Genomic DNA, 55,360 nt, shown 5'->3' with positions numbered 1-55,360 from the left:
TCGCCAGCGACGAGGCACAGCTTCACGAGGAACCATGGATCGCTGCGCGCGATGCGGCCGTTTTCACACTCCTCTATGGCTGCGGTCTGCGCATTGCCGAGGCACTTGACCTGACTGTGGACAGCTTGCATGCAGGCGCCACGACACTGCGCATCACCGGCAAGGGCAACAAGACGCGCCTTGTTCCGCTGCTGCCGGTTGTTCTTGAAGCGGTTGAGAAATACCGCTCTCTCTGCCCGTACCATCTGGAAAAAGGAGAACCGCTCTTCCGCGGCGCTCGCGGCGGCAAGCTCCAGGCTGCAATCATCCAGCGCACAATGCAGCGGATGCGCAGCGCCTTCGGATTGCCTGAAACGGCAACACCGCATGCGCTGCGGCATTCTTTTGCAACCCATCTGCTGGCAGGCGGCGGCGATCTGAGGACGATCCAGGAACTGCTCGGTCACGCAAGCCTGTCGACGACCCAGGTCTATACCGGTGTCGATTCATCGCGTTTGCTGGAAGTTTACGACCGTGCCCATCCGAGGGCGTAATCTTTTGTTAACGTATTCTCTTAAGGCAATATGCGCATGCAAGGCGTAGAGCATGAGCTCTCATACATTGTGACCGGAACATCATCATGACGATCACCATCGGCCAGCGTAGTCTGCGCGTTGCGACACCTGGCAATATGTTGCTCTGGCTGATTGCAGCCTTCCACATGCTGCTTGCCGCCGCCCTTCTCGCCGTGCTCCTTGCGGTGTCTTCGGCGCAGGCTGCCGACGATACTTGCACCGGCAAGAACCTGATGACCGAGCTGCAGCAGAACGATCCTGCCCGCTATGCAGAAGTCGTCAAGGAAGCGGATGCGACGCCGAACGGCAAAGGCATTTTCTGGAAGATCGAAAAGCCCGGCCTGAGGACCTCGTGGCTGCTTGGCAGCATGCATGTTACTGATCCGCGCGTGCTGAACCTGCCGCTCTACGCCCAGGCCGCTCGTGATGGCGCCGATACGATCGTCATCGAATCCGATGAGATCCTGAGTGAGAAGAAGGCGGCCGCCGCTCTCCTCGCCCGGCCGGATCTCACCATGTTCACCGATGGGACGACGATCGAAAAACTCCTGTCGCGCGAGGATTACGCCCGTCTCGGTGCTGGCCTCAAGCGACGCGGCATTCCGCTCTCCGCCGTTTCACGCATGCGACCCTGGATGATTGCGAGCGCCGTCGCGCTCCCTGCCTGCGAGATTTCCCGCAAGGCGAAGGGTGTTCCCTTTCTCGATCAGAAGATCGCAGCCGACGCAGCCGCCGAAGGCAAGCAGGTGCGCGGGCTCGAAACGCTTGCCGAACAACTGCAGGCAATGGCCGAACTTCCGGTAGAATTTCATCTGAAGTCACTGATCGAAACCCTGGAGCTCGGCTCCAAGATGAACGACGTCGTGGAAACGATGACCGACCTCTATGTCTCCGGCGACATCGGCATGACCATACCGATGCTGAAAACAGTTTCGCCGGACGGCAAGGACGAGGAAAGCGATTACGCCAGCTTCGAGCAGCGCATCATCCTCGACCGCAATAAAATAATGGCCGAGCGCGCAGCTCCGATTCTCGCCAGCGGCAACGTCTTCATGGCCGTCGGGGCCCTGCATCTGCCAGGCGACGGCGGAGTCATCGAACTTCTGCGCAAACAGGGCTTCACCGTCACGCAAGTGAATTAAAGTACGCGTAAAACGCGGGAATATTCTTCATTTCCAGCTCTATCCTGCTGCCCGTGCTTGCGGGACCGAAGCAATCACTTAATCGCGGTTCAGACCAGGAAGGCGGAGGCTTCTGTCGAAGGCCCATTAAAAAAGCCGCGGTCCTTGCGAACCGCGGCGAAGAGCTTCTGTCTTCGGGGTTTACATATGGATCGGCTTGAAGAAGGTAGCGAGTGCTGCTTCCTTCACTGCCTCCGACATTGTCGGATGAGCATGGCAGGTGCGGCCGAGATCCTCGGCAGAACCGCCGAATTCCATGAGAACGGCAATCTCGTGGATCATCTCGCCGGCACCGAAGCCGACGATATGACCACCGAGAACGCGGTCCGTTGCCTTGTCCGACAGGACCTTTACAAAGCCGTCTGTCGCGAGCATCGCGCGAGCGCGGCCATTTGCCGTGAACGGGAACTTGCCAGCCTTATAGGCGATGCCTGCAGCCTTCAGCTCTTCCTCTGTCTTGCCGACGGAGGCGACTTCCGGCTGTGTGTAGACGACGCTCGGGATGACGTCGTAATTCACATGACCGGCCTGGCCGGCAAGTATTTCGGCAAGCGCCACGCCTTCGTCTTCCGCTTTGTGCGCCAGCATCGGACCCTTCACGACATCGCCGATTGCATAAATGCCGGCGACATTGGTCTTGAAGTGGCCGTCGATCTCGACGCGGCCGCGATTGTCGAGTTTGACACCCACCTCTTCAAGGCCGAGGCCAGCCGTAAAGGGCAAGCGGCCAGTGGCGATGAGAACGACTTCCGCCTCAAGCGTCACCTTGTCGCCGCCCTTGACCGGTTCGAAGGTCACCTTGGCACCCGTGCCGCCCTTCTCGACGCCGACGACCTTGGCGCCGAGGTTGAATTCGATGCCCTGCTTGGCGAGCATGCGCTGGAACTGCTTGGCTACATCGCCATCCATGCCGCCGAGGATCGTGTCGAGATATTCGACAACGGTCACCTTCGCACCGAGGCGCGACCAGACAGAGCCCAGTTCCAGACCGATGACGCCACCACCGACGACGATCATCGTTTCGGGCACTTTCTCCAGCGCAATACCGCCGGTCGAGGAGATGATCACCTTTTCATCGAACTCGACTTGAACGCCCGGGATGCCGGCAACATCGGAGCCTGTGGCTATCACGATGTTCTTACCTTCGATCTCCTGGACCTTGCCGTCGTCGGCGGTCACGGAAACTTTCCCGGCGGAAACGATCTTGCCGGTACCTTGGAAGGCATCGATCTTGTTCTTCTTGAAGAGGAAGGCGACGCCGTCGACATTCGACTTCACCGTCGCATCCTTGTGCGCCAGCATCTTTTCGAGATTGAGCTTCGGAGCCGTTATTTCGATGCCGAGCGCATCCATGCCGTGACCGGCATGATGGAACATTTCGGAAGCATGCAGCAACGCCTTGGAGGGAATGCATCCGACATTAAGGCAGGTGCCGCCGAAGGTCGCGCGCTTTTCGACGACCGCAACCTTGAGGCCGAGCTGGGCCGCCTTGATCGCGGCGACATAGCCGCCGGGGCCGGTTCCGATAATGATCACATCATAGGACATTGTTTCTTTTCCTTTGCTTTAATCGTTTAGTCGGCCGCGCGGGTGAGTGCGAGGCGGAAGCCGAAGCCGACCAATGCGGCGCCGGTGATGCGGTTGAACCATTTGCCGCTGGCAATGAAGCGGTCGCGGATGGGCTTGACGGTGAAGAAGATTGAGACGCCGGCAAACCAGGCAACGAGTGCAGATGCCATGCCGATGCCGTAGCTGAACTGGATCAGCGCCGGCGTGTCGTGATGCACCAGCGTCGAGAACAGCGACAGGAAGAAGAGCACTGGCTTTGGGTTAAGCGCATTGGTGATGAAGCCCATGCCGAGGCACTTGACCGCCGAAACAGCCTTGCGATCGGCTTCCGTGACTTCGATTTCCCTGACATTGAATCCGGGCTCGCGGAAGGATTTGATACCGAGATAGACCAGATAGGCGACACCTGCCCATTTGATCATCGCAAACAGCGTCAGCGACTTCGACACGACCAGACCGAGGCCGAAGATCGTGTAGCTGATGTGGAAGAGCAGCGAGAGGCCCATACCGAGGCCGGTCATCATCGCGGCGCGGCGGCCATGCACGATGCTCTGGCGAAGGATCACTGCAAAATCGGCGCCCGGAACGACGATGAAGATCGAAAAGACGGCCATCAGGCCCAGGAATTCGAGAAGATATTGCATCGTTTCCCCTTTGCGACCTACCGCCCACCGCTGACGTTGAGGATTGCACCCGTGACATAGGAGGCCGCAGGAGAAAGAAGATAGAGGACGGCATCGGCCACCTCCTCCGCCGTTCCCGGCCGCTGCATCGGAATACTCGGCGCCATGTCGCGCGCACGGTCTGGCAGTCCGCCGGAGGCGTGAATATCGGTGTCGATAATTCCCGGGCGGATCGCATTCACCCGGATGCCATCCGCGGCGACTTCGCGGGCGAGCCCGATCGTGAAGGTATCGATCGCCGCCTTCGAAGCGGCGTAATCCACATATTGCGACGGTGATCCGATGATCGCCGCCATCGACGAGATGTTGACGATCGCTCCGCCCTTGCCACCATGCTTGCTCGACATGCGGCGAATGGCCTCCGCCGCGCAGAGAATGGAGCCGGTGACGTTGACGCGCATTATCCGCTCGATGCGCTCGACGCTCATTTCGTCGACACGCTGAGCCGCATCGATGATACCGGCATTATTCACCAGCCCGTCAAGCCGCCCGAAATGGTGATCAACGGTTTCGAACATCGAGGTGATATCAGCGGCGTTGCCGACATCGCCTTTGACCGCAATAGCCTCGCCGCCGTGCGCCGTGATCGCTTCAATGACGGCATCCGCGGCTGCCCTGTTGGAGACATAATTCACAGCAACCCGCCAGCCTTGTTTGGCAGCAAGTCTCGAGACGGCAGCACCGATGCCGCGGCTTGCGCCGGTCACGAGCAGAACAGGCGCATCACTCATTTCGCGCATTCCTTGAAGGTCAGGACATCCCAGGGCGCGACCGTCGCCTTGCCTTGGCCCCAAATCGAGGACTCGCGGATCGCCGGACCGAGACCAGGCAGCACGATCCTGTCGGCAGCGCCCGCCGCCTCCGCCTGAAGATTATCCACTTCGCCCGCGGCACCGACGCTGTAGACCGGCCCTTGCCATATCGTGCAGGCATCGAGATCCGCACCCGTCACATCGCCATCCGGGCAGTTGAACATGACGATGCCGATTGCGCGATCAGGCTCCTCCGACGGCATCACATAGCCGTCCAGAACGATCGAGGTCTTCAAGACATTGATCTTGAACTGATTGCTTGCCGCAGCGGCTTCGGAACCGAGTGGCGAAAAACGGAGTTCATAAGCGCCGTCGCGATCGGCATAGACGGCATCCGACTGCTTGCACTCGGCCGAAAGCGCAGCTCCCGTCATCGCACACAGGAAAAGTGGCGCCGCCAAGGCAGCCGCCGCCCACTTCAGCCTAACGATGAGAAGCGAACTGCCGTCCGCTGCCGGAACTCCACGCGCCATAAGGCACTCCTTGCCGCGAAAAACAGGGCCGCTCGCGCGGCCCCGTCATTCTCTTAGAGATCAAGAACCAGACGCTCCGGATCTTCCAGGCTTTCCTTGACGCGGACGAGGAAGGTCACGGCTTCCTTACCGTCGACGATGCGGTGATCGTAGGAGAGTGCCAGATACATCATCGGACGGATGACGATCTGGCCGCCGACAACGACGGGACGTTCCTGGATCTTGTGCATGCCGAGAATGCCCGACTGCGGCGCATTGAGGATCGGCGAGGACATCAGCGAGCCATAGACGCCGCCATTGGTGATCGTGAAGGTGCCGCCCTGCATGTCGGCCATCGAGAGCGTGCCGTCGCGCGCTGCCTTGGCAAGACGGCCAAGGTCTTTCTCGATCTCGGCAATCGACATCTGGTCGGCATCGCGGATGATCGGAACGACCAGGCCCTTGTCTGTGCCGACCGCCATGCCGATGTGGCAGTAGTTCTTGTAGATGATGTCGGTGCCATCGATCTCGGCGTTGACGGCCGGCAGTTCCTTCAGGGCGTGCGTCACAGCCTTGGTGAAGAAGCCCATGAAGCCGAGCTTCACGCCATGCTTCTTTTCGAAGACATCTTTGTACTTGGCGCGCAGGTCCATGACTGCCTTCATGTCCACCTCGTTGTACGTGGTGAGCATGGCTGCGGTGTTCTGCGCATCCTTGAGGCGCTTGGCAATCGTCTGGCGCAGGCGCGTCATCTTCACGCGCTCCTCGCGGCCGGCGTCCTCGACCGTTGATGGTCCACGGACAGCAGCGGGAGCGGCAGGCGCAGCAGCCGGGGCGGAAAGGCCCTTGGCGACGGCAGCGATCACATCACCCTTCAGCACCTGGCCGCGCTTGCCACTGCCTTCGACCTGATCGGCCGAGAGATTGTTCTCAACGAGCATCTTGGCGGCAGCCGGCGCCGCCGGCATGGCGGAAGCCGGGGCCGGGGCGGAAGCAACCGGTGCCGCAGCGGCAGCCGCCGGAGCAGCAGTTGCCTGGGCGGGAGCAGCGATGGCCGGCTCGGCAGCCTTTGCGGGAGCGGCAGCCGGGGCTGCAGCGCCTGCGGCGATCTGGCCGAGCAGAGCGCCGAGGCCCACGGTTTCGCCGGCCTGGGCAACGATTTCAGACAGCGTGCCGGAGGTCGGTGCCGGTACTTCGATGGTCACCTTGTCGGTTTCAAGCTCGAGAATCGGCTCATCGGCCTTGATGGCGTCGCCAACCTTCTTGAACCAGGTGCCGACGGTTGCCTCGCTGACGGATTCACCGAGAGTTGGAACGCGGATTTCTGTGGCCATTGTTCAAATCCTGATTTGCTTGTTTTCGTTTATTCGTTTCCGGCAGCAGACGGCCGGAGAATGATCGAGGGCATTGGCAAAATTTCGAAGTGGAAACCGAAACTGGAGCGGACGATCGGATCTGCATCGGCAAGCGCCTTTGCGGCCTCCCGATCCTCGACTGAGACGACCGCCATACCCCAGGCGCCTTCGCCCTCGAAGACGGGGCCGACAGCAATTGCCGATCCCTCTTGTGCGTTGTGGCGCCAGTATTCGGCATGCCGTTCCATCGCAGCCATTTCCTCCCCGGTCGCGTCGTTCGGAAAGCGGGAACGAGGCGGCACAAGTCTCAAGAAGAAATATGCCATCGCCCTAACTCCTCAGCCGCCCAGCGCATCCTCAAGGAATGCAGCGAGTTGCGACAGATGCTTGGACATCAGGCCCGTTGCCGGCGAAGCGGCAGCCGGACGTCCGGTGTAGCGGACGCGCTGATACTTCGCATCGATATGGGCAAGAACCCATTCGAGATACGGATCGATGAACGACCATGCGCCCATGTTTTTCGGCTCTTCCTGGCACCAGACCATTTCCGCATTGCGGAAGCGGGAGAGCTCGTTGATGAGCGCCTTGGCCGGGAACGGGTAGAGCTGCTCGACGCGCAGCAGATAGACATCGTCGATACCGCGCTTTTCGCGCTCCTCCAGAAGATCATAATAAACCTTGCCGGAGCACATGACGACGCGGCGGATCTTGTTGTCTTTCTGCAGCTTGATCGGTCCGTCCTTGATGACCTCTGCATCATCCCAGAGAAGGCGGTGGAAAGAGGATTCGCCGGCCATCTCTGCGAGGCTCGAAACCGCCCGCTTGTGGCGCAGCAACGACTTCGGGGTCATCAGGATCAGCGGCTTGCGGAAGTCGCGCTTCAACTGACGGCGCAGGATATGGAAGTAGTTCGCCGGGGTCGTGACGTTGGCGACCTGCATGTTGTCTTCCGCGCAAAGCTGCAGGAAGCGTTCCAGGCGGGCCGAAGAGTGTTCAGGACCCTGACCTTCGTAACCATGCGGCAGCAGGCAGACGAGACCCGACATGCGCAGCCACTTGCGTTCGCCCGACGAAACGAACTGGTCGAAGACGACCTGCGCACCGTTTGCGAAGTCTCCGAACTGCGCTTCCCAGAGCGTGAGCGCGTTCGGGCGCGCCAGCGAATAGCCGTATTCGAAGCCGAGAACGGCCTCTTCGGAGAGCATCGAGTTGATGACCTCGTAGCGGGCCTGCGTCGGCGACAGGTTGGCGAGCGGGATATAACGCGCTTCGGTCTCCTGATCGTAAAGGACCGAATGGCGCTGCGAGAAAGTGCCGCGTTCGCAATCCTGACCCGAAAGGCGGATCTTATGGCCTTCGAGGCAGAGTGCGCCAAAAGCGAGCGCCTCGCCCATTGCCCAGTCGATGCCTTCGCCCGTCTGGATCATGTTGGCCCGGTTTTCCATGAAGCGCTGGATCGTGCGGTGCGCGTTGAAGCCCGCCGGAACCACCGAGAGCTTGCGGCCGATCTCCTTCAATTGTTTCATCGGCACGGCCGTCTTGCCACGGCGCTGCTCGTCGGCGTTGTCGGCCGTGCGCAGACCAGACCATTCGCCGTCCAGCCAGTCGGCCTTGTTCGGCTTGTAGGACTGCCCGGCCTCGAACTCCTGTTCGAGATGAGCGCGCCAGTCGGCCTTCATCTTCTCGACTTCGCCTTCGGTCAGCAGGCCCTGCGCAACAAGACGCTCGGCGTAAAGCTGGAACACCGTCTTGTGGCCACGGATAACCTTGTACATCTTCGGCTGGGTGAAGGACGGTTCGTCGCCTTCGTTGTGGCCGTAGCGCCGGTAGCAGAACATGTCGATCACGACCGGCTTGTGGAACTTCATGCGGAACTCGGTCGCGATTTTCGCAGCGTAGACCACAGCTTCCGGATCGTCGCCATTGACGTGGAAGATCGGCGCCTCGATCATCTTCGCAACGTCGGAGGGATAGGGCGACGAACGGGAGAAGGCCGGGTTCGTCGTAAAACCGATCTGGTTGTTGATGATGACATGCATCGTGCCCGCGACACGGTGGCCGCGAAGACCCGAAAGGCCCAGAATTTCCGCGATGACGCCTTGGCCCGCGAAAGCCGCATCGCCGTGGATCAGCAGCGGCAAAATCTTGGCGCGCTCGGAGAGCGGAATGACATCGCCTTCCCAGACGGTAGCACTCATGTCCTGCTTGGCGCGCGCCTTGCCCATGACGACGGGATCGACAATTTCAAGGTGCGAAGGGTTTGCCGTCAGCGAAACGTGAACCTTGTTGCCGTCGAATTCGCGGTCGGAAGATGCACCGAGATGGTACTTCACGTCGCCTGAACCTTCGACCTCGTCGGGCGCATAGGAACCACCCTTGAATTCATGGAAGATGGCGCGATGCGGCTTTCCCATGACTTGGCTAAGCACGTTCAAGCGGCCGCGATGCGCCATGCCGAACACGGCTTCCTTCAGGCCGAGATGGCCGCCTCGCTTGAGGATCTGCTCAAGAGCGGGGATCAGTGATTCACCGCCATCGAGGCCGAAGCGCTTGGTGCCTTTGAACTTGACGTCGAGGAACTGCTCATAACCTTCCGCTTCGACGAGCTTGGCAAGGATCGCCTTCTTGCCTTCCGGAGTGAACGCAACGCCCTTGTCCGGCCCCTCGATGCGTTCCTGAACCCAGGCCTTCTCTTCCGGATTGGACATGTGCATGAACTCGACGCCGAGGGTCGAGCAATAGGTTCGTTCGAGGATCTCGATCATCTGCGGGATGGTCGCGTATTCGAGACCGAGCACGTTGTCGATGAAGATCTTGCGATCGTAGTCGGCCGGGCTGAAGCCGTAGGCTTCCGGCGACAGTTCCTTGTAGTCTTCGACTGGTGCTGCGATGCCAAGCGGATCGAGCTTGGCATGCAGATGGCCGCGCATGCGATAGGCGCGGATCATCATGATGGCACGCACGGAATCGCGCGTCGCCTGGAGGATGTCAGCGCCGTCGGTCGGCTTGCCGGCAGCTTCGGCCTTTGCCTTCACCTTGGTTTCGATGACCTTCTCGACCGTGCCCCAATCACCGTCGAGCGCAGATACGAGATCGCCGCCGGCCTGAATCGGCCAATTTTTCTTGCGCCAAGAAGCGCCCTTGGCCGCCTTCTTCACATCGTTCGGATCGTCTTCCAGCGCCTTGAAGAAAGTCCGCCACTGATCGTCGACCGATGACGGATCTTCTTCGTAGCGCGCATAGAGCTGCTCGATATAGGCAGCATTGGCGCCATCCAGAAACGAGGTGATCTGAAACTGCTCGTTGGCTTCTTGCCGTGCCATGGTTTTACGCGGACGCTTTCCGTCCGCCTCCTGACTTTTGATGAATTTGCCGGCTCTACCCGGCTGCCGCATTCGAATTTGCCGCCTGTCCGCGGCACACCTGCTGTCGAAAACCTGGGGCCGGGCGGAAGCGCAGGTGCTTTCTTCCGCCCGGTTATATAAGTTGGCTTAGCCCTTGAGGACTTCAACCAGCGTCTTGCCGAGACGAGCCGGAGACGGCGACACCGTAATACCGGCCGCTTCCATAGCCGCGATCTTGTCTTCTGCACCGCCCTTGCCGCCAGAAATCACGGCGCCGGCATGACCCATGGTGCGGCCGGGAGGTGCCGTACGCCCGGCGATGAAGCCGACCATCGGCTTCTTGCGTCCACGCTTGGCTTCGTCCTTGAGGAACTGAGCCGCGTCTTCTTCAGCCGATCCGCCGATTTCGCCGATCATGATGATCGACTTGGTTTCGTCGTCGGCAAGGAACATCTCGAGTACGTCGATGAACTCGGTGCCCTTGACGGGGTCGCCGCCGATGCCGACTGCCGTCGTTTGGCCGAGACCTTCATTCGAGGTCTGGAAGACGGCTTCATAGGTCAGCGTGCCGGAGCGCGAGAGAACGCCGACCGAACCCTTTTTGAAGATGGAGCCCGGCATGATGCCGATCTTGCATTCCTCAGGCGTCAGGACACCCGGGCAGTTCGGACCGATCAGGCGCGACTTCGACTTGTCGAGCTTGGACTTGACCTTGATCATGTCCTCGACCGGAATCCCTTCCGTGATGCAGATGATGAGCGAAATTTCCGCCTCGATTGCCTCGATGATTGCCTCGGCGGCGCCGGCCGGCGGCACATAGATCACCGATGCGTCGGCACCGGTTCTTTCCTTGCCCTCGGCGACGGAGGCGAAGATCGGCAGATGTGCTTCGCTTTCGAGCGACCCCCAGGTTTCGCCACCCTTCTTCGGATGGATGCCGCCGACCATCTTGGTGCCGTAATAGGCAAGCGCCTGCTCGGTGTGGAAAGTGCCGGTCTTGCCGGTCAGCCCCTGGACCAGGACCTTGGTGTCTTTGTTGACGAGAATGGACATGCCTTAGTTCCCTTTCACAGCAGCGACGATCTTCTTCGCCGCGTCGTCAAGATCGTCGGCAGGGATCACGTTCAGCCCGCTCTCTCGTATGATTTTCTTGCCGAGTTCCACATTGGTGCCTTCGAGACGGACGACGAGCGGCACCTGGAGGCCCACTTCCTTCACCGCCGCGATCACGCCTTCGGCGATGACGTCGCAGCGCATGATGCCGCCGAAGATATTGACCAGGATGCCCTTCACGGCCGGATCGGCGGTGATGATCTTGAACGCCGCGGTGACCTTTTCCTTCGAAGCACCGCCGCCGACATCGAGGAAGTTCGCAGGCTCGGCGCCGTAGAGCTTGATGATGTCCATGGTCGCCATGGCAAGGCCCGCACCATTGACCATGCAGCCGATATTGCCGTCGAGGGCAACGTAGGCAAGGTCGTATTTGGAGGCTTCGATTTCCTTCTCGTCTTCTTCCGTTTTGTCGCGCAGAGCGACGATGTCTTCGTGACGGAAGAGCGCATTGCCGTCGAAGGATACCTTGGCGTCGAGGACGCGCAGGCGACCGTTCTTCATGACGATCAGCGGATTGACTTCGAGCAGGCTCATGTCCTTTTCGACGAAAGCCTTGTAGAGGATCGGGAACAGCGTGTCGCCATCCTTGCGAGCTTCGCCTTCGAGATTCAGCGCATCTGCAAGCTTCTTGCTGTCTGCGGCCGTCACGCCCTTTGCGGGGTCGATAGCGACGGTGATGATCTTTTCGGGCGTGTCGTGGGCGACGGTCTCAATGTCCATGCCGCCTTCCGTCGAAACGACGAAGGCAACCTGACCGACGGAGCGATCGACGAGAATTGAGAGATAGAGTTCGCGGTCGATATCGGCGCCGTCTTCGATGTAGAGGCGGTTGACCTGCTTGCCGGCCGGGCCGGTCTGCTTGGTGACCAGCGTATTGCCGAGCATTTCCTTGGCATTGGCGACGACTTCGTCGATCGACTTCGCAAGGCGAACGCCACCTTTGGCTTCCGGCGAGAGTTCCTTGAATTTACCCTTGCCGCGGCCGCCAGCGTGGATCTGGCTTTTCACGACGTAGAGCGGACCCGGCAATTCTCTTGCCGCAGCCTCGGCTTCGTCGGCCTTGAAGATAGCCACACCTTCAGCGACCGGTGCGCCATAGCTCTTCAGCAGAGCCTTGGCCTGATATTCATGAATGTTCATGGGTTTATTCCTGTTTTGATTACTTCAGCGCAGGCGCGATGTTGATGCAGGCTTCGCACAGGCCGGCGACAGCGCCGACGGACTTGTCGAAGGCTTCCTTCTCGGCCTTGTTGAGGTCGATCTCGATGACGCGCTCGACGCCGCCGGCACCGATAACTGTCGGAACGCCGACATACATGTCCTTAACGCCGTACTGGCCGGAGAGATGCGCCGCGCAGGGCAGAACGCGCTTCTTGTCCTTGAGGTAGGCCTCGGCCATCTCGATTGCCGAGGCTGCCGGAGCGTAGTAGGCCGAACCAGTCTTCAGGAGGCCGACGATTTCGGCGCCGCCGTCGCGGGTGCGCTGGATAATTTCCTCGAGCCGTTCCTTGGTGACCCAACCCATGGTGATGAGGTCGGTGAGCGGAATGCCGGCAACGGTGGAGTAACGAGCAAGCGGCACCATCGTGTCGCCGTGGCCGCCGAGAACGAAAGCAGTGACGTCCTGAACGGAAACGTTGAATTCCTTGGCGAGGAAGAGACGAAAGCGCGAGCTATCGAGAACGCCCGCCATGCCGACGACCTTGTTGGCCGGAAGGCCGGAAAACTTCTGCAACGCCCAAACCATGGCGTCGAGCGGATTGGTGATGCAGATGACGAAAGCATTCGGGGCATATTTCTTGATGCCGGCGCCGACCTGCTCCATGACCTTGAGGTTGATGCCGAGAAGATCGTCGCGGCTCATGCCCGGCTTGCGCGGAACGCCGGCGGTGACGATGCACACGTCTGCGCCTTCGATCGCGGAATAGTCGCTGGCACCCGTCAGATTGGCATCGAAGCCTTCGACCGGGGACGACTGGGCGATATCGAGGCCCTTGCCCTGTGGAATGCCGTCGGCAATGTCGAAGAGGACGATATCGCCGAGCTCTTTCAGGCCGGCGAGATGCGCCAGCGTGCCACCAATCATGCCAGAACCGATAAGTGCGATCTTGTTACGCGCCATTTCGCTGTTTCCTTTGCGATCAAAATCAGTCGGGCGGCGCGTCCAGGGCGTCGTCCAATGACGCAATCGCATAGCCCTAAAGCCAAAAAATGGCAACGTGTTATTTTTGAATCAGCAATTTCAATCGTTTAGATACAAAATATCTTACGTAAACGTAAGATATTTTGTTGCCAAACTGTTACTCGGCGGCATGCTTTTTATGATGCGTTGCGAGATATTCTGCGCTGCGCATCTCAAAAAGGCGAGATGCAGTGCGATCGAATTCAAAGCCTTCCGTCCCGCGCCGTTCGATCAGCAAATCTTCCGGCATTGCCGCAGCCGACGCATGAAGCCGAACCCCGTGATCGTAGAGCGTGTCGACAAGAATGATGAAACGCTTCGCCTGGTTCCGCTTGTCCGGGCCGAGCAACGGGACGCGATCGACGAAGATCGTATCGAAACGCTTGGCGATTGCGAGAAAATCCGCAGCACCGAGCGGCTTCTCGCAAAGATCGGCAAATGAAAAGCGCGCCATGCGATCGACGGCGAGCGGCACATGGATCGAGCGACCTTTCATCGGAATATCGAAAGGCTGCGCCTTGCGTCCATCCAGCGCCTGGGCCCAGGACGCATCCATGGCCATATCCGTCCGCTCGTCGATCGGCGTCAGATAGACCGGCTGGCTGTTCAGCTTCTCCATCCGGTAATCCGTCGCGGAGTCGAGCGTCACGACCTCGACATTCTTCTTGAGGAGACCGATGAAAGGCAGGAAGAGACCGCGATTGAGGCCGTCCTTGTAGAGATTGTCGGGCTCGACATTCGAGGTCGCGATGAGCACGCAGCCACGCGCAAAAAGTTCGGAGAACAGCCGCGAGAGGATCATCGCATCAGCGATGTCCGTCACCGTAAACTCATCGAAGCAGAGGAGTTCGGCTTCCTGGTAAAGTGCGGCCGCCACGGGCGGCACGGGATCGGCATGCTTTGTTTCGCCGTTCTTCAGCTTGAGCCGGTGCGCGGCGATGCGGTTGTGGACATCGGCCATGAATTCATGGAAGTGCGCACGGCGCTTTTTCGAAGAGGGCGCCATGCGGTAGAAAATATCCATCAGCATTGTCTTGCCGCGCCCGACACTGCCGTGAATATAGAGTCCCTTGATGCCTTCTCTCGCCTTTTTCTTCGAAGCGAAGAGCCAGCCGAGCGAGCTGGATTTAGCCGCCGGGCGGCGGCGCTTCAGTTCAAAAAGCACCCGATCGAGGCTTTTTGCCACATCCATCTGTGCAGAATCGATCTGGAGAGAGCCGGAGGCCGTCAGCGATTTCAAGTGCTCGCTGACGCTGGAAGTGTAGTCGGGGATTGGCTGCATGGGGAGGAGTCCGCCTACGCGTCGTCGGCGGGGTGGCCGCCGGCTGTCTTACCGGCTGAGGGTGATCGGTTGGCCGGTGCTCGTCTGGCCACTGAAGCTGTTGTCGGCTGTCTTGTAGACGCTGCCGATCTGGTTGCCGCTGCGATCCTTGAGAAGAACCTGCTTGCCAGAGACTTCCCAGGAGCCCATCGCCGTCAGCTCGCCGACGCAGCCGCGCGTGCCGCCGCGTGAGCCGCTGCCGAGGTTGGTCAGCGTCAGGAACATGTCGCACCTGCCGTTGACGCGCCAGCTGCCGACCATGGATTCCTTGGAGACGTCAAGCGCATTGGCCGCCATGGCACCCGGCTGGCCCGGAACCGCAGGCGCTGCCGCTGGAGCGGCGGGAAACTGCGAGGCGCCCGCCGGTGGCGGAAGCTGTCCGCCCTGGACGGAAGGAACAGGCTGGGCGGTTAGCGGTGCCGGCGAGCTGTAACTCGCATTGTCATATGCCGTGCGCTGGCAGCCCGCCAATGACAGAACAACCGCCACACCAGTCATCGCATATCGCAACTGCATCATCATGCTCCCGATTGTCCGCTCTTGCAGCACAGAATTGGTCATCAGACTGATTTTCGAATTAGCGTATTTCACTTTAGTTAATCAAGTCGGCACAGCCATAAATTGCTCGCGACAATGCTTATGCCAGAAATGGAGCAATTTAACTTGCCTGTCGGAGAACTTCCTGCAGATAGAATTTGTCAGCAAGGTGATGATCTGCACAATCCTTTGCCGGATTCAGACCGATGCCTGCAAAAAATCCGGAAGTACCCGGCGCAGTATGGTCAGCGCCGGGCATTTGGCGAGCATCAGCTGTCAGACCCGGCGCTCAACCATCATCTTCTTGATCTCGGCAATGGCCTTTGCCGGATTGAGACCCTTAGGGCAGGTCTGCGCGCAGTTCATGATCGTGTGGCAGCGGTAAAGCCGGAACGGATCTTCGAGATCGTCAAGGCGCTCGCCGGTCGCCTCGTCTCTGGAGTCGATCAGCCAGCGATAGGCCTGCAGCAGGACGGCCGGGCCGAGATAGCGGTCGCCGTTCCACCAGTAGCTCGGACAGGAGGTCGAGCAGCAGGCGCAGAGAATGCACTCGTAAAGGCCGTCGAGCTTCTGGCGATCCTCGTGGCTCTGCTTCCATTCCTTGGCAGGTGCTGGAGATACGGTCTTCAGCCAGGGTTCGATCGAGCGGTGCTGCGCATAGAAATTCGTCAGGTCCGGAACGAGATCCTTCACCACCGGCAAATGCGGCAGTGGGTAGATTTTAACCGTGCCCTTGATGTCATCCATGCCCTTGGTGCAGGCCAGCGTGTTCGTGCCGTCGATATTCATCGCGCAGGAACCGCAGATGCCTTCGCGACAGGAACGGCGCAGCGTCAACGTCGGATCGATCTTGTTCTTGATGTAGAGCAGGCCGTCGAGAACCATCGGGCCACAGTCGTCGACATCGATATAGAAGGTGTCGATCGACGGGTTCTGGTCATCATCCGGGCTCCAGCGGTAGACGCGAAATTCACGGGTGTTCTTCGCACCCGCCGGCTTCGGCCAGACCTTGCCTTCGCGCATCTGAGAGTTCTTGGGGAGAGCGAGTTCAACCATGATAAGATCCTAGTTTGCCGACAGGAGTTCCGTTTTCACGCAACCCCTACAACCACCGAAAGCAGCGTGGCCGGCTGCGAGCGATGAACGAGCACGCTGCGAGCCATTGCCTGTCTTCCACACACCGACCTCGTTGCCGACCGTGGCAGCCAAGCCGCCGGAGCGCGCAATTTTTTGCGCTCCGCCGCCATGACGGGAAAAACGGCCCGCACTGCAGCAATAATCGAAGCTAATCCGAGGTACTTTCCCATCGTCAATACACACGAGCCTTCGGCGCGATCTTCTTGGGATCGATGCCTTCTGAGATGAGCTCGGTGTGAACCGGACGGTAGTCGAGCTTGACCTCGCCGGCATTGCCGACCCAGGCAAGCGTGTGCTTGCGCCAGTTGACGTCGTCGCGGCCAGCGTATGCGCCTTCGGTGTAATCCTCGCGGGCATGCGAACCACGGCTTTCCTTGCGCGCCTCGGCGCCGTAGATCGTGGTGATCGCATTCGCCATCAGGTTTTGCAGCTCGAGCGTCTCAACGAGATCGGAATTCCAGATCATCGAACGGTCGGTGACCTTGATGTCCGACATTTCCTGCCAGATCGCCGAAATGCGCTTGCAGCCGGATTCCAGCGACTCCTGGGTGCGGAAGACGGCGGCATCTTCCTGCATGGCGCGTTGCATCTTCTCGCGCAGATGCGCCGTCGGCGTTGCGCCATTGGCGTGGCGAAGACCATCGAAGCGATCGATGATCTTGTCACAGGCAGCGATGTTCAGATGCGGGGTGGGCGCAGCGCGGTCAATGACCTCGCCGGCACGGATTGCCGCAGCACGGCCGAAAACGACGAGGTCGATCAGTGAGTTCGAGCCGAGGCGGTTCGCGCCATGCACCGAAGCACAGCCCGCCTCGCCGACGGCCATCAACCCGGGGATAACGCGTTCCGGATTGGCGCTGTCGGCGTTGAGCACCTCACCCCAATAGTTCGTCGGAATGCCGCCCATGTTGTAATGGACGGTCGGCAGCACCGGGATCGGCTCGCGCGTCACATCGACGCCAGCAAAAATCTTCGCGCTCTCGGAAATGCCCGGCAGGCGCTCGTGCAAAACAGCCGGGTCGAGATGGTCCAGATGCAGGAAGATATGATCCTTGTTCTTGCCGACGCCGCGGCCTTCGCGGATTTCCAACGTCATGCAGCGCGAAACGACGTCGCGCGAGGCAAGATCCTTGGCCGACGGCGCGTAGCGTTCCATGAACCGCTCACCCTCGGAATTGACGAGATAGCCGCCCTCCCCGCGCGCGCCTTCGGTAATCAGACAGCCGGAGCCGTAGATACCGGTGGGATGGAACTGCACAAATTCCATGTCCTGCAGCGGAAGCCCTGCGCGCGCCACCATGCCGCCGCCGTCGCCGGTGCAGGTATGGGCGGAGGTTGCGGAGAAATAGGCACGGCCGTAGCCGCCGGTCGCCAGCACCACCATTTTGGCCGCGAAGCGATGGATGGAGCCGTCATCGAGGCACCAGGCAACAACGCCGGTACAACGGCTGCCGTCTTCCGACATGATGAGGTCGAGCGCGAAATATTCGACGAAGAACTCGGCATTGTAGCGCAGCGACTGGCCGTAAAGCGTGTGCAGGATGGCGTGGCCGGTGCGGTCGGCAACCGCGCAGGTGCGCTGCACCGGGGGGCCTTCGCCGTAGTTCTGCATATGGCCGCCGAATGGGCGCTGATAGATCTTGCCTTCCTCATTACGCGAGAAGGGCACGCCGTAGTGCTCGAGCTCATAGACGGCCTTCGGCGCTTCCATGGCGAGATACTGCATGGCATCGACGTCGCCCAGCCAGTCGGACCCCTTGACCGTGTCGTAGAGGTGCCATTGCCAGCTGTCCGGCGTCATGTTCTGCAGCGAGGCGGCGATGCCGCCCTGGGCCGCGACCGTGTGCGAGCGGGTCGGGAATACTTTGGTGATGCAGGCCGTGCGGAAACCCTGCTCGGCCATGCCGAGCGTTGCGCGAAGACCGGCGCCGCCGGCGCCGACGACGATCACATCATAGGAGTGATCGACATATTTGTAGGCTTTCCCATTCTGAGCGGGTGAAGTCGGTGCCATGATACGGTTATCCTACGAAAGCGATTTTCAGAATGGCAAAGAGACAGAGCCCTGCGACCGCGATCGCGAAAAACGTGTTCAGCATCAGCAAGACGAGCTTGCCGATTTCGCTGTGCACGTAGTCCTCGATGATGGCCTGCATGCCAAGACGCATGTGAATGATGCCGGAAATCACCATCAGTCCCATGATGACTGCCACGAAGGGGTTCGACAGCGCATGCACGACATCGGCATAAGGGGCGCCGGCATAGACGATCATAAAGATGACGAAGAAGACGATGAGCGGGATGTTGGCGACAGCCGTCAAGCGCTGACGCCAGAAGTGTTCGGTGCCTTCCTTGGCCGAGCCAAGGCCGCGAACTTTACCCAGAGGGGTACGCATATCCATGTGAGCGACCTCAGAAGCGAATGATAAAGCCGATCACCCAAACCAGCACGGTAAGACAGAGCGATCCGATGATGTTGGCGATGGCGAGCTTGGTGGAGAATTCCTTCTCGAAACCATGGCCGAGGTCCCACAGCAGGTGGCGCAGGCCGCCGAGCATGTGATGAAGCAGTGCCCAGGTGTAACCAAGCAGGACGACCTTGCCGATGATGCTGCCGAGCACCCAATTCACCCAGTCGTAATAAGCCTGACCGGTCGCAGCCGCGATCAGCCACCAGGCGATCAGCAGCGTGCCGAAATAAAGGGCAGCCCCTGTGATACGATGGACGATCGACATGACCATGGTCGGAATTAATTTATAAACTTGCAAATGCGGCGACAGAGGCCGGTTATTTGTCACATTCGCCATCAGAACCTCGCGGCGTCTTGCGCTCCCGGATTTCGGAGCATTTCGAGGCAACCACAGGAATGACAAATTTGTCTGTGTGCATTGCATCAACGGCGACGTTTAATCACCGAAGCCCCCGACGACAAGCACAATTGCTGTCTGTTTTTAATTTAATCGATTCGCGTTACCGGGAAGTTGCCGGAAATCGAAACTGGGTTTTGCGGATCAAATTTTATGCTGATTTTTCATCGCTCAAGTGGACACATAGGCAGTTTTGACGCAAGCTGGCGTTAACGATTTGTTAACGATTGGATTTCCGGAGGTTGCGTCTGATGTTCCAGCCTATGTCGAAAGTCTTTCCGCTGGTGTTGTGCGCCCTGATTGCGCTTCCTGCCACGGCGGGCGAGCGTATTGGGCATCATCGTGGCGTGACCCATTGGGCAAACAACGCCAAGTGGGCTAACAACGCCAAGTGGGCAAACAACATCAAACCCTGGTTCGGTGGTCATCATCGCCATCATCGCCCTCATGGCCACGGCCATAGCCGTTATGTTCGCCTCAAGCATTTCTCGCCGTCATCGAACGGCTACCGCATCCGCAGCGCTATCGCCGGATCGCCACGGCCTCTCCACTATGATTACGATGGCGCTTACGCTGGCTCCTATGCTTACCAAACGGACGGCGGCACCTATTTCGGGGCGAACGGTTATGCACTTTACGGTGCGCCGCAGGTCGAATCGCTCGAACCCAGGTCCAAAGTGATCGACGTTGCCGTGCAGGCCGATCCTTGCAGCTACGAGGCCGGCGTCTGCGTCATCAGGCCTTGAACCGCCAGACCGTTGTCTTTTTGTTCTCGCTATCTTCGAGCGCCCGCGTTACCGGCACTTCGTAGATGGCGCAAAACTCCAGCCGCTCCTTTGGCAAATAGGCCCGTCCCGGATCGCCGACCAGAACCTCCCTGCCTTCACTGGCCAGCTGGTCGAACCACGGAACGAGGGCGTCCGCAAAGACGCGGTCATAGAACACGTCGCCCGCCAGGACGATATCGGCATGGACGGGCTTGCCGACGAAATCGGCGCCGCTGAAATCGACCGAGACCCCGTTGGCAGCAGCATTGAGCCGCACGGCCGTTTCAGCCCATGGATCGATATCCGCCGCCTTTACCGCCACCGCACCCGCCATCTTCGCCGCGATCGCGACGATACCCGAACCTGTTGCGAAGTCGAAAACGCGCTTAGTCCGCACCTTCTCCGGATGGTCGAGAATATATCGCGCAAGTCCCTGCCCGCCCGCCCAGGCAAAGGCCCAGAACGGCGGCGGCAGGCCGATCTCGGCCAGTTCCTCCTCCGTCTTAAGCCAAAGCTCATGGGCTTCGTTCGCCAGGTGCAACCGGATTTCCGGCACATGCGGCGGCGCGATCAGTTTCGTATTGGCACGGATGAAGATTTCCGGGTCGGTCTTCAATGCAGTCAGCGCGGCGGATTGTCGAGGCCACCCATGCGGCAGACTTCGAGCCACTCGTCATCTGTCACCGGCTGGACCGAAAGGCGCATCGAGGTCACCAGCGCCATTTTCGAGAGTTTCTCATTCGCCTTGACATCCTTCAGCGTCACGGGCTTGGGCATATCGCACACAGCGCGAATGTCGACGCAATCCCAGCGATCGTCACCCTTCGCCGTCGAATCCGGATGCGCCAACGTGCAGACCTCGACGATGCCGACGATCTCCAGGCCGTCATTCGAGTGGTAGAAGAAGCCTCTGTCGCCGATCTGCATGGCGCGCATGTTGTTGCGGGCGAGATAATTGCGGACGCCCGTCCACTCCGTCCCTTTTTCGCCTGCCGCCTTCTGCTGCTCCCAGGACCAGGAGGAAGGTTCGGATTTATAGAGCCAATGGGCCATCCTTATGCCTCCGGATTGTTGAAGACCCAGTTGAAGGGCTTGATCTCGACACTCTCGAAAAGTCCGGCCTTCGCGTAGGGATCGGCATCAGCTAATGCCTTGGCCGCTTCCTCCGTATCGGCCTTTACCATGACCAAGCTGCCGCAGGGCTTGCCTTCACCGTTGAGGAACGGTCCGGCCATGCTGAGCGCGCCTTCGGCATTCAGCTTGTTCAGATATTCCAAATGCGCCGCGCGCGTTTCCATGCGTGTGTTGAGGTGCCCCGGCTTGTCCTTGCAGAGAAGGGCAAATAGCATGTCTGTCTCCTATTCGGTCGTAATCGGACGTGTCATCAATTGGTCGATGGCCTCGGTGATGGTGAGTTTACCTTCGATGATCGCCGAGACGGCGTCCGTGATCGGCATCGCGATGCCGAGCTCTTCCGCCAGCCGCGAGGCGACGGCCGCCGCAAAGGCACCTTCCACCAATTCGCCTTGCAAAGGATCGGCCTTTTCACCGCGGCCAAGCGCAATGCCGAAGCGCAGGTTGCGCGACTGATGGCTCGTCGCCGTCAGGACAAGATCGCCCAGCCCGGAAAGCCCGCGCACCGTATCTGCCTGCCCGCCCTTGGCAACGACGAGGCGCGACATTTCCGCCAGCCCGCGCGCGATCAGCGCTGCGCGCGCAGAATCGCCGATGCCGCAGCCTTCGACGATACCACAGGCGATCGCCAATACATTCTTCAGCGCACCACCAAGCTGCACGCCGATACGGTCAGACGACGGATAGAGCCGGAAGGTCCTGCCCGAAATCGCCTGCGCCAGCCGCTCGGCAACAGCCACGTCCGATGCCGCAATTACCATGGCGGTCGGCAATCCTTTGGCGATGTCGGATGCAAAACCCGGCCCCGAAAGTACCGCGACGCGATGCTGCGGCAATTCGCGCTCCAACATGTCTGTCAACAAATTGCCGGTCGCCCGCTCGATTCCCTTGGCACAGGTTACGACGATCGCGTCCCTGGCGAGGTAAGGGCCATACTGCCGGGCCGCATCCGCCTGCGCCTGCGAAGGCATGGCGAAAAGCACGATATCGGCATCGTCGATCGAATCGGCTTCTGCCGAGAATTCCAGTGCTTCCGGCAGTTCAATTCCGGGAAGAACGGCATCATGCAGCCGTTCGGCTTTCAGATCGGCCATCAGCACCGGGTCGCGGCCAACGAGAGTGACTTGGCTGCGGCCGGTGAGCGCAATGACTGCGGCAAGCGCCGTTCCGAACGCGCCTGCGCCAACGATGGCAATCCGTTCGCTCATGACTTTGCTCCCCGCTTTCCGTAGCTGATCAGCGCTTCCGCATTCGAATCCAACGGCCAGCGCGAGCGCGGCTGCACATCGAGATCATCCGGCGCAACGCCTGTCGCCATGCGCTCGAGGCCAGCCCAGGCGATCATAACCGCATTGTCGGTGCACAATCTCAGCGGCGGCGCGATGAAGCGGAAGGCGTATTTGTCACAGAGCGCCTGGAGCGTGGCGCGTACTTCGAGGTTGGCGGCGACACCGCCCGCGACCACCAGGGCCGGCTGCTCGTTTAGATGCGGAAACTCCGCCGTGAACCGCTGTAATCCACGGCCGATGCGATCCTTCAGAGTCCTCGAAATCGCCCTCTGAAATGAAGCGCAGATATCGGCGACGTCCTGCTCCGTCAGCGGTGCGATATCCGTCGCGGTCTGGCGGACCGCCGTCTTCAATCCCGAAAAGGAGAAATCGAGCCGCGCTTCACCGACGAGCGGCCGCGGGAAATCGAAGCGGTCCGGGTTACCCGTCTTCGCTGCCTCCTCCACCTGGGGTCCGCCGGGATAAGGCAGCCCGAGCAGCTTCGCCGTCTTGTCGAAGGCCTCGCCGAGCGCATCGTCGATCGTCGTTCCCCAGCGTTCGTATTGGCCAATGTCACGCACGAGGATGAGCTGCGTATGACCACCCGACACAAGCAGCATCAGGTAGGGAAAGGAAAGCCCGTCCGTCAGCCGCGCCGTCAGCGCATGGCCTTCGAGGTGGTTTACGGCATAAAGCGGCTTGCCGGCGGCCTTGGCGATCGCCTTGCCGGTCATCAGGCCGACGAGCAGCCCTCCGATCAGTCCCGGCCCGGAGGTCGCAGCAATCGCATCGACTTCGCAGAGCGACACATTGGCGCGCTTTAACGCCTCGTCGATCAGCGTATCGAGTGCCTCGACATGGGCACGCGCGGCTATCTCTGGCACCACGCCACCATAGGCGCTATGCTCGTCCAATTGGCTCAAGACGACGTCCGAAAGCACCTTCGAACGCCCGTCCGCATCGCGTTCGACGACAGCCGCGGCAGTCTCGTCGCAGCTTGTTTCGATGCCGAGGATGCGTAGAAAGGGAGCCATGAAGCCTATCGTTGATTGCGATGGGTGCAAAACCCGGTTACGAGAACTTCCGGTAACAACGGATCGAAGCGGATGCAAACAAAACCTTTCCGGATCGGAACTCGGGGCAGCCCGCTGGCCCTTGCTCAGGCTCACGAAGCGCGCGATCGGCTGATGGCAGCGCACGGAATGCCGGAGGAAATGTTCGAGATCGTTGTGCTGACGACGAAAGGCGACCGCATTACCGACCGTCCGCTTGCCGAGATCGGCGGCAAGGGTCTTTTCACCCAGGAACTGGAAGAAAAGCTTGCAAGCGGCGACCTCGATTTCGCCGTCCATTCCGCCAAGGACATGCCGACGGTTTTGCCGGAAGGGCTTCATCTCTCGGCCTATCTGCCGCGCGAAGACATTCGCGATGCGGTAATCGGCCGCACGGCGCCAAAACTGATCGAGCTGCCGCATGGCGCAACGGTCGGGTCGGCATCGCTGCGCCGCCAGGCTCTGATCCGCCGCATGCGGCCGGATATCAAAGTGATAACCTTTAGGGGCGCTGTGGAAACCCGCCTGCGCAAGCTGGACGAAGGCCAAGTCGATGCGACGCTGTTGGCGCTCGCTGGCCTGAAGCGTCTTGGCAAGGTCGAGGTGATTACCGACATTCTCGATCCCGACACCTTCCCGCCGGCTCCCGCGCAAGGCGCAATCTGCATCGAAAGCCGTATTGGCGATCAGCGCACCGATGATCTGCTGGCCGCCATCAACGACCCGGCGACGCACGACGCCGTCTCGTGTGAGCGCGCTTTCCTTGCGGCGCTCGACGGCTCCTGCCGCACGCCGATTGGCGGATTTGCGATTTGCGAGGGTGATCGGATCAAATTCTCAGGCCTGATCATCACGCCGGATGGTCGCAACCAGCACTCGGTCACCATCGATGGCAATCGGCGCGATGCCGCAGCGCTCGGCACCCGCGCCGGACAAGACATCCGCGCCCGCGCCGGCAGCAGCTTCTTCGACGACTGGAGCTGACGCACGATGCGTGTGCTCGTCACCCGTCCGCTGCGTTCGGGGGAGCGAACCGCCAAAAGGTTACGCGGCATGGGCCATGAGCCCGTATTGCTGCCGCTGTCGCAGCCCATGCATGATGGCCAGACCGCAATGGATGCATTGGCAAGGAGCCACGGCCCTATTGCCATTACAAGCGCGGAAGCTGTCCGTGCGCTCGCGTCGTCAGGAACAGACGCCAAGCCTTATCGCCGCCGACCGGTGTTCGCCGTTGGCGAAGCAAGCGCAAACGAAGCCAAAGCGGTTGGATTTGCTTCGGTCTTAGCCTCGGCGGGCGACGGCGCGCAACTGGCGGAGCTGATCGCGCAGCAGACGCGGGAATCTGTCACCTATCTCGCCGGTTCGCCCCGCGCAGAGACGTTCGAGCGCAGCGCACACGCGCTGGGACTGAAGGTCGATGTCGTCGAGTGTTATCGGATGCAGCCAAGAGAACCCGAGCCGGGGGCCCTGCGAGAAGCATTGACCCCGCCACCGGAGGCCATTCTCCTTTATTCCCGCCAGACCGCAGCGCGTTTTTTCCGTCTCCTCGAGGCCCAATCGGAGCGCGGGTGGCTCAATCAGGCCCTCATCCTTTGTCTCAGCACATCCGTTGCCGCGGCAGTCCCGGCTTCACTCCGCAGAAATCTTCGCATCGCAGCATTGCCGGATGAGGGAAGCCTTCTGTCGCTTCTTTGAAGGCCTTACGAACCCAAATTTGATCTAACCTCTTTCCATAACTGGCATCACTGACTAGTTTCGTTGCGATGCAGGAAAATGAGGTACGCATGGTATCGGGAAATCCGCCACGTCATTCGAAAAACGCCGACGAGCCGGTCACGATCGATCTGGAAGCGCAGAAAATTGCGGCAGCAGCCGATACCGAGAAGACATCCGAAGCAAGCGCCCCTGACGCCAGCGCTCCCGAAGCAGACAAAGCGACAGCGGACCTAGAGACATCCATCGATCCGGAAAAAGAAGCATTGGCTGAGGAGACGGCCGAGCACGCCCCCGCCTCCGAGGAGCCCAGTCAACCGGAAATGGCAACGGACCCCGAGCCGGTCCGGCAAAAGCCGCGCGGCGGAACGACGTCGGGTCTGATTGCCGCCGGTATCTTCGGCGGTCTCGTTGCCCTGCTGGGTGCTGGCGTGATCCAATATGCCGGCTACCTTCCGACGTCTTCCGCGCCTCAGACCGCGCTGGATGAAACGGCCAGGCTTTCGGCTGAAATCGACGGCCTCAAGCAATCCATCGCCAGCCTCGCCGCAGCGCCGAACACGAGCGACGATGCGCTCGACAAGCGTGTCTCAGCTCTCGAAACGGCGGCAAAGACGCCTGCCGCGACGGGGCCGGTAGACACCCCGCAAATCGACGCGCTGAACCAGAAGGTCGCGGATATGGCCACTCAGCTAGAACAGTTGCGCACATCCCTTTCTCAAACCTCCGAAGAACGGGCGTCGAGCGGCGCCGACATTGTCAAGCGCCTCGAGGAAGCCGAAAAGAAGCTCAACGAACCACGCCAGGATGTTGCCGTTGCGCAGGCGATCGCCGCTGCGGCGCTCAAGGCAGCGATCGACCGCGGCGGACCCTTTATGGCCGAGCTCGATACTTTCGCCGGCGTTTCGCCGGACGCCCCCGCTGTCGCCGACCTCCGTAATTTCGCCGAAACCGGCGTACCCTCGCGCGCCGAACTGATCCGCCAGGTTCCCGACGTTGCGACCGCCATCGTTCAATCCGTCAACCAAGCGGATCCGAACCAGAGCTGGTCGGACCGGCTGATGGCGAGTGCCAAGTCGCTCGTCACCGTGCGCCCTGTCGGCAATATCGAGGGCGAAAATGTCGAGGCCATTGCGGCGCGTATGGAAGACAAGGTGAAGAACGGCGACCTGCCGGGTGCTGCCAACGAATGGAACGACTTGCCCTCGAACGCAAAGCAGGCTTCCGCCGCCTTCAAACAATCATTGGAAGCCCGCATCCGTGTCGAGGAACTGGTGGGTGGTGCGCTCTCCAAGGCCATTTCCGGCGCCGGCAAGGAGGGTTGATCGATGATCCGTCTCGTCGTCTTCGTCGTCCTCGTCGTCGTTCTCGGCTACGGCTTCTCCTGGCTTGCCGATCGCCCCGGCGATCTCTCGCTGGTGTGGGAAGGCCAGCTTTATCAGGCAAAGCTCATCGTCGCGGCAAGCGGTCTTATCGCACTGATTGCTGTTGTCATGATCGCCTGGTGGCTTGTCCGCACGGTCTGGACGTCGCCCCATTCCGTGACGCGCTATTTTCGCGCCCGCAAGCGTGATCGCGGCTATCAGGCCCTCTCGACCGGCCTTATCGCCGCCGGCGCCGGCAATGCCCTGCTTGCCCGCAAGATGGCAGCCCGGTCCCGCGGCCTCATCCGCGCTGATCAGGAGCCGCTGATCAATCTGCTCGAAGCACAGGCGGCCTTGATCGAGGGCCGGCATGACGAAGCCCGTGCCAAGTTCGAAGCAATGGCTAACGATCCGGAAACGCGTGAACTCGGCCTTCGCGGGCTCTATCTCGAGGCCAAACGCCTCGGCGCCAACGAGGCCGCACGCCAATATGCCGAAAAGGCGGCCGACAATGCGCCCTATCTGCCCTGGGCAGCACAGGCGACGCTCGAATACCGCAGCCAGGCCGGCCGTTTCGACGACGCCATCCTGCTTCTTGAGCGACAGAAGGCCGCGCGTGTCGTCGAAAAGCAGGATGCGGAACGCTTGCGCGGCGTTCTGCTGACGGCTCGCGCCGGTGACAAGCTGGAAGGCGATCCGGCCGGTGCGCGCGACGACGCGATGCATGCGCTGAAGCTCATTGCCGATTTCGAACCGGCCGCCATCATTGCCGCCAAGGCGCTTTTCCGTGAGGACAAGCTGCGCAAGGCGGCCTCGATCCTCGAGCAGGCCTGGAAGGCAGCGCCACATCCCGAGATCGGCCGCACCTACGTGCTTGCCCGAAGCGGCGATTCCACCGTCGATCGCCTGAAGCGAGCCGAACGGCTGGAAGCCCTGCGCCCCAACAATGTCGAATCCCTGCTCGTGGTCGCACAGGCGGCTCTCGATGCGCAGGACTTCGCCAAGGCCCGAGCCAAGGCCGAAGCGGCAGCGCGCATGCAGCCGCGTGAAGCGGCCTTCCTGCTGCTTGCTGATATCGAAGAAGCCGAGACCGGCGATCAAGGCCGTGTACGCCACTGGCTGGCGCAAGCGCTGAAGGCGCCGCGCGATCCGGCCTGGGTGGCCGACGGCTTCGTTTCCGACAAATGGCTTCCCGTCTCACCCGTCACCGGCCGTCTCGACGCCTTTGAATGGAAGGCGCCCTTCGGTCAGCTTGAAGGACCAATCGAGGACGGCTCCGCCGTCTTGATCGATGCCGCGTTGAAGACCTTGCCGCCGGTTCGCGGGACACAGCCAGAAAGCCCGGCCAACGATCACCGCATCATTGAACTGGAGCGCGCCGCAACGATTGCCGAGGCCGCTCGGCCGGCTCCTGCTTCTGCGCCGAAGCCTGTCCTGCCCGCAACAGCTTCCAAACAGCCAGAGCCGGATACCGCACAGCCAGAGCCGAAACCCTTTTATGGAATGCCGGACGACCCTGGCGTTCGCAATATGAAGGCGGAACCGGAACCCAAGACACGACTCCGCCTTTTCTGAAATGGAACGAAATCCGCATGTTCGAACGTTTTCAGGCATTCTTCCAAAATCTCACTGCAAACAACCCCAAGAAGGGTTTTAGTCCTGACGATCCCCGCATTGCCGTTGCCGCCCTCTGCATGCAAGTGATGGAAGCGGATGGTAAGATCAAGGACAGCGAAAAGAAGCGGCTCCGCAAACTGCTTAAGGAGCAATACGGCCTTGATGGAAAGCAGCTGGAGGCAGTGATTGCGGCAGGCCAGGAAGCCGAGAGCAGCGCCGTCGACTATTACCGCTTCACCTCCGACCTGAAACGCCATCTCGATACCGAACAGCGGCTGGAACTGATCGGCATCCTCTGGGACATCGTCTATGCCGACGGCGAACGCAGCGAGATGGAGGACCACGTCATTTGGCGGATCGCCGATCTCTTGGGCGTTTCCTCCCGCGAGCGAATCCAGAAGCGTCAGGAGGCAGCCGCACGCGTAACCGATACGGTGGTGGTTCAAGACGATGTCGATTGACCGCCCCATCAAACGCGACAAGCGCCCCATACTGATCATCCTGCACCAGGAACGCTCCAGCCCCGGCCGCGTCGGCCAGCTGCTGGCCGACAAGGGTTATAGCCTCGACATCCGCCGCCCGGTTCTGGGCGATAAGCTGCCCACTACGCTGGAGAACCATGCCGGATCGGTCGTCTTCGGCGGGCCGATGAGTGCAAACGATCCAGACGAATTCATAAAGAGCGAGATCAACTGGCTGGACATTCCACTCAAGGAAAACCGTCCGTTCCTCGGCATCTGCCTTGGAGCGCAGATGCTGGTGCGCCATCTTGGCGGCAAGGTGCAGTCGAATCCCGACGGCTCGACCGAAATCGGGTGGTATCCGCTCCGTCCGACCGAAAAGGGCCGCTTGCTGATGCACTGGCCGAAGATGGTCTACCATTTCCATCGCGAGGGCTTCGATCTGCCGCACGGCGCCCATTTGCTTGCGGAAGGCGATACCTATCCCAACCAGGCCTTTCGCTACAACGGCAACGCCTGGGCGCTGCAATTCCACGCAGAGCTCACCCGCGTCATGATGCATCGCTGGGTCGTCCACGGCGCCCACCGCTTCATTTTGCCGAACGCGCAGCAGGGACGGGAACATCTGGAGGGCCGCATGCTCTTCGATGCGCCGCTCAAGACGTGGTTGACCGAATTTCTCGATATCGTCTTTGAAGGTAAGACGGCAAAGGCCGTACCGGGCTCCATAGCTGCGCTATCTGCATAGGCGCGCAGCAATCCACTTGAGACCAAGCGCTGCTGCTACCCCATTGCGCTGTTCGTTATCTGCTGCGAAAAAGCCGGACGCATGAACGGGCAGGGTTCGCCAGGCATGATTCGCCGCGGGTTTTCACGCGGCACTTGCCCGTTTAGCCGCCAATAGATACATGTCTGTCAGCAACGAACTGGAGACCACGATGATTGCCCTCTTTCAAACCATTGATTTGGCTTTGAATCTTTATACTTGGGTGCTGATTGCGAGTGCCATTTTCTCCTGGCTTTACGCCTTCAACGTCATCAATTCCTCAAACCAGTTCGTCAATTCGGTCGGCATGTTCCTCTATAATGTCACCGAGCCGCTGCTGCGGCCGATTCGCCGGCTGTTGCCGAATCTCGGCGGCATCGACATTTCGCCGATCATCCTGCTGCTGATTATCTTCTTCCTGCGCTCCCTGATGTGGAACACCATCTTCCCGCTGGTGGCGTGAACTCTGCCTGGAAGAAATTCGATGATCATATACGCCTCGCCGTTCGGTTGACCCCGAATGGCGGGCGCGACGCGATCGATGGCATCGAGGCCGATGCTGAAGGCGAGTGCCACATGAAGATCCGTGTCGCAGCGATTCCTGAGAAGGGAAAAGCCAACAAGGCGCTGATCGCGCTTCTGTCCAAAGCACTCGGCATTCCGAAATCCTCGATCCAATTGATGTCAGGCGATACATCGCGCAAAAAAGTCCTCCGGATCGATGGCGGTCCGGAGGACTTGATGGAAAGGCTCGAAAGGCTTCTGAAGCTATAACGAGCTCATTTCGCCTTCTTGGCACGCTCAACGGCTTCGAGGATCAGCTGACCGGCTTCCTTCGAATCGCCCCAGCCGAAAATCTTCACCCACTTGCCAGGTTCCAGATCCTTGTAGTGCTCGAAGAAGTGTTCGATCTGCTTCAAGGTAATCTCCGGAAGGTCGGTGTAGTCCCTCACCTTCTCGTAGCGCAGCGTAAGCGCCGGCGACGGGACGGCGATGATCTTCTCGTCCTTGCCTGAATTGTCTTCCATCTTCAGAACGCCGATCGGGCGGACATTGATGACGCAGCCTGGGACCAGCGGACGCGTGCTGGCGATTAGGACATCGATCGGATCGCCGTCTTCCGAAAGCGTATGCGGCACGAAGCCGTAGTTGCCCGGATAGGTCATAGGCGTATAGAGGAAGCGGTCGACGACCAATGTGCCGGCTTCCTTGTCCATTTCATACTTGATGGGGTGACCGCCGACCGGAACCTCAACGATGACGTTGACATCTTCCGGAGGATTCTTGCCGATGGAAATGGCGTCGATGCGCATACGAAAACTCCCACGAGGTGAATTGTTCGCAGCCAAATAGTCCGTTTCATTCCGCAACGCAACATTGCGTGTTCGGGATGTTCAAGATTCGTCTGCAATATCGAGAAGCAGAGCGCCCATTTTCAGCAGCCCCTTCAAGCGATGAAGCGCGTTTCAAAAGACGGAGGCTTGGCTTTTCAGTTCCAGATGAAGCCGATTTTCTTCAGCTGCCTGTGGTCGAAGCTTTCCATGCCTTCGCAGAAGTCAATGCCGCCGTGGCCACGATAGAACTGGCTGGCATTCTCGTTTTCCTCCAGGCACCAGACCACCAGTCCCTTGCAGCCGAGTGATTTCAGGAGCCGCCGAGCCTCGCCGAACAGCATGCGCCCAAGACCAATGCCCTGATACTCAGGACGAAGATAGAGCTCGTAGATCTCACCTTCCTGCGGCAGCGCTCGGGCCCGATTGAGGCCAAGTGTGGCATAACCTGCGACCGTGCCGGCGACATCGAGAACGAGGAGGGTTGCCGGGCCGCGGGTCGCCTTGCGCCACCAGTTCTCGCCCCGGCGTTCGATCATCTGCGTCAGAGCGCGATGCGGAATGATCCCGGCATAAGTGTGCTGCCAGGCGAGGCGATGCACCTCGGAGATGGCTTGGGCATCATGCGGTTCTGCCCGCCGGACATCGATCGACAACGTCTTCATAACGCTTACTCTGGTCTTCCAGCAGGCAATTAACCATACGCGATAATGCGTTTCGGCCGTTTGCCCACAGACTTAACATGTGGACGATGAGCAAAATTTAACGCTTTTTTAACGATTGTCACAAGACGGAATCAGCGCGCCGCACAACAAAAAACCCCGGCGCCAGGCCGGGGTTTGAAATGTCAGCAATTAGAATCGCTTAGGCGTAGCGTGCCTTTTCGAAACGCTTACGCTCGTTCGGGTCGAGGTACATCTTGCGCAGACGGATCGACTTCGGCGTCACTTCGACCAGTTCGTCATCCTGGATCCAGGACAGCGCGCGGTCGAGCGTCATGCGGATCGGCGGCGTGAGCTTGACGGCTTCGTCCTTGCCGGCGGCGCGGATGTTCGTCAGCTTCTTGCCCTTCAGCACGTTCACTTCGAGGTCGTTGTCTCTGCTGTGAATGCCGATGATCATGCCGGCATAGACCTTTTCACCGGCGTCGATGATCATCGGACCGCGGTCTTCAAGATTGAAGAGAGCATAGGCCACAGCTTCACCGGAGTCGTTGGCAAGCAGCACGCCGTTGACGCGGCCGCCGATCTCACCCTTGTACGGCTGGTAGTCGTGGAAGAGGCGGTTCATCACGGCCGTGCCGCGCGTGTCCGTGAGCAGTTCTGACTGGTAGCCGATCAGGCCGCGGGTCGGTGCGAAGAAGACAAGACGGACGCGGTTGCCGCCCGACGGACGAAGCTCGACCATTTCGGCCTTGCGCTCCGACATCTTCTGCACCACGACGCCCGAATGCTCTTCATCGACGTCGATGACGACTTCTTCGATCGGCTCGAGCATCTCGCCCGTTGCTTCGTCCTTGTGCATGACGACGCGCGGGCGCGAAACGGCCAGCTCGAAGCCTTCGCGGCGCATCGTCTCGATCAGAACCGCAAGCTGCAATTCGCCGCGGCCGGATACGAAGAACGAATCCTTTTCGGAGGATTCTTCGATCTTCAGCGCAACGTTGCCTTCAGCTTCCTTGAACAGGCGGTCACGGATGACGCGCGAGGTGACCTTGTCGCCTTCTGTACCGGCATAGGGGCTATCGTTGACAATGAAGGACATGGTGACCGTCGGCGGATCGATCGGCTGGGCCTGCAGCGGCTCGGTGATCGACGGGTCGCAGAAAGTATCGGCAACTGTGCCCTTAGAGAGGCCGGCGATCGCAATGATATCGCCTGCATGCGCCTCTTCGATCGGCTGACGCTCGATGCCGCGGAAGGCGAGGATCTTGGAGATACGGCCGGTCTCGATCGTCTTGCCGTCGGCATGCAGAACCTTGACCGGCTGGTTCGGCTTGATCGAACCGGAATTGATGCGGCCGGTGATGATACGGCCGAGAAAGGGGTTGGCTTCGAGGATCGTGCCGATCATCGTGAACGGACCTTCGTGAACGGTCGGCTCCGGAACATGCTCGAGCACGAGGTCGAGAAGCGGTGCGAGACCCTGATCCTTCGGACCTTCCGGGTTAACGTTCATCCAGCCGTCACGGCCAGACCCGTAAAGGATTGGGAAGTCGAGCTGTTCGTCGGTCGCGTCGAGGTTTGCAAACAGATCGAAGACTTCGTTGATCACTTCCTCGTGGCGGCCGTCCGGACGGTCGATCTTGTTGATCGCGACGATGGGACGAAGACCGACCTTAAGGGCCTTGCCGACAACGAACTTCGTCTGCGGCATCGGGCCTTCCGAAGCATCGACGAGCACGATCGCGCCGTCCACCATTGAAAGAATGCGCTCAACTTCGCCGCCGAAATCGGCGTGGCCTGGGGTGTCGACGATATTGATGCGGACACCTTTCCACTCGACCGAGGTCGCCTTGGCGAGAATGGTGATGCCGCGCTCCTTTTCAAGGTCGTTGGAGTCCATCACGCGTTCTGCAACGCGCTGGTTCTCACGAAACGAGCCGGACTGTTTCAGGAGCTCGTCCACCAGGGTCGTTTTGCCATGGTCAACGTGAGCGATAATCGCGATGTTGCGAAGTGCCATATGTTTCAAATCTCTGAGGCTGAGGCGCTACGTTCAAGGGAAAGCGCCAATTACGTTTGGCGCGCTCATACAGTGTTTTTCGCGTTTGCGAAAGGGGGGAGGGGCGATAGCGGCCATGTCGGCCTAGCTCAGATGTTTGGGGTCGATGACGGTCCGCCAGAGTTCGGTATCGTTTCTGTCCATCAGCCGTACACTCATCTGCTCGGTCTGCCCGTCGATTTCGACCAGTCCGAAGAACTGAAGGCCAGCAGACGGTGGCAGATTGGAGTCCGCACCGCCAGGTGCTGCCTTGATGAACCGCACGTCTGGGCCGAAGGTCATGTCGAGCTCCTGCGCTCCATAGGTCCCCGAATGCAACGGCCCGGAGACGAATTCCCAGAACGGCAAGAACTCCCCGAATTTCGCATTGGCCGGATTATAATAATGCGCCGCGGTGTAGTGGACGTCAGCCGTCAGCCACACAATGTTCGAAATCGCCGCGTCACGGATGAAGCGCAGCAGATCGGCAAATTCTAACTCTCGCCCGAGCGGCGCTCCATTGTCGCCGTTAGAGAAGGACTCGCTGCCTCGGCGCTTTCCATAATCATCCCAGATGACCAGTCCGACCGGCATATCGCAGGCAATCACCTTCCATGTTGCCGTCGAGCGCACCAGTTCGCGCTTCAGCCATGCTACCTGCCCTTCGCCAAGGATGCGGGACTTCGCCGACAGGACCGGATCCAGGCCATGGTCGTTCGGCCCCCGATAGGATCGCAAATCGACGAAGAAGATATCGAGCAGGGGACCATAAGAGACTTTCCGGTAGACGCGCCCTGGTTCGGCGGCAATGTAGCGGATTGGCGTCATCTCATGGAAGGCGCGGCTTGCCCGATTTGCCAGCGTCAAAACGGACTTTTCCTTGTAGCGGTCATTGCCGCGAAGGTCGGTCGAAGGCGACCAGTTGTTTAAAACCTCGTGGTCGTCCCATTGATAGAAGACCGGACAGACTGCATTGAGTTCCTTCACATGTTCGTCGAGCAGATTGTATTTCCACTGTCCGCGAAACTGATCGAGCGTCTGCGCGATGTCGCGCTTGTCCTCGGTCACGATCCTGTTCTTCCAGAGTCCGCCGTCACGTAACCGGATCTCGTCCGGCATTGGGTTGTCGGCATAGATCGTGTCGCCGGAATGGATCATGAAATCGGGGCGGTGATAGGCGATGGTCTGATAGGTGCGCATACCCTCGTCGTCGATGCCCCATCCCTGCCCCGCCGTATCGCCTGACCATGCGAAGCGGATCGTCCGCCTGTTGGAAGGCGCGGTGCGGAACTGGCCGTGAATTCGTTCGGAGACGCTGTTGATGTCCTGCAGGTCGGCGGCCATAAACCTGTAGAAGATGTCACGGTCCGGCGGCAGATCCCGCAGCAGCAGCTTACCCGCAAGATCGGTCTCCGGCGTGACGTCGATCGGGGCCAACCTGACGGCATTTGCGAATTTGTCACTGGTCGAATATTCGACGAAGAGCCGCGATGGCCGGTCGACACGCGTCCATATCATGCCCGAAGTTGCGTCTACATCACCGGATTGAACGCCTGACGTGAAGATGGGGCGGCTCGAAGATCCTCGCGCGTAATATGGCATCACGAGGCTGGCTGCCGCAAAGCCGCCGACTGCGCCGATCGAAGAAAGGAAGCGGCGGCGCGTCGTGTCCGTCAGTTTCATGTAATGGCTCGTTCGGCTTGCTTGGAGAGCGGGATCGAATCTCCCGTAACAAGCCTAGAGCGGCCGTCATGTCAGTCTCTTGAAGATGACATGACGGTTTTCCGAAACTTCGGCGACAATTTTGTTAAGGACCGCTTCACGCGTCGCTGCCCGAAAGTTCTTCGAATGTGGCAAGGCCTTTCTTGACGAGCATTGCATCCGGGCTCGGCAACTTGCCGCGGAATCCCTTATAGGCGTCTTCCGGATCGATCGAACCGCCGCTGGAATAGATGTTGTCCTTGAGCTTTTGCGCCATATCACGGTTGAAGGCGTCGCCGGTTTCCTCGAAAGCAGCGAAAGCATCTGCATCGAGCACTTCCGACCACATATAGGAATAGTAGCCTGCCGAATAGCCGCCGGAGAAGATGTGCTGGAAGTGCGGCGAGGCATGGCGCATCACGAGCGACTTCGGCATCCCGAGTTCGGCGAGCACCTGCTTTTGCACCGCCATCGGGTCTTCCACAGCGTCGCGCGTGTGAAACTCCATATCGACAATCGCCGAGGAGGTGAACTCGACCGTGTTGAACCCGGCATTGAAGGTGCGGGCCGCAAGCACCTTGTCGAGCAGCTCCTGCGGCATAGGTTCGCCGGTTTCGAAATGAACGGCATATTGCTTGAGAATTGCGGGAACTGTCAGCCAGTGCTCGTAAAGCTGGGATGGCAGTTCCACGAAGTCGCGCGAAACGGCGGTGCCCGACACAGTCGGATAGGTCACGTTCGAAAGCATGCCGTGCAGCGCATGGCCGAATTCGTGGAAGAGCGTGCGCGCATCGTCCAGCGAAAGCAGTGCTGGCCTGCCGTCCGCCGGTTTTGCGAAGTTGCACACGTTGTAGATGATCGGCAGTTCGCCCTGACGTCCATTCTTCATTGGGAGTTTATGCTGGGATTGGAACGCGCTCATCCAGGCGCCGGAGCGTTTGGAACTGCGGGCAAAATAGTCCCCCAGGAAAAGCGCAACGAGCTTATCTTCGCGATCGCGAATTTCGAAGACGCGCACATCCGGGTGATAGGCGCCAATCCCCTTCTTCTCGACGGCACGAATGCCGAAGAGTCGGCCGGCGACATCAAAGCAGGCATCGATGATTTTTTCGAGCTGCAGATAGGGCTTCAGTTCGGTTTCGGAAAAATTGTACCGCTGCGCCCTGATCTTTTCGGCATAGTAGCGCCAATCCCAGGGCATGACCTCATAGTTCTTGCCGTCCTCGGCGATCAGCCTTGCGATATCCGCCTCTTCGTCAAGAGCCCGTTTAACGGCCCTTGCCCAGACGGCGCGCAACAGATCGTTTACGGCCGCTGGCGTCTTTGCCATCGTGTTGTCGAGCTTCAGTTCCGCAAAATTGCCATATCCGAGAAGCTTCGCGACTTCGCCGCGAAGGGTCAGCGTCTCGCGGATGATGCCGCGATTGTCCGTCTCGCCCTCGTTCTGGCCGCGTGCGACCCAGGCCTTGAAGGCCTGCTCGCGCAGATCGCGCCGTTCGGAAAAGGTCAGGAACGGTTCGATGATCGAGCGCGATAGGGTGACGGCGAACTTTCCCTCTTCGCCGCGCTCGCGCGCTGCCGCCGACATGGCGTCCTTCAGGAAATCAGGAAGGCCTGCAAGCTCCGGTCCTTCGCAGAGGATCAGCGACCAGTTCTTTTCGTCGGCCAGCACGTTCTGTCCGAACTGCGTGCTCAAGCCTGCAAGTTTTTCGTTGATCGCCGCAAGCTTCTCCTGCTCGGCCTTCGCCAGCTTGGCGCCGGATTTTACGAAGCTCTTCCAGTGACGCTCCAGCACACGTGTCTGCTCAAGTGTCAGTCCGAGACTTTCCCTATTCTCCCAGAGCGTATCGATACGTGCAAAAAGCGCAGCGTTCATTCCGATCTTGGAATAGTGGCGCGACATTTTTGGCGATATATCGCGCTCCAGCGCCTGGATTGTATCATTCGTGTGAGCCCCCGCCCGGTTCCAGAACAGCGCCGAAACCCGCGAAAGCTCATCGCCTGCAATCTCCAGGGCGACGATCGTATTGTCGAATGTGGGCTCTTCCACGTTTCCGGCGATCGCGTCGATCTCCACTTCATGAGATGCGAGAGCGGCATCGAAGGCAGCGGCAAAATCACCGTCGTTCAGCGCCTCGAAGCGAGGCAGGCCATGAAGCCCGTTCCAGTTGACAAGCGCCGGGTTGAACTCTTGTGTGGAAGGCATGCTGACGTCCTTTATGCAGAGGCTGGAAACGGCAATATAGGCAAGGCATCACGGCATTGGTATGCCGCTGGCGAAATTCGCTTTTTCTTGCCCTCGCAAGTTTTGACGGGCAAGAATTGATATATAAAAAATTAACCGATCGTTAACGATTGACGCGACTCGCGCGCTGGCGCTAGTTTCAAGCCACTCTTTCCGCAAGGGGACATGCGCCATGGAAATTTTTTCTGTGCGGTCTTCTCAGAGTTTGCTTTTTAAAAATAGTCAGAACAACGCAAAAAGTTCGAAGACCGAAGATATTGGAATCGACGCCGGAGCGGCAGCTTCAGCGATATTCAAAGTCGAAGACAATCGTGTCGAAGGCCCGGATTTCGCTGCCATGAGCCCGAGCGAGCTGCGCAGCCATGCACGCCAAAGCTACGACAACGGCAGGATCGACCAGGACACGTTTGCGGCGATTTCCGAGCCGTTGCCGATGCATGCCATTGACGCGCGGGGCAACGTCATCGATCTGACCGGGATCACCGACGGCACGCCATTCAATTTCAGCGACTATTATGAAAACCAGCTGCAGATCGCCATGTCGATCGGCGATTCCGATAGCGTAAAGACGCTGAAATCGATCGTGAATTTCCTGAACGCGTAGCCGCCGTCAGGCCTTGCGCCATCCAAGCAGGCCGGGGGTTGCGTGCCAGAGTGCTTGGGCTGCAAATCCCATGAAAAGCACGCCGGAGCAGCGGACGATCAGCCGCTCATGCGCGCGGTAGAAACGCCGCACGGCGCCTGCGCCTATAATGGCGACAAGAATGAGATCGGCAGTCACGAAGCCTAGGAAGGACACGCTGAGAAGCAGTGGCAAAGCCTCGAAATCGAGCGCGCCGGCCGAACCGGCAACCAATGCCGTGAAGGTCGCAAGCGCCACCGGGTAACCTTTCGGATTGGTCACGCCGAAAATCAGCCCGCGGCGAAAGGGCCGCTTCACCGTCACCAGTGCCTGCCCGTCGCCTTTAGGCGTCGCCGTTACCGCGCTCCATCCGATCCAAGCGAGATAAAAACCGCACAGCAATCCGAGCAGATCGAAGACGAAGGTGCCTATCGTTCTCGCGCCGACGATCGCAACCAGCGCCAGCGCCGACCAGAGAATATCACCGACAAGATGCCCCATCATGAAGAAGGCGCCAGCCTTTCGCCCCTGTCCGGCGCCGATGCCGAGAAGCTGAAGGAACGCAGGGCCTGGAATGAGCACATAAAAGAGAGCCGCCAGAAAGGCGCCGACGAGCAGGGGTTGCGTCATGGGAAAAGCTCCGAAGGATCAAAGCCGCAGACTATGCTAACCCGGCAATCCGTCAAGCGTCGCAACAACCCATAAAGAAGAGGCCCGCACGGGCGTTGCCGGCGGGCCCCTTCCCAATCCTATTGTGACACGCTCAACTCTTGAGGTTGCGCTTTGCGAGTGTGCGCAGGCGCAGTGCGTTCAGCTTGATGAAGCCCGCCGCGTCCTTCTGGTCGTAGGCACCCTGGTCGTCTTCGAAGGTGACCAGCTTGTCGGAATAAAGCGACTTCGGGCTCTCGCGACCGATGACCATGACATTGCCCTTGTAGAGCTTCAGGGTCACTTCGCCTTCGACATGCTCCTGGCTCTTGTCGATCAGCGCCTGCAGCATTTCCCGCTCCGGCGAGAACCAGAAGCCATAGTAGATGAGCTCTGCGTAACGCGGCATCATCTCATCCTTGAGGTGTGCCGCACCGCGGTCGAGCGTGATCGATTCGATGGCGCGATGCGCCGAAAGGAGGATCGTGCCGCCTGGCGTCTCATAGACACCGCGCGACTTCATGCCGACGAAACGGTTTTCGACGAGGTCCAGACGGCCGATGCCGTTGTCGCGGCCATAACTGTTGAGCGTGGCGAGCAGCGTCGCCGGGCTCATGCGAACGCCGTTGATTGAAACCGCGTCGCCCTTCTCGAAACCGACCTTGATGAGGGTTGCCTTGTCGGGCGCGGTTTCCGGAGAGATCGTGCGCATATGCACGTATTCCGGGGCTTCCTGCGCCGGATCCTCCAGAACCTTGCCCTCGGAGGACGAGTGCAAAAGGTTGGCATCGACGGAGAACGGCGCTTCGCCCTTCTTGTCCTTGGCAACCGGGATCTGGTGCTGTTCAGCAAATGCCAGCAGCTCGGTGCGGCTCTTGAACGCCCAGTCGCGCCATGGCGCGATGATCTTGATATCCGGGTTCAGCGCGTAGGCGGAAAGCTCGAAGCGGACCTGGTCGTTGCCCTTGCCGGTCGCGCCATGGGCGATCGCGTCGGCTCCCGTCTTGCGAGCGATATCGATCAGGTGCTTGGAAATCAGCGGACGGGCGATCGACGTGCCGAGCAGATAGACGCCCTCATAGACAGCATTGGCGCGGAACATCGGGAAGACGAAGTCCTTTACGAACTCTTCGCGCACGTCCTCGACGTAGATTTCCTTGATGCCGAGCATCTCGGCCTTTTTGCGCGCCGGTTCGAGCTCTTCACCCTGCCCAAGGTCGGCCGTGAAAGTCACGACTTCGGCGCCGAGTTCGGTCTGCAGCCACTTCAGGATGATTGAGGTATCGAGACCGCCGGAATAGGCGAGCACGACTTTTTTCACGTCTTTCTTAGATGCCATGATGATGAGGTCCGTTGCATATGGGCGGCAAAGCCCGGTGTCGCGGGCACTTTTAGCGAGATTGTCGCGTGACGCAAGGGCAAGGATTTCCGAGCAGAGCACGCTTGATGTTTGACAGCGCGAAACGCGCACCCATATCTGGCTGCGTCCGAATAATGATTGAGGAGGCCGGTCCCGTGACGAATATTCAGGAGATTCTCAAGAAGCCCAATGTTGCGGTGATCACCGGCGGCGCATCCGGCATCGGCCTTGCGGCGGCAAAGCGCTTCGCCAAGGCGGGCATGAGTGTCGTCATCGCCGATCTCGGCGGCGACCGGCTGGCAACGGCTCGTGGCGAACTCGAAGCCATAGCCGGCCAGGAGCGCGTGATGGCAGTCGAGACGGATGTATCCGACAAGTCTTCGCTGGAAGCGTTCGAACGAGCTGTCGTTCAACGCTTCGGGCGCGTCCATCTGCTGATGAACAACGCCGGTATCGGTCCGGAAACCTCGATCTTCAGCGCTCAGGCAGACTGGGACAGCATCCTCGGCGTCAATCTCCTCGGTGTCATCAACGGCACGCGGGTCTTCGGAGCGAACATGCTGGCACATGGCGAGCCTGGGCTCATCATCAACACCGGCTCCAAGCAGGGCATCACGACGCCTCCGGGCAATCCTGCCTACAATGTGTCGAAAGCAGGCGTGAAGGTTTTCACCGAAGCGCTCGAGCATGAACTCCGCAATACCGAAGGCTCGAAGATATCTGCCCATCTTCTGATCCCGGGCTTTGTCTTCACCGGCCTCACAAAGGGCGACCGCACCGAAAAACCCGCGGGCGCCTGGACACCGGAACAGACCGTCGATTTCATGATCGAAAGCCTGGAGCGCGGCGACTTCTATATCCTGTGCCCGGACAACGACGTCGCCCGCCCCCTTGACGAGCGCCGCATGGCCTGGGCGATCGGCGACATCATCGAAAACCGGCCGCCGCTTTCGCGCTGGCACAAGGATTATGCCGACAGGTTCAAGGCCTTCCTTGAAGAAAAGCGATAGGCGGATCATTAGGATTGATTGGTAATTTTCTGAAACTTGGATAAGTAAACACTAACGTTATCTGCTTTCAGAGAGTGCCATGGATTTCCTGCCGAGCATTCCGACCCTTCTCGCCTTCGCCGCGGCCAGCCTGCTTCTTGCGGCCACGCCCGGACCGGACATGACGCTTTCGATCAGCCGCGCTCTGTCTCAGGGCAAGAAGCCGGCACTCTACGTCGTCTTGGGCACCAGCCTCGGCATCGTGGTTCATACGATGCTGGTTGCTTTCGGCATCTCGGCGCTGATCACCGCCTCGCCGACCGCCTTCCTGATCCTCAAAACCGGAGGTGCTGCCTATCTTCTTTGGCTTGCTCTTCAAGCGATCCGTTTCGGTTCGAAGCTTTCCGTCGAGCAGGTCAGCGAAGCCAAGGGAACGCCGCTTTCCAATATTTCCGTCGGCTTTTGGGTCAATCTTCTGAACCCCAAAGTCATCATTTTCTTCATGACCTTCCTGCCGCAATTCGTAAGCGCCGGCGATCCGGCGGTCACGCACAAGCTGCTCTTCCTCGGCTTTTTCTTCATCCTCATCGGCATGCCGGTGAACGCTCTTGTGGTTCTCGCCTCCGACTGGCTTGCGGGCTGGCTGCAGAAGAACAGGAAGATCCTGCGCGGAATGGACTACACTTTCGCGGGGGTCTTTTCGATCTTCGCTGTAAAGATATTTCTTACCCAGGCACGCTGATCGCGCCGGCCTCAGCCGATCAGCAGTGCATCGTCGTCCAGTGTCTGTCCGCGCATCTTGCGGAACATCGCGATCAGGTCTTCAACTTGCAGATCCTTGCGACTATCGCCGCTGACGTCCAGCACGATTTCGCCGCCATGCAGCATGACCGTGCGGTGTCCGTAGTCCAGCGCCTGGCGCATGGAATGGGTCACCATCAGCGTGGTCAGCTTGCGCTCTGAGACGATCTTGTCCGTGAGGCCCATGACGAATTCCGCCATGCCTGGATCAAGTGCGGCCGTATGTTCATCGAGCAGCAAGACCTCCGAGCCTGCCAGCGTCGCCATGACCAGGGAAACCGCCTGCCGCTGGCCTCCGGAAAGCAGATCCATGCGATCAGCCATACGATTTTCGAGGCCGAGGTTCAGTTCGCTGATCCGGTCGCGGAAATGATCGCGGCGCTTGGGGCCGAGGGCCGCCACCAATCCGCGTCGCTCGCCGCGCCGAGCGGCAAGAGCAAGATTCTCCTCAATCGAGAGGGAGCCGCAGCTTCCCGTCAGCGGATCCTGAAAGACGCGTGCGACGAGCCCCGCCCGCGCGGCGGTCTGCTTGCGCGTCACGTCGATATCGCCGATCAGCACCTTCCCCTCGCTTGCCAGAACGTCGCCGGCGAGAACGCCGAGCAGCGTCGATTTGCCCGCGCCGTTGGAGCCGATGACGGTCACGAAGGAGCCCTGCTCGATGGTCAGGCTGACGCCGTTTAGCGCCCGCTTCTCCAGTGGTGTTCCCTTCCCGAAAACGACCTTGATATCCTTGACGCTGATCATGATGGGGCTCCTCCGCGGCGAAGACGGGGAAGAATGAGAGCAATGGTCACGAGAACCGCCGTTACGAAATTGAGGTCCGAGGCTTGGAGACCGATCATGTCGGTGGAAAGCGCCAATTGAATGGCTATGCGGTAGATGATCGAGCCGAAGACACAACCGATGAGCGCAATCAACAGCCCGCGGCGGCCCAGCAGCGTTTCACCAATGATCACGGCGGCAAGGCCGACCACGATGGTACCGACACCGGACGTCACATCGGCAAAACCGTTCGTCTGCGCAAAGAGCGCGCCGCCGAGCGCGACAAGGGCATTCGACATCGCCATGCCAAGGTAGATCTGCCTACTGGTGTCGACGCCTTGCGCCCGCGCCATCCGCGCATTGGCACCCGTTGCCCGCATCGCAAGCCCGGCATCGCTTTCGAGGAATCGCCAGACCACGATCAACGCGATGACGACGAGAACGCCGACAAAGAGCGGCCGGACGTAGAAGTCGCGAAGGCCATGACCGAAGAACGGACTGATCATCGTATCGGCATTGATCAACGCGACATTGGGTTTGCCCATGACGCGGAGATTGACGGAGAAGAGCGCAATCATGGTGAGGATCGAGGCAAGCAGGTTGAGAATGCGAAAGCGCACATTGAGGAGCGCCGTCACTACGCCCGCCGCAGCACCGGCGATCATCGCAACCAGCGCTGCCAGCCAAGGATTGACGCCGGCAATGATCAGAACCGCTGTTACCGCCGCGCCGAGGGGAAAGGAGCCGTCCACCGTCAAATCGGGAAAATCGAGGACGCGGAAGGCGAGATAAACGCCAAGAGCAACGAAGGCGTAGACAAGCCCAAGCTCCACGGCACCCCAAAATGCGATCTGACTCAAAGCGGTCGACTCTCTTTTCTTCATTTTGCCCGTCAAAGGCATGAATATCATCAGCCGCTCCCGTTTAGAAACAGGCGCGGCTGAGCGCAATATCGATGCAATATCGATAATGGCGAAAGCTGGTGGTTATTCGATGACGCGATTGGCGCGTTTGAGAACGCTTTCCGGTAGCTTAACGCCCATTTTCTGAGCCGCGGCATTGTTGATGATGAGATCGCTGCCGGCGGCAACCTTGACCGGAATATCACCCGGATTTTCGCCCTTCAGGACACGCACCACGACATCGCCGGTCTGCTTTCCAACGTCGTAATAGTTGAAACCGAGCGCTGCGATCGAGCCGCGTGAGACGGAATCCGTATCCGCCGTAAAGAGCGGCAGCTTGCTTTCTTCGGCAACGGCTACTGCACCCTCCAGCGCCGAGATGATCGTGTTGTCGGTCGGGACGTAGATCGCATCGGCACGGCCGATCAGCGCACGCGCAGCACCCTGGACTTCCGCAGACTTCGTCGCCGCCGACTCAACAACGCTCATACCGGCCTTCTCCGCCTCAGCCTTCAGGACCGCAAGCAACGACACGGAATTGGCTTCCCCGGAATTGTAAAGGTAACCGATCGTCTTGGCGGCAGGCAGGATCTCCTTGATCAGCGCAACATGTTCGGCAACCCGCGACATATCGGAAAGGCCGGTGACGTTGCCGCCGGGCTTGTCCATATCCTTGACGAGCTGGGCGCCGAGCGGATCGGAGACGGCAGTGAAAACCACTGGAATGTCGCGGGTCGCAGAAACCACAGCCTGCGCTGACGGCGTTGAGATCGGCACGATGACGTTCGGATCCTCGCCTGCGAACTGGCGGGCGATCTGCGCTGCGGTGGCAGGATTTCCCTGTGCGGATTCAAAGAGGAACGTGAGATTCTCACCTTCCTTGTAGCCTGCCGCGGCAAGCGTATCCTGGACGCCCTTGCGCACGGCATCGAGCGCCGGGTGCTCGACGATGGCCGTCACAGCGACGGTGACGCCCTCAGCCTTGGCAGGCAAATTAAGGGCAAGAACCGCCGCGACGGCGAGCGAGATCAAACGCATGAGAGTCCTCCATCGGTAATGAGAGGCTTCTAGGAAAACCCCGCGCGGCAATCAATCGCAAAGAACTGCTGCAAGGATCAAACTTGCTGATCAGTCGTCCACGCCGTGATTGGCGATCATCATCGCCTCGAATGCCAGGCGCTCGGTCTTGCGCATGCGCTCGGATTCCGATTTCAGCTGGCCGCAAGCGGCGAGAATGTCGCGGCCGCGTGGCGTACGGATTGGCGAGGCATATCCTGCCGAATTGATGAAATCGGCAAACTTCTCGATCTGCGCCCAGTCAGAACACTGGTAGTTCGTGCCCGGCCAGGGATTGAATGGGATCAGGTTGATCTTGGCAGGCACGCCTTTCAGGAGCTGGATCAGCCCCTTGGCATCTTCCAGGCTGTCGTTGACATCCTTCAGCATCACATATTCGAAGGTGATGCGGCGTGCATTCGAAAGCCCTGGATAGGCCCGGCAAGCCTCGATCAGTTCCTTCAGCGGATACTTCTTGTTGATCGGTACGAGAATGTCGCGCAGATCGTCGCGCACGGCATGCAGCGAGATCGCCAGCATGACGCCGATCTCTTCTCCAGTGCGGAAAATCTCAGGCACGACGCCGGAGGTGGAAAGCGTGACGCGACGCTTCGATAGCGAAAGCCCGTCGCCATCCGTGGCGATCAGCAGCGCCTGCTTGACCGCATCGAAATTGTAGAGCGGCTCGCCCATTCCCATCATGACGATGTTGCTCACCTTGCGGCCTTCCGACGGCACCATGGCGCCGAGCGGAATATCGCGGTCCGGAAAATCGCCAAGCCGGTCGCGGGCAAGCAGGAGCTGCGAGAGGATTTCTTCCGCCGTCAGGTTGCGCACCAGCCGCTGCGTGCCGGTGTGACAGAAGGAACAGGTGAGCGAACAGCCGACCTGGCTGGAGATGCAGAGCGTGCCGCGACCTTCTTCCGGGATGTAGACGGTTTCAACTTCGACGGGACGGCCGGCGCCGCGCGGCGGAAAGCGCAGCAACCACTTGCGGGTGCCGTCATTGGAAACTTGCTCTTCGACAATCTCCGGGCGCGCAATGGTGAAATGCTGTTTCAGCATCTCTCGCATGTCCTTGGCGATATTCACCATCTGATCGAAATCGGAGATGCCGCGCACATAAATCCAGTTCCAGAGCTGGCTGACGCGCATCTTCACCTGTTTGTCGGCAACGCCCCTCTGGCGAAGAGCATTGCCCATTTCCTCGCGGCTCAAGCCTATCAGCGAGGGCTTCGGCGAAAGCTCTGTGCGCGGCTGCCCGGCAGGCTTGGTGATGGTCACGGCATCCATGACGGACATGGTCTCTTATCCCGAAATCAAACTGCGCTCATCCCGGTAAGCATGTTGACTTTGCGGGCGGCATCGGCAGTTGGCAGAAAATTGAATGACGGAGCAGCAGCATATGCCGCGATCTTTCCGCAGTTGCGCGCGGCTTTATCATCATTTTCGCCGCGCGTCACTATAGATGGAAACGGCAAAGGCCGGCGCAAGGCCGGCCTTTGAACTTCAAGACAGAGCAAGGTGGCTTACTTGCAGGTTTCGATCTGCTTCAGCGAAGCGGAGATACCGGAGAGCGAGTAGCTGTAGGATGTGGCAGTGCCTCGCCGAGACGTCGCATTGACCGTCATCGACTTGCCGCCCTTCATGGCCGCCACAAGCGCGGGCTCCTGCGCCGCGTTCTCGACCCAGCCGGCTTTATCCTTGGTGAACATGACAAAGGTCTTGTTGTCGATGACGACTTCGATCTTCGAACCGTCCTTGACCGTGTAGCCCATCATCGCCTGCGGCTCGTAGGAGATGTTCTGGCCAGGACGCTGCGAGACGATGAAGAAGTTGTCGCCGTGGTCAATGCCAGCCGGCTTCTTTTCGGTCGGCACGGACAGCACATAGCAAACATTGCCGTTGCCCTGCTTGTAGGAATAGGCGCCCCAGGCCTGGAATTGCTGGATGCGCGTCGGTGCAGCAGCAGTCTGCTGTGCTCCTACAGCTCCGGCCGTGATGAGAACGAGTGCGAGAGCGGATACGATACTTTTTACAAACATGGATTTCCTGCCGGTTCTTGCGATTCAGCGCCCTGTCGGAGCGAGCGGCGTCTTCGTCACGATCTGCTTTATTTTGACTTAATTCAGGTTACCAAAGCGTCAACGGAGCCTGCGAATTGTCTCCACGTGTGTCATTCCGGCCTGAGTGTTAACGCATAACGCGATTGCGCCCCGCGACGATATTGTGCCCTGATGGCGTGATGCCATCCCTTCGAGGAGATTTAAGACATAAAGATTCAGGCAAGAGTTTGACCTTCCAAAATTCCGTTGCAGGGCCATTAAGACGTTGGAAATTCGTCAAAGAATTGCCTGAGCACAAGGGCTGGAAGCCAGAACGGTCTAGATCGTTTTCATGCCTTCCGGCCGATCGGCAAGCGCGCGATCGGCCGCCTCGTAGTGCTTGGCTTTCATATGGCTGTTGACCATCGCGAAAGCCGCCGAGAGTACCGCAATATCGTCCGAAAAACCGATCAGCATAAAGATGTCCGGGACCATGTCGAAAGGCAGGATGAAATAGGCAAGAGCCGCGAGCAGGATGCCGCGTACGCGCGTCGGCGTTTCCGGATCGAGCGCGCAATAAAAGCCTGCGACAAGATCCCGTGAAAACGGAATCTGCCGCACCGCCCGCTTGAAGGTCGGCCAGAACTTTTTCCGCACAGCCTTCTCCCGCCGGCTCTGGGTATCTTCGTCCCCGGGCAGCAGGATTTCACCGAATTTGACCTCGTCCATTCCCGTTTTCCCTTTGGTGCATGCGAAGATATGGTGATGGCTTTAACAGATTCAATCAATCTGCCCTGCGGCCTTGTCCATCGCCTTGGCAAGCTTGAAGTCGAGTTCGGTCAATCCGCCTGCATCATGGGTGTTCAGCTTCACCTCGACCCTGGAATAGACATTGAACCATTCCGGATGGTGGTTGAGCTTTTCTGCCACAAGCGCCGCCTTGGTCATGAAACCGAAGGCTTCGACGAAGCTTGCGAATTTGAATGTTTTCGAGATCGATGCCCAACCATCATCCAAGGACCAACCCGCCAATCCGGCAAGCTGGCTGTCGATCGCGCTCCGTTCCAGTTTCTCCTGTTTCATGTCATCGTGCTCCATCTCTTCAGTCAGGTCTCTTCATGAAACGCGTCAGCATTCTCTTTGTTTGCATGGGCAATATCTGCCGCTCTCCGCTCGCCGAAGGCGTTTTCGTCCATATTGCAAGGCAGAGCGGTCTTGCCGATCGGTTCAAGATTGACTCAGCAGGTACCGGCGGCTGGCATCAAGGCAAACCGCCTGATAGACGCTCGATCGCAATCGCACGAGCCCACGGCATTGACATTACAGGGCAACGTGCCCGCCGTGTCCGCCTTAAGGATTTCGAAGAATTCGATCTTGTCCTCGCAATGGACCGCGCCAATATTGCCGAGCTTCGCGCGATGGCGCCGGGTGCTGGCAACATAATGCTTTTCGGCGATGCCGCGCTTCAGACTGGCGAAGATATTCCGGACCCCTATTTTGGTGGCCCGGAAGGCTTCGAACTGATCTATACGAGGCTTTTGGCCGGCTGCATCGCATTGGTGGACAAGCTCGGCGCCGACCAGGCCTCGCTCAGCGGGAACACTTCTTCCGTCAGATAGGGCCCGCCGCCGACCGATTCGCGCGAAGAAAGCAGCACGAAGCGTGGAACGGTGAAGGATGACGTCTGGAAATTGCCTCGACTGGAAAGGTAATGGACGACGTCATCGACGCGCGAGGACTTCATACGCGCCAGCGTCACATGCGGGGTAAATTTTCGGGGATCTGGCGGCAGGCCGATCCGCTGGCAAATGCGCTCGATTTCAGCCTGTAGTGCATACATTTCCGGCGAGGGCGAAACGCCTGCCCAGACGGAATGCGGCTTCTTCGAGCCGAACGAGCCGATGCCGTCAAGGCGTATCTGAAATTCGGGCCGATCGATCCGGTCCAGGCGCTCAACGATTTCGTCAGCAGTGCGTCCATCGACATCGCCGATGAAGCGCAGTGTGATGTGGTAATTCTCCACATCGATCCATCTTGCACCGGGAAGACCACCGCGCAGCAATGAAAGGCTCATCGCCGCATTGCGCGGAATTTCGAGGGCGGTAAACAGTCTCGGCATGACGAGCACTCCCCGAATCTTTTGCAGGTGCTCACACGGAATCACGCATTCGAGACCCGCGCAAGCCCTTATTTCTTCACAGTAGAAATCGTCCCGATGAATTCCGTGACAGCCGGTTCCATCTTCTGAACCATGACATCAATGCCCTTCGCGTTCGGATGCATTCCATCGTCCAGCTTCAGACTGGTGTCCATCACGACACCGTCAAGGAAAAAAGGGTAAAGGGGAACCTGATGTTTTTCCGCTAGTTTTTGGTAGATTGGATTGAAACGCGCGGCATAATCACCACCCATGTTCGGAGGCGCCATCATGCCCACGAGCAGCACGGCGATGCCGCGATCCTTTAGCCGGGCAATCATCGCGTCCAAGTTCTTTTCGCTCTCTTCCGGGGCAATACCGCGCAACGCGTCGTTGGCGCCAAGCTCCAAGATGACGCCGTTGGTGCCATCGGGGACCGACCAGTCGATTCGCGCCAGCCCAGCGGTCGTCGTATCCCCGGAAACGCCGGCATTGGCAATCGAAACATCGACGCCTTTGGCTTTCAAGGCCGCTTGCAGCTTTTCCGGAAAGCCGTCGCCGGGCGGCAATTGGTATCCTGCCATCAGGCTGTCGCCGAAGCCGACAAGGTTGATCGTCGCAGCATTGGCACTCGTCCCGAAAATCAACGAAGCGGCAATGACAGCGATGTGAAGCGCGGCAACTTTAAATCTCATGCTGCTTTCCCTAGATTGGCAAAGTCTTTGCAATTCATATAGGGCGATTTTCTGTTGGCAAAAACCATCATCGAGCTCAAGCAGGCAGATTTGACGCTTGGCAACGCGGCAGCCTCCGTTCATGTCCTGAAGGGCATCGACCTTTCGGTCGCCGCCGGAGAGTCGGTGGGCATCGTCGGTCCGTCCGGCTCGGGAAAGTCCACGCTGCTAATGGTCCTCGCCGGCCTTGAGAGGCTCGATAGCGGCGAGATCAATATAAACGACACGCCGTTGCACGCCCTCAGCGAAGATCAGGTCGCCGATTTCCGTGGCCGCAATATCGGCATCGTCTTCCAGTCGTTCCATCTGATCGCCAATATGACGGCACTTGAAAACGTCGCAGTCCCGCTTGAACTCGCAAACGTGCCGAACCCCTTCGACATTGCCCGTCGCGAGTTGAAATCGGTCGGGCTCGGCGAGCGGCTGAGCCACTACCCGGGCCAGCTTTCCGGCGGCGAACAGCAACGTGTCGCCATCGCGCGCGCGCTTGCGCCAACACCAGCCCTGCTCATCGCCGACGAACCGACCGGCAATCTCGACACCGATACCGGCCGCCAGATCGCCGATCTGCTTTTTTCCAAGCAGGCCGAACGCGGCATGACACTACTGCTCGTCACGCATGACGTCTCGCTTGCCAATCGCTGCTCGCGGCAGATCAAAGTCCGCTCCGGCAAGATCGAAGGCGATAGCGCGGCGCGCCATTCCGAAGCGGCCATAGCATGAAGCTTGTCGCCCCGCGCACTGCGCTTGCCTTTAGCCTTGCCCTTCGCGAGCTCCGCGGCGGTTTCAGGGGCTTTTACATCTTCCTCGCCTGCATCGCACTCGGCACCGGCGCGATCGCCGCCGTCAACTCCATCTCGCAGTCAATTACCGACTCGATCGCCTCCCAGGGCCAGGAACTGCTCGCCGGTGACGTCCGCTTCGAGCTGAACAACCGTGAAGCAACCCAGCCGGAGATGAATTTCCTGCGGGGCCTCGGCCAGGTTTCCATCTCAACTGGTCTTCGATCCATGGCACGAAAGCCGGACGGGTCGGATCAAGCGCTCGTTGAGGTCAAGTCGGTGGACGATGCCTATCCGCTCTATGGCAAATTCGCGGCCGAACCGGATTACCCCCTTTCGGCTCTGCTTTCCGATCAGAACGGAACCTACGGCGCCGTTGCAGCACCTCTCTTGCTGGAGCGGCTCGGTCTTGCTGTCGGCGACGAGATACTGCTCGGCAATGCCACCCTCAGCATCACAGGTCAGGTGAGGACCGAGCCGGATGCGCTTTCAGAAGGTTTCGGATTTGCGCCGCGGCTGGTGGTGAGCCGCCAGGCACTGATTGCTTCCGGACTGATCCAGACCGGCAGCCTTGTCGAGCATGTCTACAAGATAAAGCTCGATGCCCCCTCCGAGCGCGCGAGCGTGCGCGACCGCGCCACCCGGGAGTTCCCATCGGCGGGCTGGTCGATCCGAACGAGTGACCGGGCGGCCCCGTCTCTCACCGAAAATATCACCCGCTTCTCCCAATTCCTCACGCTCGTCGGCCTCACCGCGCTCATCGTCGGCGGTGTCGGCGTCGCCAACGCCGTGCGGGCCTTTCTGGATGCGAAGCGCACGACGATCGCGACGTTCAAATGCCTGGGGGCGCCTGCTGCCGTCGTCGTCCTCGTTTATCTCTTCCAGATTGCGATCATCGCATCGGCCGGCATCCTGTTCGGCCTCGTCATCGGCGCCTTGTCGCCGATGCTTGCCGCGCAATTCCTGGCACAATTCCTGCCGGTTTCCACCGAACCGACGCTCTATCCAGACGCGCTGCTGCTGGCTGCGCTCTTCGGCATCCTGACGACGCTCGCCTTCGCTATCATGCCGCTCGGCCATGCCCGGGAAGTGCCTGCAACTGCGCTCTTCCGCGAACAGGGTTTCGAGGCACGCCGCCTGCCCTCGTTGCCTTATATCTTGCTTGCTCTGCTCTTCATGGCTGCGCTTGCCGGTCTTGCGATCGTTACCGCCTATGACCGATACATCGCCGTTATCTTCGTCGGCGCGATTGTCTTTGCCTTCGTCATCTTGCGGGCCGTGGCAGCACTGATCGCCTGGCTTGCCAAGCGCAGCCCGCGTGTCAATTCACCGGCGCTCAGGCTTGCAATCGGCAATATCCATCGTCCTGGCGCACTGACGCCGTCCGTCGTCCTCTCGCTCGGCCTCGGCCTCGCGCTGCTGGTCACCTTGACGCTCATCGACGGCAACCTGCGCCGGCAATTGACCGGCCGCATGGCAAACGGCGCACCGAATTTCTTCTTCGTGGACATTCAGAGCGCTGAGGTCGAAAACTTCCGCAACCTGATCAGCCGGCACGCGCCGGAAGGCAAGCTCGTGGAAGTGCCGATGCTGCGGGGCCGCATTCTGGCGCTGAACGGCAAGGACGTGACCACGATCCAGGTGCCGCCCGGCGGCCAATGGGTGCTGCGCGGCGACCGCGGCATCACCTATTCCGAGACGATACCGGAAAACGCCTCGCTGACGGAGGGAAGCTGGTGGCCGCAGGACTACAGCGGCGAACCGCTTGTCTCCTTCTCCTCGGAAGAAGCCAGGGAACTCGGCCTCAAAATCGGCGATACCGTCACCGTAAACGTGCTCGGCCGTAACCTGACGGCCAAGATCGCAAATCTGCGGAAAGTCGAGTGGGAATCGCTATCGATCAATTTCGTCATGGTCTTCTCGCCGAATACCTTCCGCGGCGCTCCGCATGCATGGCTGGCAACGCTTACCGATCCCTCGGCGACGCCGGCCATAGAAGCGGCTATCCTGAAATCCGTGACCAATACGTACCCAACGATCACCAGCGTGCGCGTCAAGGACGCAATCGATATTGTCAACACGCTCGTCGCGCAGCTCGCAACCGCAATCCGCGCTGCCGCCTCCGTTGCGCTCATCTCCTCCGTTCTGGTGCTTGCCGGCGCGCTTGCCGCCGGCAACCGGGCCCGAACGCACGACGCCGTCGTCCTGAAGACGCTTGGCGCGACGCGGGCGATGCTCATCCGCGCCTTCAGCTACGAATATCTGATCCTGGGGGTTGCAACAGCGGTCTTTGCATTGATCGCCGGCGGAGCTGCGGCCTGGTTCATCGTCAGCCGCATCATGCGGATGCCTTCGACCTTCCTGCCGGATGTCGCCGGCCTCACGCTCGTCACCGCCCTGGTCCTGACAGTCGGCATCGGGCTCATCGGCACCTGGCGCATTCTCGGCCAGAAGGCAGCACCCGTTTTGCGCGAACTATGAATTGGCGGCTGATAAAATCCCTTCACCTTACGGCGATTTAACCCGATCGCGGGTTGCAAGGGCCTTGTTTGCAAAAGGCGAAAGGCTCATATTACCGGTAGGCATGCTGGAGCTCCGCAGCGGCGCCCGGGTCGTATAGCCCGACACCGTATTCCCATCGGAGCTTTTAAGAGGAAACTATGGCTGACCTTCGTAACTACCAAAGCCGCGCACAAACTGGCGAGATGATCGATCAGGGCCTGCGCTCCTATATGCTCAAGGTCTACAACCTGATGGCGCTGGGTCTGGCGATCACGGGTGTAGCGGCATTTCTGTCATTCCAGCTCGCTTTTGCCGATGGTCAATTGACCGCCTTCGGCCAGGCGATCTATGTGAGCCCGCTGAAGTGGGTCGTGATCTTCGCTCCGCTAGCTCTGGTGTTTTTCTTGAGCTTCCGGATCGGCCGCATGAGCGTTTCCGCAGCGCAGACGACCTTCTGGGTCTATGCCGCGCTGGTCGGATTGTCGCTCTCGTCGCTTTTGCTGATCTACACGGGCGAGAGCGTCGTTCAGACGTTCTTCATCACGGCAGCCTCCTTCGGCGCACTGTCGCTTTACGGCTACTCGACAAAACGTGACCTGTCGGCAATGGGCTCGTTCCTGATCATGGGCCTCTTCGGCCTGATCATCGCTTCGCTCGTCAACATTTTCCTGGCCTCTTCCGCGATGCAATTCGCGATCTCGGTGATCGGCGTCCTGATCTTCGCAGGCCTTACCGCCTACGATACGCAGCGAATCAAGGAAATGTACTTCGAAGCCGATGACGTTGCCGTCGCCGGCCGGAAGGCGATCATCGGCGCGCTGACGCTCTATCTCGACTTCATCAACCTCTTCATGTTCCTGTTGCAGTTCCTCGGCAACCGCAGGTAAGTGAAAGCATCTCCGAAAAGGCGGCTCCGGCCGCCTTTTTTATTGCACGTCGAGCGACGGAATGTTTTCTAAAGGCATTCATCAATGACCGGCCGATCCAATGCCTTTCTTTCTTCGTGACGCCACTCCTTCCGACCTTCCCGCAATCGCGGAAATCTATCGCGAATCAGTCCTCAACGGCGTCGCGAGCTACGAGATCATCCCGCCTTCGGAATCCGAAATGGCCTCCCGCTTCTCGGCGAATACCAGTCTTGGGTATCCTTATATCGCGGCGGTTGATGAGAATGGAGCGCTGCTCGGCTATGCTTATGCTTCCGCCTTCCGCACCCGGCCCGCCTATCGCTGGATCGTGGAGGATTCAATCTATCTCGCGCCTGCAGCGCGCGGCCTTGGCATTGGCCGGGCACTGCTAACAGCGCTGATTTCACGCTGCACCGAACTCGGCTTCCGCCAGATGGTAGCCATCGTCGGCGGCGCTCATCCGGCTTCGATCGCGCTTCATCGCGCATTGGGTTTCGAAGAGACCGGCCTGCTGAAGGGTACCGGCTACAAACACGGCCGCTGGCTGGACACTATGATCATGCAGCGTCCGCTCGGCGATGGCAAAGACAGCGATCCTAATCCGTCGGTCTATCCTGGTACGCTGTTTGAGGGCTGACGCCGTCAGGTCTCGACGAGTTTCAGCACCTTGTTGAAGACCTTCAGCACCTGCTGCAGGTCATGGCCGCGCTTCAGGATCATGCCGTTTGCATTGATCACGCAATAAGCGCCCTGCTTGGCGGCGAGCCTCGGATCTTTCTCGATGCGGAAAAGCGGCATCTCGCCTGAACGTTTGAACACGGCGAAGACCGCCTTCTCCTTCAGATGGTCGATCGCGTAATCTTTCCACTCGCCTTCGCCAACCATCCTTCCGTAGATCCACAGAATCGCATCCAGCTCGCGACGGTGAAAGGTCACCGGCGGTGGGTCCTTGCTTTGCTTGTATTCTTTTAAATCGACGACGACCGAGGAACTACTACTGGCGGAACGGGCGTCGCCATGCCGCAAATCCGGCTGATCTGTCATCAGTCTCCCAAGCCTCCACTTATGACAGGAGAACGACAGTTTGCCCGAGCCACATCAAATTGCAAGTGCAGCTACCATCACATTAAACATATGCTGTGCAATCTCCCAAGTGCCGCATTTCAGTCAAAACAGCGCCTCATTTCCGGAGGAAGTTCGCTCACCGATTTGGCGCCAGCGCGCCAAAGGGCCCGGCTGAGCGTATCGACCTTAACCCCAGCCCCGAATACGATCAGCCGGGCCGCCTCGTTCCATCCGCCTCGAAGCGGCAAACCGATCAGATATTCTTGCCTGCCATGACGATTGTTGCGCCGACAATCGCAGCCGGATCTCCGTCCGCGGTCGTGGCCTGAAGCAGGATGGCGCAACCCTCCAGTCCTGGCTTCTGCAGAACGCTTGCGGGCAGCGTCAGGCTCGCCGCCTTGCCATCCCACATGCCGACTGTCTCGACATCGCTGACGCTGTTTAGATAGGAAATCTTCTTGCCGCTGTTTTCGCCCTTTTCGACGTCGATCGTCTTTTCCTTGTCGAAATAGACGAGTACGACATTGGCCTTACCCTCGCCGGCGCCGATCTTGATCTCGAGCTCGTCGCCGCGCAACTGCGCGTCCACGGGCACGGACAAGCCTTTGCCTTCCGTCGAAAACGCATCGATCTTGCCATAGATGGCAGAAAGGTCCGAGCCAGTCAGGTGATCGCGGCCGTTCACCACGACCTGCGGCGTGTAGACGTTGCTGCGGCCCATCATCCGCGCATAACCATATTGGCGCTCGGTGTTTTCCTTCGAACTGAGCGTGTCCGTCCACCCAAGATAATTCCAGTAGTCCACATGATAGGC

The 55,360-nt window shown here is 59.6% G+C and carries 58 protein-coding genes (2 of these 58 only partly in view); 19 read left to right on the top strand and 39 right to left on the bottom strand.

All coding sequences use genetic code 11. The features are described 5' to 3' along the window. Window positions 1-533, top strand: the 3' portion of a protein-coding gene (locus tag BLP23_RS20960; RefSeq protein ID WP_092586734.1) for a tyrosine recombinase XerC. 403 nt of this gene lie to the left of the window's left edge; 533 of the gene's 936 nt are visible here — the last part of the coding sequence; the start codon falls outside the window, past its left edge; its stop codon occupies window positions 531-533. Window positions 534-619: 86 nt separating this feature from the next. After that, window positions 620-1,696, top strand: a complete 1,077-nt coding sequence (locus BLP23_RS20955; RefSeq protein WP_092586733.1) for a TraB/GumN family protein — start codon at window positions 620-622, stop codon at window positions 1,694-1,696. Window positions 1,697-1,876: 180 nt separating this feature from the next. Here the strand turns inward: BLP23_RS20955 and lpdA are convergent, their stop codons facing one another. From lpdA to sdhC, 16 genes are all read right to left on the bottom strand, one after another. Further along, window positions 1,877-3,283, bottom strand: a complete 1,407-nt coding sequence (gene lpdA / locus BLP23_RS20950; RefSeq protein WP_092586732.1) for a dihydrolipoyl dehydrogenase — start codon at window positions 3,281-3,283, stop codon at window positions 1,877-1,879. A gap of 26 nt (window positions 3,284-3,309) precedes the next feature. Beyond that, window positions 3,310-3,948 (bottom strand): LysE family translocator, encoded by a 639-nt coding sequence (locus BLP23_RS20945; RefSeq protein WP_092586731.1) that lies wholly within the window; start codon window positions 3,946-3,948, stop codon window positions 3,310-3,312. A 17-nt stretch (window positions 3,949-3,965) separates the two neighbouring features. Then, window positions 3,966-4,718 carry an SDR family oxidoreductase gene (locus BLP23_RS20940; protein ID WP_092586730.1) on the bottom strand — a complete coding sequence of 251 codons (753 nt, stop codon included), beginning with the start codon at window positions 4,716-4,718 and terminating at the stop codon, window positions 3,966-3,968. After that, the gene (locus BLP23_RS20935) at window positions 4,715-5,173 is read right to left on the bottom strand and encodes a hypothetical protein (protein ID WP_092586781.1); all 459 of its coding nucleotides are present in this window, start codon (window positions 5,171-5,173) and stop codon (window positions 4,715-4,717) included. Before BLP23_RS20935 ends, BLP23_RS20940 begins: the two co-directional genes overlap by 4 nt. A 152-nt stretch (window positions 5,174-5,325) precedes the next feature. Next, complete coding sequence (gene odhB / locus BLP23_RS20930) at window positions 5,326-6,585, bottom strand: 2-oxoglutarate dehydrogenase complex dihydrolipoyllysine-residue succinyltransferase (RefSeq protein ID WP_092586729.1); 1,260 nt, start codon at window positions 6,583-6,585, stop codon at window positions 5,326-5,328. 29 nt (window positions 6,586-6,614) lie between these two features. Further along, the gene (locus tag BLP23_RS20925) at window positions 6,615-6,932 is read right to left on the bottom strand and encodes a YciI family protein (protein ID WP_092586728.1); all 318 of its coding nucleotides are present in this window, start codon (window positions 6,930-6,932) and stop codon (window positions 6,615-6,617) included. A 12-nt stretch (window positions 6,933-6,944) separates the two neighbouring features. Next, a complete protein-coding gene (locus BLP23_RS20920; RefSeq protein ID WP_092586780.1) occupies window positions 6,945-9,929 on the bottom strand; it encodes a 2-oxoglutarate dehydrogenase E1 component in 2,985 nt (994 codons plus the stop codon). A 168-nt stretch (window positions 9,930-10,097) separates the two neighbouring features. After that, the gene (gene sucD, locus BLP23_RS20915; protein WP_022717413.1) at window positions 10,098-11,003 is read right to left on the bottom strand and encodes a succinate--CoA ligase subunit alpha; all 906 of its coding nucleotides are present in this window, start codon (window positions 11,001-11,003) and stop codon (window positions 10,098-10,100) included. Between the two features lie 3 nt (window positions 11,004-11,006). Further along, window positions 11,007-12,203: an ADP-forming succinate--CoA ligase subunit beta gene (sucC, locus tag BLP23_RS20910; protein ID WP_092586727.1), complete on the bottom strand. Its 1,197-nt coding sequence runs from the start codon at window positions 12,201-12,203 to the stop codon at window positions 11,007-11,009. A gap of 19 nt (window positions 12,204-12,222) precedes the next feature. Continuing rightward, window positions 12,223-13,185, bottom strand: coding sequence for a malate dehydrogenase (gene mdh / locus BLP23_RS20905; RefSeq protein WP_022717411.1), 963 nt, complete (start codon window positions 13,183-13,185; stop codon window positions 12,223-12,225). Between the two features lie 178 nt (window positions 13,186-13,363). Beyond that, the gene (zapE, locus tag BLP23_RS20900; RefSeq protein ID WP_092586726.1) at window positions 13,364-14,527 is read right to left on the bottom strand and encodes a cell division protein ZapE; all 1,164 of its coding nucleotides are present in this window, start codon (window positions 14,525-14,527) and stop codon (window positions 13,364-13,366) included. Window positions 14,528-14,575: 48 nt separating this feature from the next. After that, window positions 14,576-15,082 carry a protease inhibitor Inh/omp19 family protein gene (locus BLP23_RS20895; RefSeq protein WP_092586779.1) on the bottom strand — a complete coding sequence of 169 codons (507 nt, stop codon included), beginning with the start codon at window positions 15,080-15,082 and terminating at the stop codon, window positions 14,576-14,578. A gap of 297 nt (window positions 15,083-15,379) precedes the next feature. Then, window positions 15,380-16,159, bottom strand: coding sequence for a succinate dehydrogenase iron-sulfur subunit (locus tag BLP23_RS20890; RefSeq protein WP_074069915.1), 780 nt, complete (start codon window positions 16,157-16,159; stop codon window positions 15,380-15,382). 253 nt (window positions 16,160-16,412) lie between these two features. Beyond that, window positions 16,413-18,254, bottom strand: coding sequence for a succinate dehydrogenase flavoprotein subunit (sdhA, locus tag BLP23_RS20885; RefSeq protein ID WP_092586725.1), 1,842 nt, complete (start codon window positions 18,252-18,254; stop codon window positions 16,413-16,415). Between the two features lie 7 nt (window positions 18,255-18,261). Next, window positions 18,262-18,642 carry a succinate dehydrogenase, hydrophobic membrane anchor protein gene (gene sdhD, locus BLP23_RS20880; RefSeq protein WP_092586724.1) on the bottom strand — a complete coding sequence of 127 codons (381 nt, stop codon included), beginning with the start codon at window positions 18,640-18,642 and terminating at the stop codon, window positions 18,262-18,264. A gap of 10 nt (window positions 18,643-18,652) precedes the next feature. Then, window positions 18,653-19,048, bottom strand: a complete 396-nt coding sequence (sdhC, locus tag BLP23_RS20875) for a succinate dehydrogenase, cytochrome b556 subunit (RefSeq protein ID WP_022717404.1) — start codon at window positions 19,046-19,048, stop codon at window positions 18,653-18,655. 311 nt (window positions 19,049-19,359) lie between these two features. Between sdhC and BLP23_RS20870 the strand changes: the two genes are divergently transcribed. Then, window positions 19,360-19,854: a hypothetical protein gene (locus tag BLP23_RS20870; protein WP_092586723.1), complete on the top strand. Its 495-nt coding sequence runs from the start codon at window positions 19,360-19,362 to the stop codon at window positions 19,852-19,854. Here BLP23_RS20870 and BLP23_RS20865 read toward each other — a convergent pair. The 5 genes from BLP23_RS20865 to tsaD are packed head-to-tail and all read right to left on the bottom strand — an operon-like array spanning window position 19,844 to window position 23,311. After that, window positions 19,844-20,491, bottom strand: a complete 648-nt coding sequence (locus BLP23_RS20865; RefSeq protein ID WP_092586722.1) for a class I SAM-dependent methyltransferase — start codon at window positions 20,489-20,491, stop codon at window positions 19,844-19,846. The two genes, BLP23_RS20870 and BLP23_RS20865, sit on opposite strands and share 11 nt — an antisense overlap. A 5-nt stretch (window positions 20,492-20,496) precedes the next feature. Continuing rightward, a complete protein-coding gene (locus BLP23_RS20860) occupies window positions 20,497-20,928 on the bottom strand; it encodes an EVE domain-containing protein (protein ID WP_092586721.1) in 432 nt (143 codons plus the stop codon). Window positions 20,929-20,930: 2 nt separating this feature from the next. Next, window positions 20,931-21,224: a YciI-like protein gene (locus tag BLP23_RS20855; protein ID WP_092586720.1), complete on the bottom strand. Its 294-nt coding sequence runs from the start codon at window positions 21,222-21,224 to the stop codon at window positions 20,931-20,933. Between the two features lie 9 nt (window positions 21,225-21,233). Further along, on the bottom strand, window positions 21,234-22,217 hold the full coding sequence (locus BLP23_RS20850) for an NAD(P)H-dependent glycerol-3-phosphate dehydrogenase (protein WP_092586719.1): 984 nt from the start codon (window positions 22,215-22,217) through the stop codon (window positions 21,234-21,236). Then, window positions 22,214-23,311, bottom strand: coding sequence for a tRNA (adenosine(37)-N6)-threonylcarbamoyltransferase complex transferase subunit TsaD (tsaD, locus tag BLP23_RS20845; protein WP_092586718.1), 1,098 nt, complete (start codon window positions 23,309-23,311; stop codon window positions 22,214-22,216). The genes BLP23_RS20850 and tsaD overlap by 4 nt, the downstream gene beginning before the upstream one ends. 72 nt (window positions 23,312-23,383) lie before the next feature. Here tsaD and hemC point away from each other — a divergent pair, with 72 nt between their 5' ends. From hemC to BLP23_RS20805, 8 genes are all read left to right on the top strand, one after another. Continuing rightward, the gene (gene hemC, locus BLP23_RS20840; protein ID WP_092586717.1) at window positions 23,384-24,313 is read left to right on the top strand and encodes a hydroxymethylbilane synthase; all 930 of its coding nucleotides are present in this window, start codon (window positions 23,384-23,386) and stop codon (window positions 24,311-24,313) included. 6 nt (window positions 24,314-24,319) lie between these two features. Then, on the top strand, window positions 24,320-25,024 hold the full coding sequence (locus tag BLP23_RS20835) for a uroporphyrinogen-III synthase (RefSeq protein ID WP_092586716.1): 705 nt from the start codon (window positions 24,320-24,322) through the stop codon (window positions 25,022-25,024). 68 nt (window positions 25,025-25,092) lie between these two features. Further along, the gene (locus BLP23_RS20830) at window positions 25,093-26,367 is read left to right on the top strand and encodes a COG4223 family protein (RefSeq protein WP_208603179.1); all 1,275 of its coding nucleotides are present in this window, start codon (window positions 25,093-25,095) and stop codon (window positions 26,365-26,367) included. Window positions 26,368-26,370: 3 nt separating this feature from the next. Continuing rightward, window positions 26,371-27,981 (top strand): heme biosynthesis protein HemY, encoded by a 1,611-nt coding sequence (locus tag BLP23_RS20825; protein ID WP_092586714.1) that lies wholly within the window; start codon window positions 26,371-26,373, stop codon window positions 27,979-27,981. A 17-nt stretch (window positions 27,982-27,998) separates the two neighbouring features. Beyond that, window positions 27,999-28,484, top strand: coding sequence for a tellurite resistance TerB family protein (locus BLP23_RS20820; protein ID WP_022717393.1), 486 nt, complete (start codon window positions 27,999-28,001; stop codon window positions 28,482-28,484). Then, window positions 28,474-29,232, top strand: coding sequence for a glutamine amidotransferase (locus BLP23_RS20815; RefSeq protein ID WP_092586713.1), 759 nt, complete (start codon window positions 28,474-28,476; stop codon window positions 29,230-29,232). Before BLP23_RS20820 ends, BLP23_RS20815 begins: the two co-directional genes overlap by 11 nt. 190 nt (window positions 29,233-29,422) lie before the next feature. Next, complete coding sequence (locus BLP23_RS20810; protein ID WP_028739981.1) at window positions 29,423-29,713, top strand: YggT family protein; 291 nt, start codon at window positions 29,423-29,425, stop codon at window positions 29,711-29,713. Continuing rightward, window positions 29,710-30,024 (top strand): DUF167 domain-containing protein, encoded by a 315-nt coding sequence (locus tag BLP23_RS20805; protein ID WP_092586712.1) that lies wholly within the window; start codon window positions 29,710-29,712, stop codon window positions 30,022-30,024. The genes BLP23_RS20810 and BLP23_RS20805 overlap by 4 nt, the downstream gene beginning before the upstream one ends. Window positions 30,025-30,029: 5 nt before the next feature. On the opposite strand, the gene ppa is transcribed toward BLP23_RS20805, so the two are convergent. The 5 genes from ppa to BLP23_RS20780 form a co-directional block, all read right to left on the bottom strand. Then, entirely contained in the window at window positions 30,030-30,563 is a 534-nt protein-coding gene (ppa, locus tag BLP23_RS20800; RefSeq protein ID WP_022717389.1) for an inorganic diphosphatase, read from the bottom strand. 176 nt (window positions 30,564-30,739) lie between these two features. Continuing rightward, on the bottom strand, window positions 30,740-31,246 hold the full coding sequence (locus BLP23_RS20795) for a GNAT family N-acetyltransferase (protein ID WP_022717388.1): 507 nt from the start codon (window positions 31,244-31,246) through the stop codon (window positions 30,740-30,742). A gap of 199 nt (window positions 31,247-31,445) precedes the next feature. Next, window positions 31,446-33,266, bottom strand: coding sequence for a translational GTPase TypA (gene typA / locus BLP23_RS20790; RefSeq protein WP_022717387.1), 1,821 nt, complete (start codon window positions 33,264-33,266; stop codon window positions 31,446-31,448). 123 nt (window positions 33,267-33,389) lie between these two features. After that, a complete protein-coding gene (locus BLP23_RS20785; RefSeq protein ID WP_092586711.1) occupies window positions 33,390-34,967 on the bottom strand; it encodes an alkaline phosphatase D family protein in 1,578 nt (525 codons plus the stop codon). 136 nt (window positions 34,968-35,103) lie between these two features. Beyond that, a complete protein-coding gene (locus tag BLP23_RS20780; RefSeq protein ID WP_092586710.1) occupies window positions 35,104-37,191 on the bottom strand; it encodes a M3 family metallopeptidase in 2,088 nt (695 codons plus the stop codon). Between the two features lie 211 nt (window positions 37,192-37,402). Between BLP23_RS20780 and BLP23_RS20775 the strand changes: the two genes are divergently transcribed. After that, the gene (locus BLP23_RS20775; RefSeq protein ID WP_092586709.1) at window positions 37,403-37,834 is read left to right on the top strand and encodes a hypothetical protein; all 432 of its coding nucleotides are present in this window, start codon (window positions 37,403-37,405) and stop codon (window positions 37,832-37,834) included. Between the two features lie 6 nt (window positions 37,835-37,840). On the opposite strand, the gene BLP23_RS20770 is transcribed toward BLP23_RS20775, so the two are convergent. Then, the gene (locus BLP23_RS20770) at window positions 37,841-38,482 is read right to left on the bottom strand and encodes a LysE family translocator (RefSeq protein WP_092586708.1); all 642 of its coding nucleotides are present in this window, start codon (window positions 38,480-38,482) and stop codon (window positions 37,841-37,843) included. Between the two features lie 133 nt (window positions 38,483-38,615). Beyond that, complete coding sequence (locus BLP23_RS20765; protein WP_092586778.1) at window positions 38,616-39,839, bottom strand: argininosuccinate synthase; 1,224 nt, start codon at window positions 39,837-39,839, stop codon at window positions 38,616-38,618. 176 nt (window positions 39,840-40,015) lie between these two features. Here BLP23_RS20765 and BLP23_RS20760 point away from each other — a divergent pair, with 176 nt between their 5' ends. Further along, window positions 40,016-40,870, top strand: a complete 855-nt coding sequence (locus BLP23_RS20760; protein WP_092586777.1) for an SDR family NAD(P)-dependent oxidoreductase — start codon at window positions 40,016-40,018, stop codon at window positions 40,868-40,870. A gap of 79 nt (window positions 40,871-40,949) precedes the next feature. Then, a complete protein-coding gene (locus BLP23_RS20755; RefSeq protein WP_022717380.1) occupies window positions 40,950-41,591 on the top strand; it encodes a LysE family translocator in 642 nt (213 codons plus the stop codon). An 11-nt stretch (window positions 41,592-41,602) separates the two neighbouring features. Here the strand turns inward: BLP23_RS20755 and BLP23_RS20750 are convergent, their stop codons facing one another. The 7 genes from BLP23_RS20750 to BLP23_RS20720 form a co-directional block, all read right to left on the bottom strand. Beyond that, window positions 41,603-42,397, bottom strand: coding sequence for an ABC transporter ATP-binding protein (locus BLP23_RS20750; RefSeq protein WP_092586707.1), 795 nt, complete (start codon window positions 42,395-42,397; stop codon window positions 41,603-41,605). Further along, window positions 42,394-43,275 (bottom strand): ABC transporter permease, encoded by an 882-nt coding sequence (locus BLP23_RS20745; RefSeq protein WP_092586776.1) that lies wholly within the window; start codon window positions 43,273-43,275, stop codon window positions 42,394-42,396. The genes BLP23_RS20750 and BLP23_RS20745 overlap by 4 nt, the downstream gene beginning before the upstream one ends. A 126-nt stretch (window positions 43,276-43,401) precedes the next feature. Beyond that, on the bottom strand, window positions 43,402-44,355 hold the full coding sequence (locus BLP23_RS20740; protein WP_092586706.1) for an ABC transporter substrate-binding protein: 954 nt from the start codon (window positions 44,353-44,355) through the stop codon (window positions 43,402-43,404). A gap of 90 nt (window positions 44,356-44,445) precedes the next feature. Continuing rightward, window positions 44,446-45,675, bottom strand: a complete 1,230-nt coding sequence (gene rlmN, locus BLP23_RS20735) for a dual-specificity RNA methyltransferase RlmN (RefSeq protein WP_092586705.1) — start codon at window positions 45,673-45,675, stop codon at window positions 44,446-44,448. A gap of 227 nt (window positions 45,676-45,902) precedes the next feature. Further along, on the bottom strand, window positions 45,903-46,418 hold the full coding sequence (locus tag BLP23_RS20730) for an invasion associated locus B family protein (RefSeq protein ID WP_092586704.1): 516 nt from the start codon (window positions 46,416-46,418) through the stop codon (window positions 45,903-45,905). Between the two features lie 339 nt (window positions 46,419-46,757). Then, window positions 46,758-47,147, bottom strand: a complete 390-nt coding sequence (locus tag BLP23_RS20725) for a YkvA family protein (RefSeq protein WP_022717374.1) — start codon at window positions 47,145-47,147, stop codon at window positions 46,758-46,760. 51 nt (window positions 47,148-47,198) lie between these two features. After that, window positions 47,199-47,501, bottom strand: coding sequence for a 4a-hydroxytetrahydrobiopterin dehydratase (locus BLP23_RS20720; protein WP_092586775.1), 303 nt, complete (start codon window positions 47,499-47,501; stop codon window positions 47,199-47,201). A gap of 35 nt (window positions 47,502-47,536) precedes the next feature. Here BLP23_RS20720 and BLP23_RS20715 point away from each other — a divergent pair, with 35 nt between their 5' ends. Further along, complete coding sequence (locus tag BLP23_RS20715) at window positions 47,537-48,037, top strand: low molecular weight protein-tyrosine-phosphatase (RefSeq protein WP_092586703.1); 501 nt, start codon at window positions 47,537-47,539, stop codon at window positions 48,035-48,037. Here the strand turns inward: BLP23_RS20715 and thpR are convergent. Continuing rightward, window positions 47,944-48,537 carry an RNA 2',3'-cyclic phosphodiesterase gene (gene thpR, locus BLP23_RS20710; protein ID WP_092586702.1) on the bottom strand — a complete coding sequence of 198 codons (594 nt, stop codon included), beginning with the start codon at window positions 48,535-48,537 and terminating at the stop codon, window positions 47,944-47,946. The genes BLP23_RS20715 and thpR overlap by 94 nt on opposite strands. A gap of 68 nt (window positions 48,538-48,605) precedes the next feature. Continuing rightward, entirely contained in the window at window positions 48,606-49,250 is a 645-nt protein-coding gene (locus BLP23_RS20705) for an arylesterase (RefSeq protein ID WP_092586701.1), read from the bottom strand. Between the two features lie 54 nt (window positions 49,251-49,304). On the opposite strand from BLP23_RS20705, the gene BLP23_RS20700 reads away from it, so the two are divergent. The 4 genes from BLP23_RS20700 to BLP23_RS20685 all read left to right on the top strand — a co-directional run bounded on the left by BLP23_RS20700 (window position 49,305) and on the right by BLP23_RS20685 (window position 54,118). Next, window positions 49,305-50,012 (top strand): ABC transporter ATP-binding protein, encoded by a 708-nt coding sequence (locus BLP23_RS20700; protein ID WP_092586700.1) that lies wholly within the window; start codon window positions 49,305-49,307, stop codon window positions 50,010-50,012. Further along, the gene (locus tag BLP23_RS20695; protein ID WP_092586699.1) at window positions 50,009-52,552 is read left to right on the top strand and encodes an ABC transporter permease; all 2,544 of its coding nucleotides are present in this window, start codon (window positions 50,009-50,011) and stop codon (window positions 52,550-52,552) included. The genes BLP23_RS20700 and BLP23_RS20695 overlap by 4 nt, the downstream gene beginning before the upstream one ends. A gap of 179 nt (window positions 52,553-52,731) precedes the next feature. Further along, window positions 52,732-53,460, top strand: coding sequence for a Bax inhibitor-1/YccA family protein (locus BLP23_RS20690; RefSeq protein ID WP_022717367.1), 729 nt, complete (start codon window positions 52,732-52,734; stop codon window positions 53,458-53,460). 100 nt (window positions 53,461-53,560) lie between these two features. Further along, on the top strand, window positions 53,561-54,118 hold the full coding sequence (locus BLP23_RS20685) for a GNAT family N-acetyltransferase (protein WP_092586698.1): 558 nt from the start codon (window positions 53,561-53,563) through the stop codon (window positions 54,116-54,118). Between the two features lie 5 nt (window positions 54,119-54,123). Here the strand turns inward: BLP23_RS20685 and BLP23_RS20680 are convergent, their stop codons facing one another. Both BLP23_RS20680 and BLP23_RS20675 read right to left on the bottom strand, forming a co-directional pair. After that, a complete protein-coding gene (locus BLP23_RS20680) occupies window positions 54,124-54,525 on the bottom strand; it encodes a DUF2794 domain-containing protein (protein WP_074069950.1) in 402 nt (133 codons plus the stop codon). A gap of 274 nt (window positions 54,526-54,799) precedes the next feature. Beyond that, window positions 54,800-55,360, bottom strand: partial view of a DUF1223 domain-containing protein gene (locus tag BLP23_RS20675; RefSeq protein ID WP_092586697.1) — the 3' portion only. Its footprint extends 180 nt past the window's final position; the window shows 561 of its 741 coding nt (coding positions 181-741); the start codon falls outside the window, past its right edge; it ends in the stop codon at window positions 54,800-54,802.

Origin of the sequence: Rhizobium mongolense subsp. loessense, assembly GCF_900099775.1 — a bacterium.
GTDB lineage: Bacteria > Pseudomonadota > Alphaproteobacteria > Rhizobiales > Rhizobiaceae > Rhizobium > Rhizobium loessense.
This window is presented reverse-complemented; position numbering and strand designations above follow the sequence as displayed.

What these genes read in the sequence shown, in the direction of transcription:
- BLP23_RS20955 (WP_092586733.1), top strand. Translation starts at nt 620, where the DNA reads ATGACGATCACCATCGGCCAGCGTAGTCTGCGCGTTGCGACACCTGGC.
- lpdA (WP_092586732.1), bottom strand. Translation starts at nt 3,283, where the DNA reads ATGTCCTATGATGTGATCATTATCGGAACCGGCCCCGGCGGCTATGTC.
- BLP23_RS20945 (WP_092586731.1), bottom strand. Translation starts at nt 3,948, where the DNA reads ATGCAATATCTTCTCGAATTCCTGGGCCTGATGGCCGTCTTTTCGATC.
- BLP23_RS20940 (WP_092586730.1), bottom strand. Translation starts at nt 4,718, where the DNA reads ATGAGTGATGCGCCTGTTCTGCTCGTGACCGGCGCAAGCCGCGGCATC.
- BLP23_RS20935 (WP_092586781.1), bottom strand. Translation starts at nt 5,173, where the DNA reads ATGACGGGAGCTGCGCTTTCGGCCGAGTGCAAGCAGTCGGATGCCGTC.
- odhB (WP_092586729.1), bottom strand. Translation starts at nt 6,585, where the DNA reads ATGGCCACAGAAATCCGCGTTCCAACTCTCGGTGAATCCGTCAGCGAG.
- BLP23_RS20925 (WP_092586728.1), bottom strand. Translation starts at nt 6,932, where the DNA reads ATGGCATATTTCTTCTTGAGACTTGTGCCGCCTCGTTCCCGCTTTCCG.
- BLP23_RS20920 (WP_092586780.1), bottom strand. Translation starts at nt 9,929, where the DNA reads ATGGCACGGCAAGAAGCCAACGAGCAGTTTCAGATCACCTCGTTTCTG.
- sucD (WP_022717413.1), bottom strand. Translation starts at nt 11,003, where the DNA reads ATGTCCATTCTCGTCAACAAAGACACCAAGGTCCTGGTCCAGGGGCTG.
- sucC (WP_092586727.1), bottom strand. Translation starts at nt 12,203, where the DNA reads ATGAACATTCATGAATATCAGGCCAAGGCTCTGCTGAAGAGCTATGGC.
- mdh (WP_022717411.1), bottom strand. Translation starts at nt 13,185, where the DNA reads ATGGCGCGTAACAAGATCGCACTTATCGGTTCTGGCATGATTGGTGGC.
- zapE (WP_092586726.1), bottom strand. Translation starts at nt 14,527, where the DNA reads ATGCAGCCAATCCCCGACTACACTTCCAGCGTCAGCGAGCACTTGAAA.
- BLP23_RS20895 (WP_092586779.1), bottom strand. Translation starts at nt 15,082, where the DNA reads ATGCAGTTGCGATATGCGATGACTGGTGTGGCGGTTGTTCTGTCATTG.
- BLP23_RS20890 (WP_074069915.1), bottom strand. Translation starts at nt 16,159, where the DNA reads ATGGTTGAACTCGCTCTCCCCAAGAACTCTCAGATGCGCGAAGGCAAG.
- sdhA (WP_092586725.1), bottom strand. Translation starts at nt 18,254, where the DNA reads ATGGCACCGACTTCACCCGCTCAGAATGGGAAAGCCTACAAATATGTC.
- sdhD (WP_092586724.1), bottom strand. Translation starts at nt 18,642, where the DNA reads ATGGATATGCGTACCCCTCTGGGTAAAGTTCGCGGCCTTGGCTCGGCC.
- sdhC (WP_022717404.1), bottom strand. Translation starts at nt 19,048, where the DNA reads ATGGCGAATGTGACAAATAACCGGCCTCTGTCGCCGCATTTGCAAGTT.
- BLP23_RS20870 (WP_092586723.1), top strand. Translation starts at nt 19,360, where the DNA reads ATGTTCCAGCCTATGTCGAAAGTCTTTCCGCTGGTGTTGTGCGCCCTG.
- BLP23_RS20860 (WP_092586721.1), bottom strand. Translation starts at nt 20,928, where the DNA reads ATGGCCCATTGGCTCTATAAATCCGAACCTTCCTCCTGGTCCTGGGAG.
- BLP23_RS20855 (WP_092586720.1), bottom strand. Translation starts at nt 21,224, where the DNA reads ATGCTATTTGCCCTTCTCTGCAAGGACAAGCCGGGGCACCTCAACACA.
- BLP23_RS20850 (WP_092586719.1), bottom strand. Translation starts at nt 22,217, where the DNA reads ATGAGCGAACGGATTGCCATCGTTGGCGCAGGCGCGTTCGGAACGGCG.
- tsaD (WP_092586718.1), bottom strand. Translation starts at nt 23,311, where the DNA reads ATGGCTCCCTTTCTACGCATCCTCGGCATCGAAACAAGCTGCGACGAG.
- hemC (WP_092586717.1), top strand. Translation starts at nt 23,384, where the DNA reads ATGCAAACAAAACCTTTCCGGATCGGAACTCGGGGCAGCCCGCTGGCC.
- BLP23_RS20835 (WP_092586716.1), top strand. Translation starts at nt 24,320, where the DNA reads ATGCGTGTGCTCGTCACCCGTCCGCTGCGTTCGGGGGAGCGAACCGCC.
- BLP23_RS20830 (WP_208603179.1), top strand. Translation starts at nt 25,093, where the DNA reads ATGCAGGAAAATGAGGTACGCATGGTATCGGGAAATCCGCCACGTCAT.
- BLP23_RS20825 (WP_092586714.1), top strand. Translation starts at nt 26,371, where the DNA reads ATGATCCGTCTCGTCGTCTTCGTCGTCCTCGTCGTCGTTCTCGGCTAC.
- BLP23_RS20820 (WP_022717393.1), top strand. Translation starts at nt 27,999, where the DNA reads ATGTTCGAACGTTTTCAGGCATTCTTCCAAAATCTCACTGCAAACAAC.
- BLP23_RS20815 (WP_092586713.1), top strand. Translation starts at nt 28,474, where the DNA reads ATGTCGATTGACCGCCCCATCAAACGCGACAAGCGCCCCATACTGATC.
- BLP23_RS20810 (WP_028739981.1), top strand. Translation starts at nt 29,423, where the DNA reads ATGATTGCCCTCTTTCAAACCATTGATTTGGCTTTGAATCTTTATACT.
- ppa (WP_022717389.1), bottom strand. Translation starts at nt 30,563, where the DNA reads ATGCGCATCGACGCCATTTCCATCGGCAAGAATCCTCCGGAAGATGTC.
- BLP23_RS20795 (WP_022717388.1), bottom strand. Translation starts at nt 31,246, where the DNA reads ATGAAGACGTTGTCGATCGATGTCCGGCGGGCAGAACCGCATGATGCC.
- typA (WP_022717387.1), bottom strand. Translation starts at nt 33,266, where the DNA reads ATGGCACTTCGCAACATCGCGATTATCGCTCACGTTGACCATGGCAAA.
- BLP23_RS20785 (WP_092586711.1), bottom strand. Translation starts at nt 34,967, where the DNA reads ATGAAACTGACGGACACGACGCGCCGCCGCTTCCTTTCTTCGATCGGC.
- BLP23_RS20780 (WP_092586710.1), bottom strand. Translation starts at nt 37,191, where the DNA reads ATGCCTTCCACACAAGAGTTCAACCCGGCGCTTGTCAACTGGAACGGG.
- BLP23_RS20775 (WP_092586709.1), top strand. Translation starts at nt 37,403, where the DNA reads ATGGAAATTTTTTCTGTGCGGTCTTCTCAGAGTTTGCTTTTTAAAAAT.
- BLP23_RS20770 (WP_092586708.1), bottom strand. Translation starts at nt 38,482, where the DNA reads ATGACGCAACCCCTGCTCGTCGGCGCCTTTCTGGCGGCTCTCTTTTAT.
- BLP23_RS20765 (WP_092586778.1), bottom strand. Translation starts at nt 39,839, where the DNA reads ATGGCATCTAAGAAAGACGTGAAAAAAGTCGTGCTCGCCTATTCCGGC.
- BLP23_RS20755 (WP_022717380.1), top strand. Translation starts at nt 40,950, where the DNA reads ATGGATTTCCTGCCGAGCATTCCGACCCTTCTCGCCTTCGCCGCGGCC.
- BLP23_RS20750 (WP_092586707.1), bottom strand. Translation starts at nt 42,397, where the DNA reads ATGATCAGCGTCAAGGATATCAAGGTCGTTTTCGGGAAGGGAACACCA.
- BLP23_RS20740 (WP_092586706.1), bottom strand. Translation starts at nt 44,355, where the DNA reads ATGCGTTTGATCTCGCTCGCCGTCGCGGCGGTTCTTGCCCTTAATTTG.
- rlmN (WP_092586705.1), bottom strand. Translation starts at nt 45,675, where the DNA reads ATGTCCGTCATGGATGCCGTGACCATCACCAAGCCTGCCGGGCAGCCG.
- BLP23_RS20730 (WP_092586704.1), bottom strand. Translation starts at nt 46,418, where the DNA reads ATGTTTGTAAAAAGTATCGTATCCGCTCTCGCACTCGTTCTCATCACG.
- BLP23_RS20725 (WP_022717374.1), bottom strand. Translation starts at nt 47,147, where the DNA reads ATGGACGAGGTCAAATTCGGTGAAATCCTGCTGCCCGGGGACGAAGAT.
- BLP23_RS20720 (WP_092586775.1), bottom strand. Translation starts at nt 47,501, where the DNA reads ATGAAACAGGAGAAACTGGAACGGAGCGCGATCGACAGCCAGCTTGCC.
- BLP23_RS20715 (WP_092586703.1), top strand. Translation starts at nt 47,537, where the DNA reads ATGAAACGCGTCAGCATTCTCTTTGTTTGCATGGGCAATATCTGCCGC.
- thpR (WP_092586702.1), bottom strand. Translation starts at nt 48,537, where the DNA reads ATGCCGAGACTGTTTACCGCCCTCGAAATTCCGCGCAATGCGGCGATG.
- BLP23_RS20705 (WP_092586701.1), bottom strand. Translation starts at nt 49,250, where the DNA reads ATGAGATTTAAAGTTGCCGCGCTTCACATCGCTGTCATTGCCGCTTCG.
- BLP23_RS20695 (WP_092586699.1), top strand. Translation starts at nt 50,009, where the DNA reads ATGAAGCTTGTCGCCCCGCGCACTGCGCTTGCCTTTAGCCTTGCCCTT.
- BLP23_RS20690 (WP_022717367.1), top strand. Translation starts at nt 52,732, where the DNA reads ATGGCTGACCTTCGTAACTACCAAAGCCGCGCACAAACTGGCGAGATG.
- BLP23_RS20685 (WP_092586698.1), top strand. Translation starts at nt 53,561, where the DNA reads ATGCCTTTCTTTCTTCGTGACGCCACTCCTTCCGACCTTCCCGCAATC.
- BLP23_RS20680 (WP_074069950.1), bottom strand. Translation starts at nt 54,525, where the DNA reads ATGACAGATCAGCCGGATTTGCGGCATGGCGACGCCCGTTCCGCCAGT.